We start from the raw sequence: 57,671 nt of genomic DNA on the forward strand, positions 1-57,671 counted from the left end.
GGCCATAGAGCCAAGTTCACCACTTTCGATCTCTCCGCCATAGAGCCAAGTTCACCACTTTCGATCTCTCCGATTATGGTAAGTTTCTCTGATGCGGAATATTTAACTTTAGACATGAAAATGCTCCCCTCATAGCAACAGGTTTTTTATTATTTCACCTGTCTACTATTTGGGGAGCATATCATAATATCGGCAGCCTCGTCTTGTTGATTCTTACGCTATAGTATTGTTCGATTGTAGAACCAATGATTACATAAGCTTTTACGACTTTTATTGGCGTTGAATATACAATAATGCACCTATTAAAGTAACGTTATTTCGTCAGAACCAGCGGCAAACGATTGACCCCGAACATCATCCAGCTGTCCAACCGCTCCAGCGTGTGCGAACGATCTCTTGCATAGTCAGGAAACCTGCTAAGAAGTGTTTGAATGGCGATCTTGCTCTCCAAGCGGGCAAGCTGAGAGCCCAAGCAGAAGTGAATGCCGTGCCCCAATGCCAGATGCGGATTCGGGTTGCGATGGATATCGAATTTTTCCGGAGTATCAAATTGCTCTCCGTCATGATTGGCCGAACCGATCCAGAGGTTGACCATTTGTCCGGGCGAAAGCGTTTGGCCGCGCAGAACAGTCGTCTTTTTAACGATTCGAATCATCGTTTGAACGGGAGAGCAATAGCGAAGCACCTCTTCGATGGCTTGCGGAATCATGGGAGGTTCTTCGATGAGCCTCTTCCTTGCCTCTCTGTCGCTATCTAGGCACAGTAAGGCTGACGTTATAAGATTGGTCGTCGTTTCATTCCCTGCCACCAGCAGCAGAATGCAGAATCCGATGATCTCCAAGTCACTTAATTGTTCGCCTTCGACCTTTGCATGAACGAGATTGCTGATGAGATCATCCTGCGGGTCGAGCCGTCTTCGATTCATGATGTCGGAGAAATAGTCGCTCATTTCCTTCTGGCATTGAAAATAACGTTCGCCGTCATTCCCAACTAGCGAATCCGACCATTCCTTGAACCTGTCGCGATCCACGGACGGAATGCCCAGCATTTCGACGATGACGATGATCGGCAGAGGGCTCGCATAATCGAGAAGGGCATCCATCTCCCCCGTCTCTTCTGCTTGATCGCACAATTGCTGCGCAATCGATTCAATTTTCGGTGCGAGCGCTTCGATAGCCCGAGGCGTGAAAGCTTGCGAAACGAGCATACGCAGCTGTCGGTGTTTAGGTGGATCTTGCCTAAGAATGCTTGAGTTGATCGGCTCCATGGCGCTTTCCGTCCCTTTTGAAGAATAATGCTCATGATCGGCAAATATCTTCTTTACATCTTCGTACTTGTACACGTCCCAAGTATTTTTCTCCGAATTGAACACGACAGGGGAAGAGTTTCGCATTTCATTAAACCATGACAAAGGTATCAGTTCGCTGTCAGTTTTCCAATTCATACGTCGCATCGCCGCTTTCCGCTTAGAATGAAATCAGTTCAACATACCATCTGGCTTGCCGCCGGGGGTCAAAAACAACCCGGTCGTAATAATCTGATAAAGAAAATGTTCAAGATCGTCGCGGTTCATACTACTGCCATAGGTTAGAAAGTAATCGCATGAACTGTTGAGCAATCCGACAATTCCCGCAGCAGCCAAGCTGCAATTGACATTGATCATTACCCCCTCTTCCCGGCTTCCTTCCAGCACCTCTGCTATAAAACGAATATAGCCGAGCTTCAGTTCATTCAATTCCTCTAGTACTTCCTGATCAATTCCGTTCGACAATTCGTTGAACACGATATGTGCGAATCCGCTGGAATCCAGAAACAAGTCGAGATTGTGCCGGATGATTCGCCTGATTTGTTCTTCCAACGAAAGATCAGTTTGCAGCTCATTCCGTATTCGATCGGTAATGACCTGCAGTCCATCCATTACGATCGTCTTAAACAGCTGTGCTTTTCCTGGAAAATGATAATACAACGTCCCTTTGGCAACCTTTGCTCTAAGTGCGATATCGTCCATACTAGCTCGGTGGTATCCATTCTCCGAGAAAACGTCTATCGCTGCTGACATGATTTTCGTTTTGCTCAATGCGAAATGTCTCTCCTTTTCGCGTCATACTGACTAGTCAGTACAATTAATATGCTTATGTTAACACTTGGTAAAATGATTGTCAATCATGATTGCATTTTTCGTTACTCGGTACAAATTCTTGACATAGCACATTGCTAAGTATATGTACCGAAAAAACAAAAAACCACGATATACGTGGTTCTTAATAACTTGTCTCCTATTTATGCATGCTCAAGAGCTTCGTTCAGATTTCTATTTTTTCAAGCTTTTCAAAAACACTATCAACCCATTCTTGGTCATCCCATAGTTTTGAATCATGAAGTTTTCTAACAGCGGGATGTCCAGTTGCAATCGTATCTACACCATCTTTGTTTCCAAAGTAGAAATCAACGATTTTTAATATTTTATTTTCTGTTTGAACTAACATCTTAAAGCTCATACCAGATCCTTGGTTCGAAAAAGGTAAATTTACGTAGTAGAGATTTTTATCAAGTTGCTTGAATTCTGCTTCCGTAAATTTATTTTCCAGACCGAAAACAACACTAAACTCTCCCTTTAATTCTTTTTTTTGTTCTAGCTCTAGCATTTTATTTGTGTATTTTAGAAGATTCTCGTTAGATATGTAATTTCTAAATGTGACTGCTTTTTGTTCTGCGATAGCACCGGTATACAAATTCACAAAAGCTTTTCCAAATGTAACAACGGTTTCTTGATCGTCATCACTAATTTGATCCCTTTTAATTGAAAATTGCAGATTGGCTAGGTCACTTAATATTTCCGCTGCTGACTTCTCTGGTAGTACCAAAGAAGCCTCTTCACTTAATGGTATATTATTTGAGTCAGCAATTTGTCCTAATGCATCTTTCCCCTTTATTACAGGATTTGCTAGCAATCCAATTCCAACTGCTATCATAAGGACAATTGAGAAAAAAAGTAACCAAAACCTCGGTTTTCTGTAATTCAACACGTTTTTAATCCTCCCTTTGACATTCCCCTCACCAAAAGCAAGCGGACTCCCATTCAAAATATGTCTTTCGGTAGCTAGCGATAATAATGATTAACATACAGATGAACCAAAGATATGATCCAATCTATATGTAAATCTGCAATGGATTCACACTTTCCCTATTCAGAGCAGTCAGTGCTGGAAATGTCCCGCCTACAAATAAATCGACCATTTCTTTCCCACTATTAATCTGCGGACTTTGCTGAAGCATGCTATCTTGAGGAATTGGATTCCTATCCCCATTCCTTGGCAACAGACTAAATACACTTTCAAATATTTGATTCTAAGTGGAGGACTCTCCGTTTGTCAAGGCGGGCCGTAATTCAAACTAGGAATAGCTTCTCCTATTATTTCTTGTGCTTCAGCTTTCTTTTAATGTGAACACCGATCAAACCGATAATTATAAAGCATCCTCCCGTCACTATCATGCCGAGAAAATTAGTCAAAATTAAATCAGGATCGGGACCATTTCCTACTGGACCAATTTTAGGTTTATAAGCATCAAAATAATAAAAAACAGCCATTAATGTCATTAGGGTACCTACTGATATATTAAATACTGATATCCATAGTTTATATTTATCTGGTTGTGTTATGAGAAAATAAATATTTTGGATGATTACGAAAGCCAAGAATATCCCTTTGTAGATCACCTTTATATCACCTTTCCTCAAAATGTAATCGTACCTAATAAAACCTTTTATCAGTCACTATTGTTCGACTGTCCTGCCTGTTAGCTTAACGGGCTACCGTAAAGTTGTATATAAACCTCAATGAATCCGCCCATCCGATATCCAGATGTGGGTGTTTTACATACTATACTACCTATCCTGATCCTTTATCACCTGCTCAATCCCCTTCAGAATCAGCTTCATGCCGAATTCAAACGCTCCGTCGGTCCCTATCAGATTGAATAGCCCATTTTTGTACATCCCTCGAAACACTCCCGCATCTGTCTCGCTCATGGCGTCCAGAAGACTTGTTATCTCTCCATCACGAAGCTCTCCCTGCTCCTCAAGCATAGTGGATAATATGCGCTGATGCTGATAATTGTCCAGAACGAAGTAGAAGACATAGTTCACCAGCGTAAGAACGGCTTGTAATTTTTGCTCTTGCTCAAGTGGCGTCGATTCCATGCAGAGCAGCATTCGGTTAGTGAACCGGATCATGTCTGGTTCGTGGGGCAGCGTCAACATCATGAGCTGCGTGGAGCAGGGATATCGGCTGAGCACACTCCGTACGGTTACCGCAAATTCCGCAAGCTGCTCCCTCCAATCCCCCTCAGAGTGAAACTCCTCCAAAATGATCTTCGATACATGGTTGGCCAGGCGCTGGTAGAGATTCTGCTTGCTCTTGAAATACCAGTACAGAGAGGGAGCCTGTATGCCCATACGATCGGCCAAGCGTCTCATGCTGAATTTCTCAATGCCTTCCTCTCCAAGAAGCTCCCACGAGGTTTCCAAAATTTTATCCTCCGAAATCTGAGGCTGCTTTTTTTTCATCGGTATCCATCCTTTTATCTAACAGTGTAAGTTTATACTTTACAGGTTCATAGGTTCATGATATCATCTAACACTGTAAGATACAAACTAACACTGTTAGATTGATGGTCAAAATAAATAAAGAAAGTAGTGTTCACATGGATACAGAAAACCTCCATTATTTTGAAAAAGCACCCGTCTCAAAAGCTGTAGCTCACTTCGCTGTACCGATGATGTTAGGCATGTCAATGAGTGTTATATACTCCATCTTGAATGCCTATTTCCTTGGTACACTCCACAATACTGCAATGTTGACTGCACTCGCACTCACCTTGCCTTTATTCGCGGCGATTATGGCACTAGGCAACTTGATTGGCATCGGTAGCGGAGCCTTCATCTCTCGGTTGCTGGGTGAGAAAAAATATGATGATGTTAAGCATGTATCTTCATTTGCCTTTTACAGTAGTTTAGTTCTCGGTCTTATCGTGATGGCCGTTAGTCTCCCGTTGATTGATCCAATCGTTCATGGCCTGGGGGCAACGCCTGACTCCTTCGGATTTACAAAGGACTATGTCACGATAATGCTTATTGGCTCACCAATCGTCGTATTGTTCTTCACGCTGGAGAATATTGTGCGCTCGGAGGGGTCAGCTACCACGTCGATGATCGGTATGATTATCAGTGTTGTCGTAAATATTATTCTAGATGCGCTAGTCATCTTCGTTTTCCATTGGGATGTAATCGGCGTTGCGTCTGCTACAGTCATTTCTAATTTGGTTGCGAGTATATACTACGCCTTTCATATAAGATATAAAAGCCAATTTTTGACCATTTCTATAAAATGGTTTAAGGCTAACAAGGACATTCTAAGCAATGTATTCAAAATCGGAGTTCCCGTTTTTGTTATGAGTATCTTCATGGGAGCAATGTCGCTCATCTTTAACCATTTTCTTGTTGAATATGGGGAGCAAGCTATAGCGGGGTTCGGAATTTCATCGCGATTGCTGCAATTTCCGGAGTTTATTCTGATGGGATTATGTGAGGGAGTTGTGCCGATGATTGCTTTCTCTTTTACAGCGAATAAATTACGCATGAAGCATACCATTACATTCACAATTAAAGTGGTTCTTGCGTTAGCAGTCGTGTTCGGAGTTATCGTCTATTTGATTTCCGACCATTTAATTGGTTTATTTACGAATGACCCGCAATTAATTGAAATGGGCAGCTACATTCTGCATGTGACGTTCTTATCCTTATTCATTACAGGAATGACCTCGTTGTTTACGGGAATCTTCCAAGCAACAGCGCAAGGAACCGCCGCGTTTATTATGTCAATAATTCAAGGAATTACTCTGATTCCTGTGTTGTTTATAGCTAATCGCTTGAATGGCTTTCATGGGGTGGTCTGGTCGCTTGTCATAGCGGATGCCGTCGCGTTCCTTGTTGGAGCGATCATGCTGTATGTCCTACGGAACAAATTGCAGCCGGATTTGGAAAGTTTAGTGCACTAGTAACGAATAAGACGTATGAGGCAGGATAAGGGCACTCCCTGATCTTGCCTTTCTTCGGGTCAAACCGTTTTCCACCGCGAACTAGATTAGCTCCTTGTTCTTATGCTCGAATTGCTTTACTAGTTCATCTGTTGAGAATAACTGATCCAAAGACGGATAAAACTTTTTTCGGTCCAGCATAAAGTTAAAAGAACATCTTCATAAAAAAGAATAAACCCAGTACTGATACAGTACTGGGTCGCATTTCTTCATTTAAAACCGCTTTTTATAAACCCTCATCGCAAAGAAGTAGGCTACAAACAAGATCCCAACACACCATGCAAGCGCAATCCATAATTCATTGCCCACCGGTTGGTTTGACAGCAATGCGCGAATGGCTTCAACGATCGAGGTAACCGGTTGGTTTTCAGCAAAGGCACGAACGACCGAAGGCATCGATTCGGTCGGCACAAATGCCGAGCTAATAAACGGAAGGAAGATGATCGGGTAGGAAAAAGCGCTTGCCCCATCCACCGATTTTGCCAATAATCCTGCAATGGCAGCGACCCAGGTTAATGCCAGCGTAAACAGCATGAGTATGCCAGCTACTGCTAGCCAGTCTAGTATCCCGGCCGAAGAACGAAAACCCATAATCAACGCTACGATAATGATAACGACAACAGAGATAGCATTGGATACTAGTGAGGTCAACACATGCCCCCATAGTAAGGTAGAACGCGAAATTGGCATGGAATGAAACCGCTCGAAAATACCTCGCTGCACATCGGTAAACAGACGAAATGCCGTGTAGGATATCCCGCTAGCAATCGCAATGAGCAGTATACCGGGCAACAGATAATTAACGTAGTTATCCGTACCGGTTTGAATTGCACCGCCAAACACATAGACAAACAGCAGCATCATCGCAATCGGAGTGATACAGACCGTGACGATGGTGTCCATACTACGGGAAATATGGCGCATGGAACGTCCGAGCATAACACCCAAATCGTTAAAAAAATGTTTTATTACCGTCTCCATTTATGCTCCCTCCTTCTTGCCAATAATGGAGAAGAATATCTCTTCCAATGTCGGCTGCTTCTCAATATACTCCACTTTCGTTGATGGAAACATCTTTTTTAGCTCCAAAAGCGTGCCACTGGCGATGATTTTACCCTTGTGCAGAATCGCAATTCGGTCAGCGAGCTGTTCCGCCTCTTCCAAATACTGCGTAGTTAGGAATACCGTAGTGCCGCTGTCTGCAAGCTCCTTGACGATCTTCCAAACCTCGATGCGTGCCTCGGGATCAAGGCCAGTGGTCGGTTCGTCGAGGAAAATAACCTGCGGTTTCCCTACAAAGCTCAATGCGATGTCGAGCCTGCGGCGCATCCCACCCGAATAAGTAGATACCCTGCGGTTGGCGGCGTCTGTCAGGCCAAAGCGTTTAAGCAAGTCATCCGCAACTTGCCGCGGATTACTCAGGTATCGCAGTTTGGCAATCATGATTAGATTTTCCCGTCCGGTCATTAGTTCGTCTACAGCGGCAAATTGTCCGGTTAAACTAATCGCCTGCCTCACATGATCAGGTTTGGACGCTACATCGAATCCCTCAACGACGGCGGTTCCACTGTCTTGTTTGAGCAGCGTAGTGAGGATTTTGACAACTGTCGTTTTACCTGCCCCGTTTGAACCGAGCAGTGCAAAAATACTGCCCTTTTCCACCTCGAAATCTACTCCCTTAAGGACGGCAAGCTCTTTGTAAGACTTTTGCAGACCTATAACTTGAATTGACTTATTATTCATACTGTTTCCCCTCCTTATCGAACTGTAACTTTAGACAATTCGGCTCCCATACCTTTAAGCGCAGCATAGGTCAGCTTATCCATGACTGCTTCGTCAAAGCAGATGGTTTTGATGGAGCGGTAATACTTATTAGTCAAGGAAAAAAATGCTTGAAAAGAAACATTCTTGAGTGTAGCACCCTTAAACGAAACTTCATTTATAGCAGACTTGTCAAACTTAACGCCGATAAAGGTTTGCCCGTCAAGACACAGCCCACTCAGGTCACAATATTTGAAGTCCACCCCGTCAAAGATACAACCTTCAAAAATTGTTTTTTTAAGGTCGATCTTGTTTAGCGTGACGTCGGTCAGTTTTACGCCTGTGAATTTTGCTCCTTCCATCCCTGAAATGCTGAAGTTGGTGCGTACAAGGATCGATTTATTGAAGCTCGCATTGGAAAGATCATTGACAGATAGGGTACAGTCGGTCAGATTTGCGCCGTTAAAATTGGCTTCACGGATGTCGCTACTCTTAAAGGTGCTTCCGGTCAAGTCTGCACCTGCAAAGTCAGAGCCGTGTAATGCACTCGATGTGAAATTTCCTTTATGCGCAATAACACCTGCAAAGTCACTCTTTGGCAAATTGCTCGCGCTAAAGTTTGTCAGTACTTGCCTCTCCAGCGAGCGGGAGAGATTGGCGACTTCCAGTATCGTTTCCTCGATGTCGCCGATGCTCTCAATGGTCTTATTAAACGCTGTTTCATCGTCTTTGCCCTCGGCTTTAAGTTCACGGTACCTCTCCTGTAAATCGGAGAGCAGGTCGGCTTTTAATTCGGTGACGCTTTTCACCCCATCGTATGGCGTAAAAACGTCGTTCAAATAATTCGTCAATTTCTGATTCATCACATCAAACCTCCTATAGTAAGTTTTCAAGCACGCGTTTTGCATACTCCCAGTTGCTATTGTTGCGGGCATATGTTTCCTTGCCCTTCTCGGTAATTCTAAAATATTTGCGCCGTCCGCCCTGTGATTCATCGCCCCAATACCACTCGATATCACCGTCTGTCTCAAGACGTCTGACACTGGAATACATGGTCGCTTCTTTTAGTTCATACTCACCGCCCGAGCGCTCCGCGATCAATTTGACAATTTCGTATCCGTAGCGATCATCTTCGGATAATAGTCGCAATATCATCGTATCGGTATGTCCGCGCAGCAGGTCGGATGTAATTTTGTTCTCACTCATTTAATCACCCCGCTACTGTATAATACGACATACTACCGTGACTGTCAAGGTACTATTTTAATCAAATTACTTTCTCTGTGGTTACGGAAGCCTAACCCTATCGATTTTAGTTGTAAAATGAAAAATGAACCCAAGGTTCCCCTTGGGTTCACGCGATTAGTTACCATGTGTGTCTTTGCTGCTTGGCATGTGACATGATATCCCCCACAACTTAACTGTGAGAAAGTACCTTATTTCAATTCATTCTCATTCAAGCCGGTGGAATACTTTGAGGATTGTTGAACACATTATTTGGATCATACTTAGCTTTTACTCTACGCAGCCTAGGAAAGTTTTTACCATAATAAACAGGACCAGAACATTTGATACCTTGGTCTGGTACATTGATATAGGAACCTACGATATATGGCTGCAGCTTATGCCTTGTGTTCCGTGCTAAGGCAATATTTTTAGCGGCATGAGATGGCTTAACCCATGAGCTGTTCCATTCGACATAAAATTTGGCTTTACGCCAGTAGAATGCTGTGGCTTTAGGTGCGATACGGCTTATGGCACCACCCCAGTTAAGGAAGAAGAAGCCGGCCGGAGTCCCTCCCTCAGCGTTTTCTAGAAACTCGCGCATAACTTTATAGGCTTTATCTGGAAAAGGACGTCTGCCGAAGCCGCTGGAAAACTGGTTGCTGAACTTTTGTGTCAGCACTGGATCAGGAGCTAACAAAAACTTTGTAGCTTCAAGATATGGTAACAATCGGATGGTTTTTTTTGTAGGCGTCCCCACGCTTAAAATAGGCTCTAATTGACGCAGGGCTTCCGTTTTAGATCCAAGAAACAGACCGATCATGCTAACATTTCCACCCTTTTTGGGTCCAACATTTAATTCGCTGCCCAATCTGGTGCTGGCATTAGGAGCCCAGACTTGCCATTTCTTTACGACTTTTTCGAACTGCTCCCATGGCCACGTTACGCTGAAGACGGTAGCTTTGGCTGGAGCACGCAGTACTTTGAATTTGTATTTTGTGTATACGCCAAAGTTACCGCCTCCTCCACCGCGGGAAGCCCATAGGAGATCGGAATTGCGTTTTTTATTTGCCCGGATTACTCTTCCCTTAGCGTCAACCATTTCTAGTCCGATGAGATTGTCGCTAATGAGGCCAGTCGTTCTTTGGAGAGGACCAATCCCTCCGCCAAGTGTAATTCCACCGATTCCAACCGAAGGACTATCACCAAACGGTGCGATAAAACCTTGTCTTGCCAATTTGTCTACGACTCTTCCTACCCGATTGCCTGACTCAACCACAACAGTTCTGCACTTTTTATTCAACTTGATTTTCTTCATCTCGCTAACATCGATGACAATGCCTCCGTTAACTTGAGAAAGGTTGGTCTCCAAGGCGTGCCGTCCACTTCTCGGGCGAATAGGAACATTATTTTTGCGAGCCCATCTTATAGCGTTTGCAACATCCTGTGTTCTTTGGGCAAAAACAAAAACTTTTGGAAATCTGTCGGTATGAGGATCCCAATTCTTACGAGCCGCTTCATAACCAGGGTTTCCCTTGAATATCACTCGCCCCGTAAGTTTCGATATTGATTTCATGTATCCAACTCCTTTGTTCATTTCTCCCGCAATTTAGACAGTTGCCATGTATCGTATGATGGGTTTAACCGGTTGGTATAGACTACAGCTGATAAAGTAAATATAAAGCAGATCTCGAATGATCATGGTTTTCATTATTAGTTACTTTACAAGTGCACGAATGTTGAACTGATATTTGTATTCCAAACTAAAAACAGTGACAGTCATGGACCAGTAAATAATGTCCTAGACTGTCACTGTTTCAATGCAGTAATGACTACTTTTTCGTACTCGGTGGAGTTCTATTTCCTTTAAGTTATGTTTTAGATAGTGTTGAAAAATATATGATAATATTTACGGTGTTTTCTTGCACTTTATAATTAGAAAATGGATTGGAGGTGCATTTTTCGTGTTCTTATTTGGCTCGTCAATTTCTGAAATCTCTACCAGTCCATATTTTTCAAAATCTTGTTTTATGGAATCAGCATCATAAAAATACATTTTTACGCCCTCCATTATCTCGAAATAGTCTTTAGCCAATTGTTTGCCCTTTCCGAACATTGGGGCTTTTTGTGAAACCGTTGTAAAAACCAAATATCCATTTGGCTTTAACTGATCATAACAATCTTGAATAAATTTTTCTCTCTCTCGATTATCCAATAAGTGAATAAGCGCATGACTGAATATACCATCATAGAGCTTGTTATCAAAGGGCATATCCGTTACTGAACCATGAAAAATACTTATATCAAGCCCGTTTTCCTTCGCCAAATCAATCGCTGTATTTGAAATTTCTATACCTGTTACCTTTATTCCATTGTCAATAAAAACCTTTGCATTTCTGCCATAACCAATACCTGGAATCAATATGTCCTTAACATTCTTTTCAAGGAAAAAGTCCTTTGTTACGATTGCGGAGTCTGTAGGTTCAAATCCCCACATCGTTTGTTTTTCTATAAAACTTGATTCCCAAAATTCCGTCATATCTCTATCTCCTTTATGTCTTAAATTAAATGTTATCTTGTTAGCCATTACAATATTTCGATATACCCTTCAGTTCCATGAACCCGTATTCGTTGTCCATCTTTTATTAATGTGGTAGCATTCTCTACCCCAACTACTGCTGGTAAGCCATACTCACGCGCTATAACTGCCCCATGAGTCATCAGCCCACCAACTTCGGTAACTAGACCTTTAATGGATACAAACAATGGTGTCCAGCCAGGGTCAGTAAAGGATGTGACTAAAATATCTCCATCTTCTAAGTCAGCATCCTCCATACTTAAGATAACACGTGCTCGTCCCTCGATTACTCCAGAAGAAACAGGCAGACCTGCAATTGCATTGATTGGGAGATTTTCTCGTACGTATTTCCCCGCTATGATTTCACCATCAGATGTTATAACACGTGGGGGAGTCAGTTTTTCATATCGTTTGTATTCGTCTTTTCGATTGTTGATAATCTGGTAATCCAATATATATGAGGCTACGATATCGCGAAGTTCTTCAAAAGAAAGATAGTATACATCTTCTTTTTCTTGAATAATGCCCGCTTGTACGAGCTGTTCGGCTTCTTTCAATAAAGCTTGCTTATATTCGAAGTAGCGACTTATCATGCCGTACTTTGGATATTCACGATACCCGCTGAAATTTTGGATTAAGCTGATCATTTGTTTGGTCTCTGCGGCTTTTTGATTACCATCCGGTAATTGTTTTAATCGGTCTAATAACTCTTGTTCTTTTTCCAAAGCTTCCTGTCGCCCTTGCTCGAATTTTCGCTTGCCAGCATTAGGCTCAAAGTTTTTGATGTTACCTAGAATCATCGGGACAAGTGTAATTGGTTTTTCACTCCAACGAGTTTTTGTCATATCGATTTCACCGGCACATCGCATCCCATATTTGTCGAGATAAGCATAGATAGCGTCTTGGGTTTCCTTCCCACCATTAAGCTTAACCAGATCATCCAAAAAGTTATCTTCTCTTACATGTTGTAAATAATCAATTACTTCTGGATAAGGACGAATCACATCAGCGACATTCAATAGCGCCAGACCCATTGTCGAAGTAATATTGTTTGGTACAGATTGCGAAAGCGTATCTGCTGCGTTTTTTTCACCTAACCACTTGTTCATTTTTTCATTAATCCATGATGAAGCATCCATGGCAGTCATAATTACAGCCGAACTTTGTGGGTTAAATAGAGTTTTCTTTAATTGCTGGATATCTTCTAAAATATAATCAAATAAATCTGATCCTGATTTCGTTTGGATGTTTTGTTTTAACTCTTCTATCGATGTTTGACTACTCTTAATTAAATCAGAAACGATTGTTGGGTTATTGTCGATTTGTGCTTGAATATCAAAAAACGTCTTACCTTTACTACTTTTAATGGGACTAGGTACTTGTTTAACATCAGGTGTTGATTTTATAAAATCTTCTCGCTCTACGATAATCATAAGCGCGTCTTTTATGAGGGGATCGGATTTTCCCAAGGCATCTATTACTATACTGCTACTAACAGGGGAAGCCAGGCTATGTGTGATATCAACAAACAACCTGCCACCAGCTGTTCGCATGGTTGCTGGGGTCGTTAACAGGTAGAAAGACAGTCCTAGTGGTTTCATGGGGTCGGTCATCATTTGTTGATGACCAACAGAAACATAGACATGATTTTCTTTATCATTCGCTTCAGGGATCGGGTATAAAGTTGTAATTGGACGACTCTGTACAATATAAAATGCATCATCAACCAAACACCATTCGATATCTTGTGGACAACCAAAGTAAGCTTCGATCTGTCTTCCGATGAGTGCCAATCGTAAAATTTGTTGTTCAGTAAGTGTTTGTGTCTTCTGTAGTTCAGGATCGATTTGCTTAGTCTCTGTTCCTCCTTCTTTTAACCCATAGATAGCCACTTTTTTGGTTGCTATCCTTTTGTTGAGGATTTCCCCTCCCTGTACGATATAACAATCGGCAGAAACTAGGCCAGAAACCAACGCTTCTCCAAGTCCAAAGCTGGCATCGATGGATAGCAGCTTTCGGTTAGAGCTGATCGGATCGGCAGTAAATAAAATTCCCGAAGCTTGTGGGAAAACCATCTTTTGAACGATAACGGATAAATAAACTTGACTGTGGTCAAATCCATTTTGCATACGGTAGATTACCGCGCGATCCGTAAATAGAGATGCCCAACATTTACTGATATGCTGAATGATTGCTTCTTTGCCGATGATATTTAAATAGGTGTCATGCTGACCAGCAAAAGAAGCATGTGGTAAATCTTCAGCAGTCGCACTAGAACGTACGGCATAAGCATGTTCATCACCATATTGTGAGAGAAATTGTATAATTGCTTTCACAACATCAGAAGGAATTTCAACCCCCATAATGATTTGTCGAATCTTTCTGCTGATTTCACCAATCTGGTCTCGATCTACTGCTTTTAACGTTGTCAGTTGATCCAACAATGCATGGTACGTTTCATTATGTTCAAAGGCTCTTTGATAAACTTCAGTTGTAACGCAAAATCCCTCTGGTACTTGAATTTCTTCGATTTTTGATAATTCCCCTAAATTCAACCCTTTTCCTCCGACGAGTGAAAATTGCGTTTTTTCCATTTCCTGAAAACCGAGAACTAAAGAACGCATTCAATATCTCCCCTATCCAATAAATTGAGAAAAAGATTTGACAAGAGCTTACCAGCATGATAAAATAAAATTGTAAGATGTAACATTTATGTTTAAAATTATTTCCGAAGACGTGAAACGATTATATCATCGTGTTTGTTTATATGCAAATGTTTAGAACCTGATAAAATTATCCAGGTTCTTTTTTGATTTCCCTCTAACATTATCGCATTAAAAAGCAGAGCTCGTGCCGGGCTCCGTCACTTCATATCACCTTCGGGTCCTATTAGGATATGAATTGTTCTCTTCCACTCTATCGCCCCAATAATAAAATAGTTATTGTAAAATTACCGATAATAGCCCTCTTAAAGTTAAACTACGTTAACAGGCAGTCTACAAACAACCAAGTGTATTGCTACCTACGATGGGATCAAAATCATTCTATGTTATGGAAAAAGCCTACCATCTCAGAAAAGGCCTTTTGTGCGGATTGTTCATTGTATTTATGAGAATACGGGTCACTGAAGCCGTGTTGTCCGCTAAATTTATGGATTTCATTCGCATCGTTTTTGCTTAAAATCGAAATTAATTCATCTACATGAAACGACAATTCTTCTTGTGGGAAAAATAATATCATTGGACATTTAGGTAATAATTCCGTGTAGTTTCTAATGCGTGAACCATAGTATGCTGCTATCCCATCAACCTCTGCTTCCTCTGAACATAACCAAGCAGTTGTTGCTCCTACGCTAAATCCGGCAAGAAAAACTTTTTTATAATTAGCCCTCTTGTCGGATACGAGATGCTTAATTTGGTTCGAAGCCTTAATAAAGCCTACATTTTCTACGAAATGACGATATGCAGTTTCCTCTTTTGCATAGTCAAAAGGTACTTCTTGTTCCAAAAGATTTGGACAAATAACATCAAAATCGTGATCCGCTAGTGATTGACAAATATGTTGCATATGACGGTTAATGCCATAGATTTCATGAATGACTATGATTAAAGTTTCAGAACCGTTAATTATGCTAATCATTATTTCAGCCGCCTTTGTTAAGTGTTTTTGTTTGGAGTGTCAACATGTTGTTGAAGCTTCGAATAGTCATAAATATCAACGATAGCACCATGTTCAAAATGCTCTGTAAACAAAAACGCTATTATTTGTTGTGCGGTTTCTTCTGGTGTCGTCAGCATGCCGGCATCTTTGGCCTTTCCGAATAGCTGAGCAGATGGGAAAGCTGCTTGGTCTTGAGTTCTTGCTTCTTTTTGCAAATTCGTATCAATCATTCCTGGCCATATAGAAATAATACCGACAGGTGTTTGGGTGTGGCTTTGTTCAAGACCGACACATTGAGTGAATACGTCCAAGCCTGCTTTGGATGCCGAATAAAGTCTCATGCCAGGGTGGTGATGTTTGGCTGAGGAGGATGATATATTTAAAATGCGCTTTTTGCCTAAAAAGGTTTTCGTATGCTTCATAAATGTAGAAGTCAGTAAAATAGGTGCGAGCAGATTAACATGAATGTTTCCTGTTATTTCGTTAACAGCAGCCGAATCAATAAATGCAACAGGAGCGATCATAGAAGCATTGTTTATGAGATAAACACCAGTGGCTTTAGACAGATCAATTTCTGAAAAAATTCGGTTCATTAACGCCTCGATTTGATCAATGTCGTGTAAATCAAATTCTAAATAGGTTATGTTCTTGCTTTTGTTTGTTAACGAATGATTTCTTTCGCGTGAAATACAAAATAAATAGTGCTCTGATGAGATAAGTTGCTCTGCAATAGCTTGTCCAATTCCTCTTGATGTGCCGGTTATTATAAAATAGTCCATAAATATGCGCCTCCAATTTTAAAGTTTTGAATTAGGAATTCAAAGATACTTTTTAATCAACTTCATCTAAATTAATATTTAATTCTATGGTCTTCCTTTCACCATTAATCGAAAATATGGTTTCAGTGTAAAGAATTTGTTCTTCAGGTGTAATATTAATCATTTTGTCCTTATCGAAACTGTATACTTCATTCTTAGCTAATGACTTTGAGATACCAACAAAACTATAAATAATATCTGGGCGATTAGATCGCTCTCCGACGACTGCTCCAGTCAAAGGGTCGCCATGGATGATCCCAATGAAATTATCGCCTGTATTCACCAATTCGGTATGAATTTTAATTTTTGATGCTTCTTCTCTTTCCACTTTGACTCGAACTGTAAGGGAATCGGACGAAACCTCCTTAATTATTGAATTGTCCTCTTTGCTTTGACATCCCATTACGAACAGAAGCAATATGTACAAAATGATAATAGGCTTCAAGTAGTTCAATCCTTTCTGCAAAAGCAAGAAATGATACTCTAATTCCAACGCTCCATTACTGGGAACAGAAAGCCGCTTAGGATTCCGGGTACGCAGTAGAAGTAATTCCATTCTAATTTGCCTACACAGAGGGAATAAATCATTGTGGAAATCATCAACCCGGTAAATGCGTGAGCAAGCATGGACGAAAATAATCTCCTTTTTTTAATTCTGAATAACAGATCAATTAAATAAAAAGCAGGGCATAAGCACAAAAGAATTAATATCCACAGTGACAATATCAACAATAGGAGCACGTACACAAAGAACATCATATGGACCTCAATTAAGAAGCTCAGCGGATAAAAACACATAAGGATCAACGAAACAACCACTGCAACCCAGAAACTATTTAATGCAGCATCATGAACTCTCTCCAACGGTACTCCCCCTTCATCCCAATTGAAATTTTCAATATGAAAAATTTACTTTGTGTTATTTGTTAGCCTCATGAATTATTCTAATTCTTAAGGACAAGAAGCGAAAATTGCTAAAAAAGTGTTATTGTTTCCTGAATTATATCCCCATTCCCGTCGTAATGAATAGTTCTATCATTAATAGTACCCCGTCTTACTTCTTGCTCCACTACTTGTTAAGATAAAAAAATAAGCAGACCGCCGAAGCGCCTGCTCATCCACAATTATCGTTCTTAGTTTTTCGTTAGTTCAATAAGAATTGATTTTCGAATCTCTGTCTTCATCTATGTTGTAACACAGAAAAAGCCAGGATAATCTCCTGACTTTATCATGGTCAATGTAAGTTCTAATCAAGTATCTATTCTTCCTCTTGGTCAAGGAAGGACTGGAGATCGTCAAGCTTGCTGGACCAGAAATGACGATAAGACTCCAGCCACTTATCGACTTCTTGAAGCGGCTCTGGGCGTAAGGAATAGATGTTTTTTTGGGATACAGATCGTACCTCTACCAATCCAGCTTCACGCAATACTCTTAGATGCTTAGAAACGCCCGGTTGACTCAATTGACAATTATCTACAAGTTCACCAACTGATCGCTCGCGAATGCGCAATAGATCCAGCATAGATCGTCTGTGCGGTTCCGACAAAACTTCAAATATATTATTACTCATCACTTGGTCCTCTCCACTCGAATGCGCAACCGACAATGGATTTTAATTTGATGTGCTAATCGCTCCAAGAGCATCAGCATTGTCTTCCTTTACAACTTAATTCATTATCGAATCATATTTCTTGCGCAAGTCTTTAAAACGATCCGAAGGGAAGTCGACATGCTTTTCATGAAGAATCATATCAATCATGTCTAGATGCACATGCCAGCCTGCCAGAAAATCAGCAACTTCAGCGGACTCGTAAAACGTATGAGTCAGGTGAAGATGGCATCCTTTATCATCATCATGCAGCTCCCATCGAACCACTGATTCTCCTGAAGACTTCTCTATCCAAGTGTACTCGAGCCCATTTGGGGGATTGACCATAGTGAACTTTCCATGTACCAGATCCCCATTCTCCCAACGAAATGTAATCTTTCCGTTAACGATCAAATCAAATTCAGCATGTGCAGTTAACCAATTGACAATCTGATTGGGACTAGTTATCGCCCTCCATACTTTTTCTATCGGATGATTCAGGTAACGCTCGAACCGAACCACACTTCTTCCTTCATATTGTAGAAGTTTACCGTCCATTCAATCCCCTCCAAAGTTATAATTTCCATATTATATTATATACATTACCATATGGTTATATAACTGTAAAGGAATTAATGTTTCTCCATAATGTAGTTTTTCAAGAAGTCGTTGCAAAACTTTCCTTGAGGGTCGTTTTGAAGTAGTAATTGCCGAAAGTCAGGCAACTTCTCATATAATGATTGAAGATGGGCAGGCGGCGTGGCAAACAGCTTTGCCCAATGTGGGCGAGCATGGAAAGGCGCAATTTGTTCCTCGATCATCGGAAGGATTTGTCGGACCGCCTCCCAATCCGCCTTCCATGTAAAGTGAAAAGCAACGGATTCCTGCTTATAACAAGGACTCATCCACAAATTGTCTTCAGCAATCGTACGAACTTCTGACACATAAAGATGTGGCGATATGAAATCACGTATCCGGTCAATCGCACATAGTGCTTGATAGGCATCTTTGCGCGGCACAAAATATTCACTCTGTAGTTCCTCTCCGGCACTTGGCGTGAAATCCATGCGGAAGTGCGGTAGCCTTTCATGCCATGGCCCCGGAATACCAAGCTGCTCACTGCAATTCTCTGCAGAATAACCTGGCACTGGATGTCGTGGTACACTTGCGAGCTTGGCGCCAAAAAATTCAGATTCCACTTCAGCGTGTCCAAGATCTGGTAACTTACGCTTTTGCCAGACTTGATTGAATGTAGACGTTTTCCAATCCGTAAAAAGACTAACACTATAAGCGCTAGAGAATATTTCGTCAAAATGGTCTTTAAGTTGAACTAAAGGCAAATGATCAAATACATATTGACTCATCTGGAATGTGGGGATTATATCTAGAGTGATTTTCGTAATAACGCCGAGCCCTCCAAGCCCCACTACCGCCCCAGCAAAGAGCCCATCTTGTTGATCACGGGAGAATACGACCTTATTCCCATCCGCTTTGACAACTTCCATGGAATGAATCGCCGAAGCAAGATTAGCATTCTGGTCACCGGAACCATGTGTGGCCGTTTGGCATGCGCCTGCTATTGTAATATGGGGCAACGACGCCAAGTTGTGCAAAGCATAACCGAATTCATACAGATATTGACACAGATCTCCGTATCTAATACCTCCCTCGACTGTAACCTTATTGTGTTTAGTGTCTAATGCAATGATTCGGTTAAACTTTTGAAGAGAGATGAGGTTTTCGTTACAATCAGCGATTCCATTGAACGAATGACGAGTGCCAAGTGTCTTAATTCGATTGCTACGTGCTACTATTTCTTGTATTTGCTCCAATGTTTCCGGAACATGGAGTTCCGATGCGCTATACCTATAGTTACCTGCCCAATTTCGATTATTTTCCATAAACATATACCCCCACTACATCTGATGAAAGATTTGTCAAAAATATCGATATGTTATAAAAACATTCTATATATTTTGGAAGTATCCTGCACGGAGAGTAATTCTGGTGAACATTACATCAAATACCACTGCAATGGCCCTTAGGTCTCTTATGCTGTCTCTTATGCTTAAAAGCAGTTATAGAAAAAACTAAAGGTACAACTCCTGATATTTTTAGAGGGGCTGTACCTTTTCTCATAATAATTTGAGCCTTAAGCATTGGTATACCGTTTGCAACATGAAGTATGCTAAATACTATAACTATAATTAATCAAGCCAATGTATCTTAACAATCGTAATTTCAAATTGTGGAGTTCCGTGTCTCTTTTCAGAAACCAATCATTTTAAGAATAAATGGCACCTGAATGTCATCGGCCTTATAACAATTTTCAAACTTTCCTATTAACAATAGACTTCGACAAGCAGCGCCAGATTCTTCATAAATATCGGACTTCACATTCAACTCTATATTCCTATGGTCATTATATTCAGGACTTTCATTTTTAATTTTAAGAACTTCTGCGGATTTCCAATTCATAGAAAAAATGTCTTTATGATTGCTTGAATAAATCGTTTTTTTCTTGCCCGTTTGGGTTTCTTCAACCTCGACAATATACAAAACGCCACCTGCTGCGCCACCATAAGGGATATAATATGCACTTGCATTATATTCGCCATTCGGAGATTTGGTCGGACCACTAAATATGACAGCATTATTATTAAGAGCTTGAAAACTATAAAAATATCTATTATATCCTATTAATAATAAAATACTGATTGCTATAAATAGCATGAAAGCATATCTTTTTTTCATAAAGCCTCCCATCCATTTCGATTCCCGTGTGTGTTGAAGCCTTTAAAGGTTGGCAGTGACATGATTTTTCACACTCGTACTTTGATACTTTGCAATCGCCCAGTCGATAAAAAAACCTGCGCTCATAAAGAAAAGAAACACATTCGGGTAACCATACCTATTGAATGCGACAAAAGGAATATAGATTAATGTGAAATAGGCCAGTGAAAGCAATAAAAACAAATAAGCAATCTCCTTTTGCCGGAAGGCTCGCTTAAGCGTAATCAGTAAACCTGCTGCTCCAAATAGCATAAATACGACATGATAGATGCCCGCGATCCAAATATTTACACCAAATACCGTTTTCCAATAATAAGGAGCCGCATATAATCCAAATACTTTATCAATCGTATACCATTTCAAGTATTTTAATGGTTGATTTTTAAAGCCGAAGCTTACAATTTTTTGTGCCGTTTCGGCTTGAGCAGCATCTGAGCCTGCAAATAAATTTTCACTGATGCCCTCGTATTCTAGATGGGTGTCGAAGAAGGCCTTTGAAGGTGCCTTGTTGTTAATAAGAGCGCCTAATAACATCGGATTGCCTGCTGACTGTGTGAATGGAATGAATTTATCAAATGTGACGTAATTCCGTATCCACCATGGTGATAGCAAAAGGATCAACGTTAGCGAAATAACTGCTGTATACTTCACTATAATTTTCCAAGATATCTTTTGCACAAGCCATAAAATGAACCAGACAACGGGAAAAAGTACCGCATGCGGTTTGAAATAACATGCTAGCCCAACAATAGCTGCCGAAATAATATAATACCTCGTTTCCTGTCTCCTTAAAGCAAGAAGGCTAAAGCAAATAAGCAATATGAACAGCGTGCGGAACATTGTCTCCGACAAAATGGCGCCTGAAGAAAAATAATCGGGCAAATAAAGCGCGGTTGCGATGCAGGCTATTATAGCAGCTCTACTATTAAACAGTTGATTAGCCGCTATAAAAATCAAATAGATCGAGAACGCCTGCAGGGCTGCCATTAGGACTCTGAATGCCACAACCCCTCCATCTCCTTGTCCGAAGATGAGCATGAGACCAGCCAGTACAACTGGCATTCCTGGCATGATGAAAGCAGACGGGTCATCGCCGCTGTTATAAGCAATCGTGTGCTTATTCAATAAAATTTTAGCGCTATTTATATATTTGACGTCGTCATTATTTTGTTTATTATATGACCCAATGAGAAAGTGATCGCCATACAACAGAACAGATGCGGTGCTAATCGAAAAAACGAGAATGATAATAATGAATAAAGTAGTGCGCATAGGACGAGAGACATGATTAAGCTTAAACAGGATTTACACACCTTTCTCTTACAAATACGAGGGGTACAGACCTTCTTCATCATATATCACTATGACCAAGTATTAGAGCCATACGGTCCTTTATTTTAAAAATAATAAGGAGCAGCTGCCATGGCAAACTGCYCCAGAACTAAAGTATAACTATCGTTTACCCGTAATTCAAATCGTAACTATTGATATTTCTATCTCACAAAAGAAATATAATCAATGTTGACGGGTTCAAAAGCATTTGCTCGAATTTGTAAATTAATTTGTCCTCGATGATACTGACCATGTAGTGCTACATGAGTTAAAATATCTCGTGTGGAAGTTATAAACTCTTTACCTTTACTGTTTGAATATGAAACTAAGTTATCTAAGTCAGTATTTGTGATTTTAGTGAGAATATTTTTGAAGCTTTCTTCATTTTGTTTAATAAGTGTTGCACAGGATTCTAGATCACCATCTGACCAGATAGGCATTTGTGAACTGTCCATTCCTTGTATTCTAGCAATCCAAACTTGTTCGGCATATAGAATATGAGAAAATAACCGCACCAGTTGATCCTCGACTTCTACATTTTGCAAAGTTTCTAGAATACGTTGATTTGCCCAGTTTAGATGTTCATACATCTTTTGAATTGTTTTCATTGATTCCATCCTTTCATTAACTTCACTTTATCAAAGAGTAAATGTTTGTATCATAAGCAATACCATTTTGATACATATAGTTTTTCAAAATCCCTTCTTTTTCAAAACCTAGTTTTGTTAATATTTGATTGGATTTTTTATTTTCAATAAAAACAATCGCGCCAATTCGTGTTAACCCAAGTTCGCTAAAACCATATGCTATAACTTTTGAAATGGCTTCTGTTGCATATCCATTTCCCCAATAATCAGGATGAAGCTCATAGCCTATCTCAGCTCTCTTATGTTTTAAAGACAAAACATTAAAACCGATGGTCCCGATCATTTCTTTTTTACCTTTTATTTCAATTCCCCATCGAATGCCTCGATTTTCTTGGTAGCTTTTCGCGAAAAACGCAATGAACGGTTCTGCTTGTTCGATATTTGTTAACGTATCTTGTCCATAATATCGTGTCACATCATGATTGGAAAAGCAATGAAAGATGCTATGAGCATCTTCTTTAACGATTTCTCTCAATTGCAATCTTTCTGTCTCTAGAATCGGAAACACTTAATCACTCCATTTTTATAATATTAATATGTATTCCTATTAGATGGTTAGCGCAACAGTGATTCCTCATGCTTCGGATAATATTCAAAAAACAAATACTTCCAATCATTCATGAAGTCACTTTGAAAAATTCTATTGTAGAAGCAAATCTGTTCATTCCAGAAATCTACAGCGTTGCATTTGTATTTACCTAAAATGAATGATGGATAATTATGGACTGAACTAGCCATAATGCTTGTTTTTTTTGTATCCTGTTGATCAATCACATGTATTAAACTTTCTATTATGTATTTGATCGGACCCATGCTTTGATATACCCTTTCTATGTTATGAACCCTATTGTACAACCTTATTCTTTTGAGTTTTGAGATAATAGTTGCTTTGTATCGAGGATCTTCAATTAAATATAACTCATTTAGTAACCTCTTAATTGAGCGAAAATTAAATTTGGTATCTTCATGTAACCAGCATCGATACTTAAGTAAAAGTTGAAAAAGTAAAGGGTTCGTTGGATCAGTCCTAATAAAGATGAAAAGATAAGTCAATGAATCCATTACGTTTGCAGCATACATCTTCTCAAAAATGATAATCACCTGCTTAGTAGGAATTCGATAATCTCGAGTCATTTGAGAAAGGCCGGAACTTCACAAAATGAGCCTATCCAGACCAATTGCACTAATCAAAAGCCGCTCTTTCCTGCTGCCTAACATATTTTTTGTCCAATCTACAAAACCGCCATCGCCAATAAAATACTCCGATTCGCCGATTACTGTCTTTAATGTGAATTGTAATCCTTTGTAATACTGGTTTTCCATATTCGGCTCACCTGTACTTACCGACACATTCATTGACAGTTCATTTCCGTGTTTTATAATCCTTGAGACTAAGCCAGCCGAATCATTGTAACCACTGCGTTCACTTAAAATGATCTCGATGTCAGACCCAAACAGCGTTTTAAATATACTTTGGTATACTTTTATATGCTCCCATAATGATTGTTTTTCGAAGCTATAGGAACCTTCATCTAATCCAGACGTCACCATACAAAATAAATGGAAATGAGGCAGCATCCCTGGAGCATCTCCAAAGTATTGCGCTCGGACATGCCTATGGGTGGTACAGAAGCGAATAAAATTATCTCTCTTATCATTTGAATCAATGGTTTTAAGTAAATTACTGATATGCAGGGCTAAGAGGTTGGTTGCATCTGATACAACCTCCGTTCCTCTTAACGCGGAAATTGCTTTGTTTTGATCAACTGTTCCTAGCACAGAAGCACAGCCCAATGGTGCTACGGGAGATAGTTGAATTGGCGAAAAAGAATGTTTTGAAGCAATATCTAAAACATCCAACTCCATCCTCTTAAGCAATAGCACATCGACGTCAGCTGGGTGTACAAAACGGTTATTCTTGTATCTTTTAAGTAGATCATTTGGAGAAGATGTCTTTGTTTTCTCGCTGAATACTTTTAAGAGAAGTGAATTCAAGTCACTGGAGGATATCCGATCAACTAAAAGATTAATTAAATCAGCTTGATCAAGTTTTCGCAGTATTCTTTCAAGATCGGCTGTAAGGTTAGTTTCCATTAACTTCACTCTCCTTGACCTCATTCTATTGGTTATTAATGGATAATTATATGGGGTAACATTACTTTAGGTCAAGAACTAAACCAATATTATAAATGATCAATCTTTTAGCTTGAAAAATGACGTAAAGTTTTCTTCTGTATTTCAACAGGGCTACTCACAAAAATCCCGACGGAGAAGATCCCGCCGGGATTTAGTGGCACATACGATTTGAATTTAAATCAATAACTAAATCGTATCCTTTACTGGTTCGAGTTATTTACTGAATTTCCAAATAATCAATGTAAACATCCCATGTCCCGTTATCGGAGGTGCAAACGAGCTCAATTTCTTGATTACCGGTTCCATGGCTGACATTGCTTATGGTATAGACTGCGGGACTACTGCCTCCGAAGTAGAAGGTCCCCTTCGTCACCCCACCTATTTTCAAGTCAACTCTGGCCATATTGGAGTTATTTGAAGCACCACGGAGTGAGAAACTATGAGTTCCGCTCGTGAAATTCTGTGTGTATTTGACCAAATCATTGTTGGCGTATAAAGCAACACCAGAGAACGGCGAGCTGATATTCCCGGTGTACTGACCAGCTTTGGTCATGCTTTCGGCTTCCTTTTTTGTACTTGTGCTTGGAGGAGTAGTTGTACCGCCACCGTCAGGCGCAACCGCCCGGCCGGTGCTTGTTGAAATCATACCAGGGCAAAGTCCCCGGCTCTTAAGGTTCTGAGCAATCTGGGGAATCGCTTGGAGCGTAGTCTGGTATTGATCATGCATCAGGATGACATCGCCGTTCTGCAGTCTGCCCGCAGCGGCTACGATCTGTGCAGTGGTAGCGCCATTCCAGTCCTGTGAGTCAACGTTCCAAAGCACCTCGGTTAGACCATTTTGACTCTCGATTGACTTCAAAGTTGCGTTAGTTTCGCCGTACGGCGGGCGGAACAATTTTGGTGCAGCTCCGGTAGCTGACTGGATCGCTTGTTGTGTCCGCGTAATCTCAGTTGACATCTGCGAGCTGCTCAATGTGGTCATGTGAGGATGTGTATAAGAGTGGTTTCCAACCCACATGCCCGCATTCACTTGGTCCCGCACGAGTGACGGGTTATTTTGTGCGTTTTGCCCAAGGTTGAACATCGTTGCACGCAAACCGGCCTGCTTCAGAGCATTGAGCAGTGATGTAGTGTTACTGGCATTTGGGCCATCGTCGTATGTCAGACCTACATATCCATTCGGGCAGTTGGCATCGGCTGCACTGGCAATAGGCATTATAGGGGTGGAGAACAACGAACTGAAGAGTGCTAGGGCCGCTGCCCCTTTTATTAGTTTTGCATTGAACATGGTAGTACCTCCTCGTATTAAAATACGAGTATGCTTGTTCGCGCCACTCCGTACCGCTTAACTCTCTCTACTAGATTCGGGGTTTGACAGAATATCTAAATAGTATAGGTAAGCGTCCCATGTCCCGTCATCAGAGGTTACAATTATTTCATCTGTATTCCTCCTCTTTTTTAATTGCATTTAGTCTCACATGATGCTGTACAGCCTGAAATAGGCTGCTCGAGCCTCACTTCCCTCCATATATTAACTTGAAAGCGATTACAATAATTATCTTAACAAAACGTTTCTTAATCGTTTACCTGTAAGAATTTAGTTCCTACTGTAAAAAACTTAGTTTTTTTGATCTGTCTTTTTTTGATTTATGATCGTCTATTTTATATAATGCTAGCAAAAAACCGCATCCATAGGAGGATGCGGTTAGTATGCTAACAGCTGCTAAATCAAAAATTATTGAAAATGACGTCGGCTGTTACCTTTCCGCTCGTGACGTCTTCCGAGGTGAAGCCAGATACCGTGTTGCCCACTTTAAATTCCTTGCTTACCAGCTGCTCTGAAATATCAGGAGCTGTTGGGCCTGTTATGCCGTAAGTCGTTTTTTCCGTAACTGTCACCCACAATTCGCCAATTCGAAAGCTTTGGCCGTCGGTACTTACCTCATCAATCACACCATCAATGTTTACCCTGTGTTTTGCTGAGGTCGCCGGTCCAGGACCATTATTCTCAATGGTGCCGCTTGGATTTTTCGTGACCGCACCAGGAGAAGTACTGCCTGCGTCTTGGTTTACTGCATAAATGCTCAGAGTCAATACCGCACAAGCCGCAATGCTGGTTGCCCAGATCATCACTTTGTTTTTCTTTACTTTAGAATGAACTGTTTTCATAGGAACCTCTCCATTTCGTATGTTGTTATTATTGTTGTCGATTTGTTTGTGCTTCTCCAGGCTTAAGCGTTCAAGTATACGTTCTTGAAAGTCTTCACTTATTTTCACTTTGGACATGGCCGATTTATAACTTGATTTTTTCATTCTCACAAATCACCGCCTATAACTTCTTTAAGCTGTTTACGCCCTCGAGCGAGCCAAGTACCTACCGTCGCAGGTTTGGCATGAAGTATATCCGCTATTTCTTCCAAGGAATAACCTTCGTAATAATGCAAATGGATCGGGACCCGATATTTTTTATCCAATGATAATACAGCCTGCATGACCATGTATTCATCCTTCGGCAGGTTAGACAGGTTTTCCGGTATGGGGTTTCGACTCTTAAACCACCCCGTCTTGAGCAAGTTTTTACATTTATTGATCGTTGTACGGATTAACCAGGCTTTCTCATGTTCATCACTATCAAAGACGGGGGATTTTTGGAGATAGGCTAGAAATACTTCTTGCGCTACTTCCTCCGCGTCAGCAATATTTTTGAGATAAGCGAAAGCTATCTTGACCAGGCTGTCGGAATAGTTGACCACGGCTTTGCGGACGGATTCATTGAGCTCATATGAATCGTTCACTTGATGTCCCCCTTTCACTAGTAATACAATCGAGCAGCCCGTTATTTTTCACGCTGTAAAAAAAAATTGGGACAATTGCTTTAAAAGGGAGCAAAAAGGTTTTTATTAGTATGTCCTCTCACCAAAAACGGTAACATGCAAGCAATATTAACTGCAGCACCTTTAAATTCAATAAAAAAAGAACCTTCAATCTATAATTAGATCAAAGGTTCAATATTTATTTTAATGAAATTAAATAATTCACGGCATGCTTTCAATTACGTCATATTTCACTACATTCATTTGTTTTTAAATCAGAAAAACTAACTAAAAGCCAGCTCTTTTTCACTCAGGCCTAGTGAGTCAGCTGTAGAAGTATGAATTTCGTGCAGAAGCTCTGGATTTTCCATTAATGAAACGCCATAAGAAGGAATCATTTCTTTAATTTTTGGTTCCCACTCTTTGATGTGTTGAGGGAAACATTTTTTAAATACTTCAAGCATAACGTGAACAGCAGTAGAAGCACCTGGCGAAGCGCCTAGCAATGCTGCAATCGAACCATCAGCAGCCGTTATAACTTCCGTACCAAATTGAAGTGTTCCTCTGCCGCCAGCTTCAGTATCTTTGATAACTTGCACACGCTGACCAGCTGCTACTAAATCCCAGTCTTCCGTTTTGGCGTTAGGGATAAACTCGCGCAACTCATCCATGCGCTTTTCTTTGGATAACATAACTTGCTCAATCAGGTATTTTGTCAATGACATATTTTTTGCACCTGCGGATAACATTGTGATGAGATTATCCGGTTTTACGGAAGTGACCAAATCAAACATTGAACCGGTTTTCAAAAACTTAGGTGAGAATCCGGCAAAAGGACCAAACAGCAAAGATTTTTTATTGTCGATAAATCTTGTATCCAAATGTGGAACCGACATTGGAGGAGCTCCAACTTTGGCTTTGCCGTAAACTTTTGCATGATGCTGTGCCACAACATTCGGATTATTACAAACCATAAATATTCCGCTTACTGGGAATCCGCCAATATGTCTACCTTCAGGAATACCGGATTTTTGCAATAAATGCAAGCTTCCGCCTCCGCCTCCGATAAAGACAAATTTTGCAGTATGCCGTTCGACGTTGCCGCTGCCATTACGTACTTTCAATTCCCACGAGCCGTCGCTAGCACGTTTAATGTTATCAACGCTATGTTTGTATTTGAGATCAACGTTTTTAAGTTTTAAGTGGTCAAACAGAATGCGCGTTAAAGCACCAAAGTTGACATCCGTACCAGAGTCAATTTTGGTTGCTGCTATAGCTTCATTTGATTTACGATCTTTTATAATAAGTGGGATCCATTCCATTAATTTTGCAGGGTTATCGGAAAATTCCATCCCTTTAAACAACGGATTAGTAGACATGGCTTCAAAACGTTTCTTTAGAAACGTTACATTTTGTTCTCCTTGGACCATACTCATATGAGGTAATGGCATAATAAAGTCTTGCGGATTACGGATTAGCTTACTATTTACAAGGTAAGACCAAAACTGCATGGAAAGCTGGAACTGTTCATTAATTTGAATCGCTTTGCTAATATCTACAGATCCGTCTGGCTTATTTACAGTGTAGTTAAGCTCGCACAGTGCTGCATGCCCTGTTCCTGCATTATTCCACTCGTTAGAGCTTTCTTCTCCAGCACTCTCGAGCTTCTCAAACACGGTAATTTTCCATTCCGGTACCAATTCTTTCAGAAGTGTCCCTAAAGTCGCACTCATGATTCCGGCACCAATCAAGATGACGTCTGTTTTATTTTCTCCGTTGCTCATTTTTACCATCCTTATATCCTAAAATTTGCATAAAGCATGTAGGCGCTTCTGTATAGGCGTTACACTAAGCCAATGCTCGACCCAGTCACACACCTTTTCTGTTTCAATTAAAACCATATCATATTGTTTTGTAATTGATTATAGATTAAATGATCTGCGATTATCAGATAATTATAAGCTATTTGAAAGCTGGTGAAAAGTGAAAAGTCCGTTTACAAGGCTCTAGGAACACACAAAGCAAAGGCAATAACAAAGCTTAATGCATCGATTGAAGCTTTTGTTTGCCGCCATGTGTTACTAGCATCATTACATTTTTTCCGATACTTGCGGTATGGTTCACTGTATTTGATGTTAAACTAAACTTCTATTAGTTTCAATCTAAACGTTGCTACTTCTCTGCTTCTGAGATTTTCAAGTATACAAATTGTGAATAATCTGCAACGTTTATATGAAGGAGTAGATATATTTCACAAAGTTGTTCAGCTTCCCCATTAAATTCCTTTAGAAATTTAACAATATATATTCATATCTTATTGAGGCTGGAGCCTTTTTGACAACAGTTAAGGTAATTTTCTGTTTGTTTTGCCTGTCTGCTGTTTTCTGTAAGTATCGTATATGTATTTAAGAAGAAATCATCTCTTGTATCAGTTAAAGTAATCTTGAAAACAAGCGAAAGACCCGTAAGGCGGCCGCTTCATTTGCGAAGCGTTGGCTCTTACGGGTCTTTTTTTATATTTAAGGACTATTTTTTGGAACGTTTTTTGGAAGATATTTTAGCACGTTTTCTGCGTTTTAAGCCTGAAACCATGACATTTTTCTCAGATTGCGTGTAATAATGCTGATAGACAGGACAACAATGATGCTTCTTCACCGTTTCAATATTTTGAATAACATTTACAAGCTGCGGATGGTAGATGTCCTCATATTGCGTAATTGGAGGATCATAAATCGTTTGCGTTGGACAATCCGGACAAAAGTTAGCCGAATTCGCACCTTCTACCATACCCATGTTACTACCCATATTACTACCCATGTTCATGTTATTACTCATGTTATTATAATCGTTACGGTTCACAGAATTATCTCCTTCCTGTTTTGGAATACACCATATTGTATTCTCAAGAAGACAAAACGACCTGTACGATTGACATGGAAGACGATGGCCTATGCTGTTCCTGCAGGATGTAGAGCATGATATTTACCTTGTACTGATAATGTTTGAAAAAAGTGTTTCATTATGAATGAGAAGTTAATGGAAACAAAATATGTTCTGCTCTATCTTCAAATGAAGGACGAACAAATAATGTGTCCTCACTCTCTGCTAATAACTCGACATGAATGTTTTCATTATCGTAATCGGGTGTAAAGTAAAAATGAATAATCTCCGTATCGGCAGTAACAAGGCTGTTCAAAATAACATCATAATCAACTTTTTGAACGCTGATGATATCATAAAGATGAAGTTGTTTATCCTCGTGCTTAAAAATAACAATGGCATCAACTTCCTCGACATAATAAATCGCATCATTGAATGCTAAGATAAAATAAAACAGCAATAGATGTTCATTGTTTTTCACACCCATTATAGGGGATACAGATATTCTTTCCTTAGCAAACTGCTCCATCAACCGATAATCATTGGCGTTATTCGTATGTAGCTTGCGGTAGGAACGGATTGCTTCTGGTTTTAATTCTAAACCTGAAATGTTTAGCGTAAAACTACTTTCTTGCGTTTTTCTAAACCCAAATCTAGGATAATAGTCTAGAACCGAATCATTAGCGAACAAGTAGATAAAGTCATATTCTTGTTCATATTTCTCGATAATATGGTTCATCAGTTTGCCTGATAATCCTTGATTTCGATAGTCGGGATGCGTCATAACGGTACCGATTTGAATGGCTTTGTACTCTTCACTGTTACATATAACCGTCATTTTGCTTGCTGAGGCATTGGCAATGACTTTACCTTTATCGAGAAAGGAATAACATATATAATTTTCGTTCCAGCCCCCTTTTTCATACCATTTTTCGAAATCAAGTCCAAATACCATTTTAGCCAATTCATTAAAGCTTTCTTTGTAGGTTGAAATGTCTTTATAGTCACTTATGAATTGGTAATTAGTCATATTAACCTCGCTCACTTTACTTCTCCCCTTCATTCTCATCAACTTTTGCTGACTGCTTCAAACACCATTAAAAAGTAAAAGCAGTCCAACAGTGACCATATGTCACCGATGGACTGCTGTTTGCTTATTCAAATTATTGCAATATCTAACATTATCTCTCGAATCTTCCTCAAGACGTACGAATGTAATTTAATAATCCCTGCTTATAATATAATTCAGCAGTTGCTTCAGAAAAGCTGGATTACGTGGCATCTCTTTCAATGCTTCCATTGCAAGGCAGAAGTGTTCCCACATCTCTTTTCTAGCTCCATCTAGACCAAGGATGGTTACAAAAGTCGAGTTGTTGTTCTCCACATCCTGGCCAATAGGTTTACCGAGTAAATGTAAATCTCCTTCCGAATCAAGCAAATCATCTTTAATTTGAAAGGCTATGCCCGCATGATAGGCGTATTTTTTCAAAACCGCAATTTCTGACGACTTTACCTGAGCGAGAATAGCAGGCATTACAAGTGAAGCTTCAAATGCAATTCCGGTTTTGTAAAAGCACATCATATTTAGCTGCTCCAATGTTAATGCTTTTCCTTTGGAATGCAAATCCATCGCCTGCCCCATGCACATATCTCCAGCTCTTTGGGACGAATATTGCATTAAAGCAAGCACGGTTTTAGGATCAAACTGTTCAAGGGATGATTGCTCTTCAATCGCCTTCTGAGTAAGAAATAGGCCGGTTAATTCCGCGGTGGCACTATTATGCACCTGGTGCAGCGTAGGTCGCCCTCTGCGAGAAGAGGCATTATCCTGCGTTGGGAGATCATCGAAGATTAAAGACGCGGTATGCATATACTCTAATGATTTTAGAAGCGGCACGATCGCCGAAGCATGCAGTCCATACTCATTAATACCCATGACCCAAGCCAATATTGGCCGTAATCGTTTGCCATCTCCTTCAAGACTGTAGTTTGCAGCATCAATAAGCAGTTCTTGCATTGGAGGTATTTCATTACTTTTGTGAATCGGCAATAGATTGTTGATTTGCTCGCGAGCAGCTTTGACAGTTGAAAGGAATTGTTCCTTTTCACTGCGATTGCTTTTTAAAACCGTTACCATCTGATCCCGGAGCAGTTTATCGAAGAAATCCACATCATCCGCTTTTTGAACCACATGTTGGATAAGGCGATTGAAATCTGGATCTCCTGAAGCAAACACCGCCATAATTTCGTTATATTTCTCAGTACCTATACGTTCTTTCAACCTTTTTAGACCATTGAAGGCACGATCAAGAATCACTTCTCTGGTTTTGGCATCGGAGTAGTATATGTTGTGAATTAAATAAGAGATGACGGACCAGTATAACTCAAAGGGATTGATTAGATCTGAGCGCTGCTCATGGTATTTCAAATAATAGGTATAGGGTGTTACCGCCCCGTCTTTCATATCATCAAACATATCTGCTAAATCATCTGCCAGCTGGTTATAAATCCCATAATAAAATGTTCGATTATCAAAGCCTTCATCCAAAGGAGCACTAATGACGGAACGAACGATGAGCCTTGAAGATGAGGATTTTAAAATGATAGGCAGGTAAAGCTCTTTGTTAGTGTAATTTACATTCCATAGGTCCTTGACACGGTCCAAATCCTGAGAATGAAAAAACACGTAGGATTGCTCGAAAAAGGTTTGTTGTGTTTCAGGTCGCTGATATTTTTTAATATACTCAAAAGCGTCACTAAGCTCCGCGTGTACGTATTGGACAAATTTAAAGTTATTGCCGGACCATTCACCTAATTGTGGAACAGATCCGCTTAGAAGCGAAGTACGGATCATATTGGAATATTGTTCTTTCTCCTCTGCCTTTAGGACACCCGAATCAAGCAGATCGTCAATAAAAGGATAGGTTAGCCCATAGGAGTAACCAAGTCTGATGGCTTCGTCTAGTCTCCTGGCACGTTCAGCAGGCAATACTTGGTCATCCATTTCTTCAATTACATGCAACATTACGCCAATTATGATTTTGATCAGCTTGCGCACCGCGTGCTCGGAACTCATTTCCTTTGGGATATTAGAGGATACGGATTTTAGTTTATTTATTACCCAAATTATGCCGTTTTCTATGCCTTCCTTCTGAGCCCACCGATACAGCCCCGCCAAGGTCATAAAATCAGGCTGCTCTCCCCCGTTTGTTGTTGAGGGTTGAATAAAGTGGCTTTTGACGTCAGCAATCACTCGTTGAATTCTCATTTGTGTCTCTGGAGCATCCAAAGCTTTTCCTAAATCCCTCATATAAATATAGGAAACGCTTCGATCCAAATAATCATCCAGTTTTCCTGAATAATTCAGCCACCATATATATCTATGATAATCCCGAGAATCCGGTTTTTTCTTTCCTCTCGAAAAAAAGGATAACAATGAATAATGTTGGATATGGTTCTTTTTCCACAATTGAATATCTTCGGTTAGTGTGGTTACATAAGTTTTATTCTTCACTTGTTCGTTCAATGTTTCAAAATATTGGGCTGCCTTTTGCTCTGCAAGCTGGTACCAAGTATCTGCTTGAGCTGTATACTTATTATTCATACGACGCATAACCTCGACTTATAGTTAAAATAAAATGACTGGGAACTGTAACAAAATAACTGATTTGAAGCCTTAGTCTAGTTTCCTGAAGTACATAAGACTAAAATATTATGTTTACTCACTTCCTCCGAGGAATTTGGAACGATATGCGTCGAGCAAATAAGTTATATTTTACACGATTGTTGGTGGTTCAACAATTTTTTGGTAAAAATATGTAGCGAGAATATCAAGTTGGACATGAAGTGCAAAGTACTGAGATACATTACGCAAAAAGGCTCGCCCCCGTTCCATTTGAGCCCTTCTAACAAAAAAACAACAAAGGTTAGGTTGATCATCAACAATGTGAGATCAAACTAACCTTTGTCGTTAAGAGTTTTTCTGTATCACTTTAACTAGTTGGTTTATACCATTAATAAGTAATCTGCCAGTTGATTAAACGTCACTTCATATCCTTCGTGAACCATATCTTGTGATGCCTCTAACGTTTTGGCTTCCTCTTCAGTTGGAGATACTGCTTCCCCTTCCATAGTAAGAATGGTTTTGTCTCCATCTTCACTGAAAATAAAAGTGACTGAAAATTCAAGAGGCCAATTAGCGTCAAAGGGTGCACGCACGGTGTTACCTTCCTCATCAGAAAAGGAATTGGTATATACAATTTTCTCAGGTGAATTAACTTCATGATAGATAAACTTGACCCACATCTCGGTTCCGTCTGGTGCGGTCTGTTTGTAATGAAATAAACCACCTGGGCGGAGATCGAATTTTTTAATATCAAAAGCCCATCCTTTTGGTCCCCACCAATTCAGTAAATGTTCTGATTCTGAAAAAGCCTTAAACACAAGGTCACGAGGAGCATTAAACGTATGAGTCATTTTAATTTTTGTAGTCATCTGAATCCTCCATTGCGATGATATTAACCTTTTGATACGTGTGTACTACACATCTTTTTCCTCTATCATGAACGATCAAGCCTATAATGCGGGTTATTATTTATTATGACCAGAAATAAATTTTTCCAAGCCTTCTACTGATAGGACTCCGCTCCTTTTGTCAACAGGTATTCCATCTTTAAAGAGGATGGTAGTAGGTATACTCATAATTCCGAATTGTGAAGCCATCGCTTCACTAACATCCACATTTACTTTCACAATTTTTACATTATGGCTTCCTGCCGAACGAAATGTTTCAAGAATGGGCGCAAACATAAGACATGGCCCACACCAAGGTGCCCAGAAATTAACTATGGTTAGCCCCTTCTTTTGAATTTCATTTTTTAGTGTTGTATCCGTTGCATGTATAATTGTCATGGTTATGTCTTCCTCTCCCGTTGGATGTTAGTTTTGTCTAATTCGAATTGCTTAAGCTGCTTATCATGTCAGTTGCTTTAATTTCCTTTAAGTATGAAATGGTACATTCATCAACTTCTAGCATCAATTTCGCTAAGTTTTCATTTATAGATGTTGTCCAATGACAGAATGTAATGGTTTGGCTTTTCTTTACCTCTCTTACTGCATCGTAAACATCAGCCAGTGTTATATCTGATTCAGGATGTTTTAGTTTATATCCGCCGTCTTGTCCTTCCTTAGCTTCAACCATCCCAGCTTTCAGCAATGTGGACATGATTTTTCGTAAATAAGCCGCATGGACATTCAGCTGTTGCGCCATTTCTGAGCTAGTCAACGTTCCGCCTTGCTCTGTAAGAAGCAAGATGACACATAAAGCTGCCCGAAATTTTGAAGACCCAATCAAATGATTTTTTATTTGCAAATAGCGCTCCCTCTTTCCGTATTGTGACTTCATTTAAGTTTCGTTAAATGAAGTCTTCCTCTGCCAACTCCAAATTTACGCTCATCGCTATTCGACTGCCGTCTGCCGCAGCAAAAACCAATTGGGATGGCATAAAATAGGAAGCATCACCAGCGATATAAAGACCGGGTATTGAGGTTTTCCCCTTTCCATCCGTTTGAATTCCTCCCAACTCCGTTTTATCACAGCCCAATTGTTCTCCGAACCTCGTGCTTGAAATAAACTTAGGAGTAACGAAACCACCAGCTCTTTCGATGGTAGTTCCATCTGAGAAACGAATATGCTCAAGCTTCCCATTTTGTCCGACGAATGCTGCAATTGGCTGCTCCATGATTACGATCCCCTTTCGTTGGAGCTGTTTTTTTTGTTCGTTCGACAGGTTTTCATTCCCGTTTGTACAGACAACTAAATCCTTGCTCCAATTGAGAAGCAGCTTCGCTGTATGAAAAACAGTCGGATATTCCGAAACAACGACAAGGGGCTGATCGCGCAGCTCCCAGCCGTCGCAATATGGGCAATTAAACAAGCTTTTTCCATAAAGCGGGTAAAAGCCTTCGATCTCAGGAAAAATTTCTTTTACTCCTGTTGCCAAAATCAATTTACGTGTATGAATGCGAAGTCCAGATGAATCAATAAGCTCAAATCCGGCTGCAATTTTACTGACAGAAATCACCTCAGCTAGCCTATGAGCGACTGTTGGATAACTCAGCACCTCTTCATAAGCAATGCGGCGAAACTCAGCTGGTGTAACGCCATCCCTTGTTATAAAGCCATGCGATGAATGAGTAACAGCATTTCTTGGACGATTGTTGTCGATCAAAGCAACACTTCTCCTTGCCCTGCCAAGCATAAGTGCGGCATTTAACCCTGCTGGTCCTCCGCCAATAATGGCACAATCATAATTCATGCAGCTCATCTCCTACTAATGGAATATTAAAGACACTTTATATCTATAATAAAGTGAAAAAAATGCTTATTATCAAGTTTAAGTCCGACATTGAAGATTCGTTATATCTATAATTAATTCAAAAAAAGGATTTTATACGATGTTAATTGTACTTCTCCTTTTTCAGAAAAAATGTTCTTAACTTTCAATCTTAGTTTGTTTTTTTGCAATGTCAGCTAATTTCGTTTGTTTCAGATGTTGTTCCATCTTCTCTTCCGCTTCTTTCATTGCAGCTTGAATCAAGCATTCTTCACCATGAACAAAATCACATTCAAATAATGATGTTGTTCCTTCAATAGCGTGGATAATATCCAAAAACGTAATGTCGTCCTTTTTGCGTGATAGCCGGTAACCTCCGTTTGCCCCAGAAACGGATTCAATCATCCCTGCTTTGACGAGTCTCGTTAAAATTTTGGAAAGATAAGTAGGTGAAACGTTTTGGGATTCCGCCAGCTGCTTGACGCCTATGGGCTTCAAATTAGAAGCTTCTACAAGCATGAGCATGGTGTGAAGTGCATAATTGGTTGCTTTGGAAAATTTCATGTTCTCACCTCAATTGCAGACTTATTGTGTCTATAATACCTATGAAGTCGCTAATATGTCAAGTTGTGAAATATTATTATGTACTTCAGTAGATCATTGGTCATGTTATACTTGTTATGGATAAAAATTGTAAATCGACATTTTTCCTAGAGATTTAAATATAAAGGAGACAAATATGATAAAACGTAATATGATTGTTCCCGCATTATTTTTGATTGTAATCGCTGGTATTGTAGTATTTACGACTTTTTCAAAACAAACGACGTTTAAAAAAGCCATATCGGATCAATTGAACGTAACTCAAATAAGCTCAATTGAGATTTTGAAATCAACAGATGATCCATTAGAGGAAAAAATAATCGTTACAGATTCCGCTCTAATTGAACGCATCATGAATGTATTTTCTAACACAAAGCTTATAAAAGAGCATTTTTCAACGAACAATTATAAAGAATCGTATTGGATAACGATAAAAACGAATGAGAATAGACAATTCGGCCTTACACTTTACGATCATCATTTTCTAAATGTATTTGATTATAATGCTTCAAAAAATGCTGCTAATTCTTATAAAATAACGAATGAGCTTGACGCAAGCGTCATTAGAGATTTATTTGCCAAAGTTTAATGTACATAAGAAAAACCTCGCTACGAATAGCGAGGTTTATTTTTTAATGAGATGCTGAATATTCTTCTAGCTCGGAAGCTGGATCAAACTTCTCCTTGCTCATAGCAAAGGCAGCTGAAAGAGCAATGACGGATGGAATGATGGCCCAAGCAAAAGTATGAACGAGTGACGAGGACAGTGCTTCAGTTATTTTATCAAGAATCTGAGAAGGAATGCTCTCCCTTGTCTCAGGTGTCAAAATTTTACTTGGATCACTTAGATCAATGAACTCCGACGTTTGACCGCCGCTGCCGATCGATGAAGAAAGCTTATTTGCAAATAAGTGACTTTGAATAATACCAAATACCGTAATTCCAAGCGTCATTCCCAGTTCCCGAGTGAAGCTAAGTGTAGAGCTTGCAGAGCCTCGCTGCCTAGCAGTAAATCCATGTATGGCAGAATTGCTTAGAACAGAAAACGATGAGCCGATGCCAAGACCAACTAAAATCATAAAGATTGTAACCGTAAATCGGGATGAATCGGGTGTTAAAGTAGTCAGTAGAGCCATGCCGCCCACTAGCAGAAACAACGTCGAAATCATGATGGAGCGATAACTAAACTTGGAGAGCAGAATACCGCCGCCAGCAGCGGTGACAACAGATCCGACCATCATAGGAAGCAACACGAGCCCCGAGTTTGTAGCTGAGCCTCCAAGTACCCCTTGAACGTAGATTGGGATGTAAACGGAAGCTGTTATAAATGCTGCACCGCTAAAAATAGCCATTAAATTGCTCGTGGAATAAAGCCGATTTTTGAACATGCTGAAGGTGATGATCGGTTCTTCTGCGTGGCGTTCAATAAATATAAAAGTGACCAATAATACGGCAAAAGCTAAAAACAAACCTATGATCGTGAAGGAGTCCCAATCGTATTTTTTACCTCCTAGCTCCAGCGCGAACATGAGACAAAGAATTGAAGTTACGAGCGTTATTGCGCCCATGTAGTCGATTTTTTGTTTAGAATGCTCAACAGACTCTTTGTAAAAATAAGCAATCATTACAAATGCAATGATTCCTATTGGTAAATTGATGTAGAAAATCCAGGACCAATGAACATAATCTGCAATATAAGCGCCAATTAGAGGTCCGAATATGCTGGAAATACCATACGCAGCACCAAACAATCCGCCTATCTTCCCACGTTTTTCAGGTGCGACCACATCAAACATAATTGTGAATGCAATGGGTACAAGTGCTCCGCCGCCAATACCCTGTATCGCGCGATAAATACTTAGCTGTACAATAGATTCCGCTGTACCGCATAAAGCTGAGCCGATCATGAATACGATAATTCCGAAAACAAAGAAACGCTTGCGACCATACATATCAGATAACTTACCAAATATCGGCATACCAGCCATCTCTGCGATCATATAAGCAGAAGTCACCCACATTAATTTGTCAAACCCGCCAAGGTCCCCTACGATTGTCCCCATCGCAGTTGCTAATATGGTGTTATCCATCGATGCCATCAGTGTAGCCAGCAGAAGTGCTGCAATGATTACACCTACTTTATTTCCTTTTGCCATTTCCATTGTTTCTCGTTCCCTCCACTTTGTTCAATTGACAATGTAATTGCCACTCCCTTTTTTATCTCGACGACTGATTGTCTTGAATAAATATAATTATAGTTATAAGTATCTTGATAATCGAGATAATATTATAGTAAGAGGAGCTTCATTTTTTGTCAAGCTATCAATAACTACCGTCAGTTGAATTTTATTGGATGGGAGATATCAGATTGGATTGGAGGGTCACAAGGTTTGAGGGTCACTGTACGATTGATGTAATCACGATTAGAAAGGATGACAACATATGATTTCCTTCTTAACTTTATGTGCGTGCTTCGTTGGCGGCATTATTTATATTTTATACGCAGGAGTAGGTATCATTAGAGATGACGAAATTCAGCAAGACCAAATAATTAGCAATTTTAAATGATAAAGAAGCAAGCCCTGAGGGCTTGCTTCTTTTGTAATATAGTTATAAATGGTACAAAAACAGTTCCTAAATCCTCGAATATATTCGAAAGAACATAATTATTACTGTTTGTTACATCCCTTCCTTCACAAACAACTCAATACGATTTTTTATCGAATCTCGGATCTCTGCGAATGCAGTATTGATTTCTTCTTCTGTACCTGTCGCTTTTGCGGGGTCGTCGAAGCCCCAATGCCATCTTTGCGCTTTGTCGTTACTTACAACCGGACAGTTATCGTTAGCATGACCGCAAAGCGTGATGATGTAATCTGCTTGTTTTAAAATTTCAGGATCTATGACATCCGAAGTATGATTGGAGATATCGATGCCTGCTTCTTTCATGGTTTGAACCGCACGGGGATTTAAGCCATGAGCTTCTAGACCAGCACTCTTCACTTCATATTTGCCGCTGCCCATTGCCTTCAAAAATCCGTCGGCGATTTGGCTTCTGCAAGAGTTCCCAGTACACAAAAAATAAACGAGTGGTTTGTTGTTCATTATTATCGGCCTCCTATATTCTCGAGTTAACTTTTACGATCTCTTCTTGAAATCTCGTTTTGCCCATTTTCGAGCTTATCCAAGCATTTATCCATATGCCGATTAGAACCAAAATGGCGGTAATTACGGCAATCAACACCCATACATTAATGCTTGTTGAATGGATGAAATGCAGCCACATATACAACCCTGTTAATGTGATAAAGAGCGTTGGGATCGTGAGAATGATACCCGTTTTAAAATAATTTCCCCATGTGATTTTTACACCCTTACGTGATAATACGTGCAGCCACAATAGTGTCGCGAGCGATCCGATGGGTGTCATTTTAGGTCCCAAATTACTGCCGATAACGTTGGCATACACCAAAGATTCACGAATGACGCCTTGCGTTGCTGTTCCTTTTATGGCTAATGCATCGATCATCACGGTTGGCATATTGTTCATGACCGAAGACAATATCGCAGCAAGGAATCCCATACCGATAGTGGAGATGAATAGTCCCTTGTCGGCGATGGCTTGAATGACTTTTCCTAGTTCATCTGTAAGTCCCACATTACGAAGTCCATAAACAACCACGTACATGCCAATGGAGAAGATGACAACTGCCCAAGGAGCGCCCTTGACCAGCTTCCAAGTTTGAATAGCCGGGCTGCGTCGAGCAGCTAAAATAAACAAGATTGCAGCGACGCCTGCTATGACGGAAATTGGAACATGAATGTATTGAATTAAAAGGTATGCGAGAAGTAACATGGCTAAGATTACCCACGAAATTCGGAACATCTTCTTATCTTTTATAGCTTCAGACGGCTTCTTGAGCTGTTTTAAATCGTAGTGACCTGGGATGCTTTTACGGAAGAACAAAAACAAGACCAGAAGGCTCGCCAACAGCGAAAAAAAGTTCGGAATAATCATCCGGCTAGCATACTCGATAAAGCCGATTCCAAAAAAATCAACGGAAACGATATTAACGAGGTTACTGATTACAAAAGGGAGCGAAGTTGTGTCTGCGATAAAACCGCTGGCCATAATGAATGGCAAAATCATTTTCTGATCAAATTTGAGTGCACGCACCATCGCAAGCACAATAGGTGTTAAAATAAGCGCGGCGCCGTCATTGGCAAAGAATGCCGATACTGCTGCACCAAGAAGAACAACATAAACAAACATAAGTTTTCCATTGCCTTGTGCGAGCCGCGCCATGTGAAGCGCCGCCCATTCGAAAAAGCCGATTTCATCTAAAAGAAGCGATATTACGATAATAGCTACAAAGGCAAGCGTAGCATTCCAAACAATACCCGTAACCGTACTAACATCAGCAAAGCTTACGACGCCAAACAGAAGAGCCAGAATAGCTCCGGCAGCTGCCGACCAACCAATACTTAGTCCTTTTGGTTGCCAGATTACAAACGTGAGCGTAAGCAAAAAGATTAAAATGGCAATGAGTGTCATACTTCCCCCTGTGTATCACAGCTGTTATTTTTTAAGCCTGCTATTTTTTCTTTCATGGAAGGCAGGTACGGATACACGCACTGTACATAGGCTTCCGCATCCGGATTAAGGGAGTAATATACCCACTGCCCTTTTTTCTTTTCATTTAGAAGTCCGGCTGATTTTAGTTTTCGTAGATGCTGGCTGGCATTTGGCTGAGACATCCCGATAATGTCAGTGATATCACATACACATAGTTCCTTTTCTTTGAGCAGTGCTACGATGGTTAACCGCGTTTTATCGGCTAATAATTTATAAGCCTCGGCCATTTCCTGTATCGTTTGCTCCATATGTAGTACCTCCCTCTGTTTTCTCCCGTTGGCTTCTTTTCATTTCATAATTATATAACTAACTACTTATATAATCAATGGCGAATATGATGAGATGTGAAAATTTCGAGTGTTTATAACCATTCAAAGTCGCCCCTTCTTCCTAAATAAACAAAACAAAGGGCATTAGATTGAATAAATGCCCTTTGTTTTAGGTTGTTTGAAGTAGAACGTTGCTCATACTGGCTACGAAAGTAGACGGAACATTTCGGTATTCCTAGAATACTAGGCAAATTACTTGCTGGAACATCGTATATTATTTCTACTTTTGATCTGGTCCACAGCAACTGTCTCCGCCGCCGACACCAATGCTACAAACACCTGTCTCCGGCAATTCCAGCTCTACTTTACGAGCAGACTCCATATCCCCCACTAAAGCGGCTACAATCGATCTAACTTGCTCATAGCCGGTTGTCATTAAGAAGGTCGGTGCTCTTCCATAGCTTTTGGCACCGACAATGTAAAAATCTTTCTCAGGTTGACGTAATTCGAGTTCACCATGAGGTCTAACTGTACCGCAGCTATGAACGTTTGGATCGATTAGTGGCGCTAACTCATATGCACTTTCAAGACTCGGGTCCGTCATCACTCTTACCTCACGGACAAATGATAAATCAGGACGTGAGCCCGTGTTGCATACGATCTCGTCAACACCGTCAATATAAGCTTTCTCTGATCCAATCGTACCGATAACATGAATTTTCCCGTTACTCTGTTTTAATTCTTCAATATAAAACGAGGTCATCACTTTCAAAATTCCCGATTCAACTAATTTTTGAATTCGATTTCCGAGTTCTCCCCTAGCTGGTAATCCATCTAACTCACGTCCGCCATAAACATCCTCAAGATTATGTTTTCGTATTGCCCATACAATCTCAGTCTCGTTTGTTTGCTTTTGAAGCTCCCCAAGTTCCAAAAGTGTATTAATGGCGGAATGACCGCTTCCAACGACAAGGACTTTTTTTCCGCGGTAACGATTTTTATCCTTTCCGAGCAAATCTGGGATGCCATAATATATTTGATTGCTAAGCGCTTTTTCTTGTATTAAGAACACACCATCCGAACGAAGCGGGTTTGGATTTGACCATGTTCCCGTGGCATCAATAACCGCTCTTGCTTCAAAAAGATGTTGGCTGCCATTTTGGGTGGCGTGAATGGCAAAAGGCAGATCATCACGACCTTTGGTTTTAACTTTACTTAAACCCTTACGGCTAATGGCAGTCACCTTCGTATTCAAATGAATAGACGGACTTATTTCAGAGAGATCTGACAGAGGCTTTAAATATTGTTCTACGAGTTCTTTCCCTGTTGGAATATCCGTATTTTGTGGTGTGATCCAGTCGGTCAAAAGCAACAATTGTTTAGCTGCTTTATCGATGTTATATTCCCATGGGGAAAAGAGTCTTACATGCTCCCATTTTTTAATATTTGCTCCGATATCGCAACCAGCTTCTAAAAGTAAAAATGACTCTCCTTTTAAACTTAAATGTGCAGCTGCCGCAAGACCTACCGGTCCAGCTCCTATAATTGCAATTGGCAAATTGCTTTTTTCGTTGTCATGTACCTCACAGCAGCTAATTTGGTTAATAGGAATACTTTTCATCATATTATTTCCTCCTCAATATTATTTGCAAATTGCAAGTATTAGTGATTTTTAAAGGGATAAATAATTATCCCAGTGTTGTACAACATACTTTCGATTTTGCCATGCTTTCGTTAAGCAATTTTATCGAGTTTATGACCATGTCTTGTTCAAATTCAGACATATGCGAAAAGACCTCTTTTAAATAGTCATTCATTTGGCCATCAATGACTGTTGAAATGTACTTGCCTTCCGTCGTTAACGTTAAAATATTGATTCTCCGGTCTTCAGGAAGTTGTGTTTTCTTCACCAATCCTAACTTCACAAGACTTTGAACTTGGCGGCTAAACGTCGTGATGTCTATGGATAGTGAATCCGCCACCTGCTGAATCGATGGATTATGTTTTCGATCGATCTCATAAATAATATGGCTTTGAATTAATGAGATATCCACTCCGCCCGCTGTGCAACAATTTTTATCCAGAAGCCCAAACCGGCGAGTCATTATTTGAAACATCTCTCTTATGTTCTCCACTTGTTTCACCTCTTGATCTATTTATAACGCAATTATTTGCAAAATGCAAATAATAATTGAATATTGACCTTTTATTTTTTATCTTAAGAAATTACGCAGAATTATTCAGATGAACACAAAAAAACCAGTAACAACAAAGCTTTTGTCGTTACTGATTTCCACTTCCTGTGCTATTTGTTGTTGTAGCTCACAATCATTTTTTTAATTATTTAGGTTGCTGTCATCATGATCTTCCCAACGTCTTGAATACGCTTTGTTCGTGATCCAGAATGTAATCCATGAAAGAATAGCTACGATTATAAAAGATACGATCCATACGCCGATAGGTACTTGCATATGATTTCCCCCTATATGTTAGCAGTATTTTTTTGATTCCTAATACGTGCAGTTCATTGATATGTGAATTAACGTTTATCATAAAATAAAAAGCGAAAAAACGAACCATCCAAATCGGATGAATTACTACCATCCAATTCGATTGGTTTTCATTTAACTGTCATAGTTAGGTTGAAAACAGCCTCTTTCAGTTTGAAAATCAGTGGTATGATAATCATGACTATAATGTTTTATTTACAAGCAAGGGATGTGAACCTGATGTGGGAACTTGAGAGGAAAAGTAAAATTCCTATATATAAACAAATTACCGATCATCTAGAAAGACGGATTTCCTACGGTGAATTCCCTCCTGGCAGCTTGCTTCCATCTGAGAGAAAATTGGCTGAACAACTAGGCGTAAACCGCAGTACAGTCATTTTGGCATTTGCCGAGCTTCGATCGATGGGGATTATTGAAAGTCAGACAGGCAGTGGAACGCGTGTATCCAAAACAAAATGGGGAGCCACTCCCAAGCACACGCCTAATTGGAGTCGGTACGCTGAGGGCGGCAGCTTTCTACCTAACTTGCCCTTTATGCGAAGAATTCGTGAAGCGCTCAATCAAAACCCCTCTCTCATCGATTTTGCTAGCGGCGAGCTGTCGGCTGATTTGGCTCCTAATGATGAAATTACAACGTTGATGAGCGAGAATAAATATACTTCATATTTGGGTTATGATAATCCTCAAGGGTATATTCCGCTTAGACAAGCATTGGTATCCTATCTAGATCAACATCGGGGTATTAAGACAACGGAATCATCGATTTTGATCACATCGGGATCTCAGCAATCGTTATATTTAATAACCCAGTGTTTGTTGTCGCCTGGCGACGCGGTTGCGATTGAAGATCCTTCCTACTGCTATTCTCTGCCTATGTTTCAATCAGCGGGGCTTAGGTTGTTCCGACTTCCTGTTGACAGTCAAGGGGTATGTCCTGAGGACATTCGTGCTTTATACAAAAAACATCGGATCAAAATGGTGTTCATGAACCCCAACTATCAGAACCCAACAGGTACAGTGTTCGGTGCTGAACGCCGCAAACAGCTGCTTGGCGTCGCAAGCGAGTTGGCGCTGCCTATTGTCGAGGATGACCCATTTAGCTTAACGGACTATGAAGGTTTACCGCCTTCACCGCTGAAATCAATGGATTCAATTGGGTCTGTCCTCTATATCGGTTCTTTTTCCAAAATAGCTGCATCTGGCATGCGAATAGGTTGGATGGTTGCCCCTAACTCCATTGTGGAGAGACTTGCTGACGCAAGACAGCAAATGGATTTTGGACTTAGCGTTATACCGCAGCAGGTAGCGGCACAATTTTTGAAGTCCAATTACTTTGAACCTCATCTTGACCGCTTGCGAATGCAGCTCCAATATAAACGAGATTTACTTATTGAAGCATTGCAGAAGGAACTTCCAGGATTGGTTACGTTCACTGCCCCACAAGGTGGTCTTCATCTATGGTGTAAGCTAGTTCCGGATGTTCACGATGGAAAGCTGCTGGAGGAGTCCATTAAAAGAGGGATTGTTTTTGTTCCTGGTAGTGTGTACGGATCGGATTCTGGTTTCGTAAGATTTACTTTTGCTCGAGCAAAAGAAGCTGAAATTGGTTTAGGAATCTCCAAATTTGCAGATGCGCTGCGTGAGCTTATGAATAGCAAATAGCTTAATAGGAATTAGAAATAACCGCGGAGGTATACCTCCGCGGTTATTATCAACTCGTTAACATGATTTGGCAAGGCGAAACCCAAGGTCGTCAATACAAAATGACGGATGACTGCGACGACGACAAGTAGCTCCGCAGCCTCTCGCATCTTCAGCCCAGCTGCCGCCGCGAAAAATGCGATATGAGCCATATACCTGCTCATCATATAAATCCCAGCACCATTCCCAGACATTTCCTAACATATCATATAAACCCCATGCGTTGGGTTCTTTTTTACCTACTTCATGAATGCTGTCTCCCGAATTTCCATTGTACCAAGCGATTTTATCAATCTCTCCGTATTGATAGCCAGCTGATCCTGCTTTACACGCATATTGCCATTCCGCCTCTGTCGGAAGGCGATAGCCATCAGATTCCCAATCACATTCAATATGATCTCCATCCTGACTGAATGAGTAACACTCTGTTAATCCTGCATTCAGGGACAGTAAATTACAAAAATAGATGGCTTCATTCCAAGAGATATTGACCACTGGCCTTTGATCACTACTTAAAGAAAGAGGAGATTTTTTGGTTACAGCTAAATACAACTCCATCGTTACGGGATAAGGTGAAAGATAAAAGGGTTTAATTTCAGACTTCCATTTTCGTTTCGTCCGGTCATCTCTTAATTCAATTACTCCAGCTGGAATGCTTACCATTGGATATTCATCATGTTTATTTAGAGCATTAGAAACGGCGATCTCCTCCTTTGATTTTTATGTTTTCCTTCTGTAATCTACCATAAATTAGTGATTTATTAAAACAGTATTTGATATTTCGTTTCCTTATAGAATAGTTAACAAAAAAAGGTACTGTCAGCATGACAGTACCTGCACTACGTATTGATTTAGTAATAGATTGGCAAGCTATAATTACTGTCTTTTAGCCAACATTTCCTTTAAGAACATACCCGTATACGACTCTGCCACTTCCGCTACACGCTCAGGAGTGTCTTCTGCTACTAATTTGCCGCCGGCTGCGCCCCCTTCTGGGCCGATATCGATAACCCAATCGGATTCTCGTATCAGTTCCAGACTATGCTCAACAACGATTACCGTATTTCCAGTATCAACCAGCTTGCTGAGTAAAGTATGGAGCTGCTTAATGTCAGATGGATGGAGGCCTGCCGTCGGTTCATCCAGCAGGTAGAGCGTATGGTTTTTGGAAGGCTTGCTCAGCTCTTTCGCCAGTCTGATCCGCTGTCCTTCACCGCCAGATAACGTTTTGACCGATTGCCCCCATTTCAAGTAGCCTAGTCCGACTTCACAAAGCATCTCGATTATACCTGTTATTTTAGTTTCTTTTTTGAGAATAGCTAGGCTTTCCTGCACAGACATATTCAGCAAATCCGATATAGAGCAGCCTTCATACTGAACCTGTAAAACCTCATCCGTAAATCGTTTTCCTTTGCAGTCAGGACACTTTACCTCCAGATCAGGCAGGAAGTTCATATCAACGGAAAGCACACCTAGCCCCTGACAGGTCTCACAACGACCACCAGAGGTGTTAAATGAGAAATGTTTGGTTGTCAGTTTTCTTTTTTTAGCTTCAGGCAAACCAGCGAACAACTGGCGCAGCTGCGTAAACACATCCGTATACGTTGCTACGTTGGAGCGCTGCACTCGTCCCATGGGTGTCTGGTCAAATATAACGACATTTCCGACATGCTCTAAGCCCGTAATTTTCTTGCACCCTATTCGCTCCAACTCCTTCTGACTTCCTTCTGCTAGGATATCAAAGACTAGCGTGGATTTGCCGGAGCCAGATACACCTGTAACGGAAACGAGACAGCCAAGCGGGAATGCTACAGTTGGAATGTCAACATTACGGAGTTTAGCCTGCTCGATTGTAATAAACTGACCGTTGCCTGCTCTGCGGATGCGTACAGTAGTTGAGCCATTCTCTTCTCTCAAATAAGCGCCTGTAACCGAAAGCTTACTGGACATTAAATCCTCCAGACTTCCTTCGCCTACGACGGTTCCACCGTGCAACCCAGCGCCAGGACCTATATCGATGATATGGTCTGCAGCACGCATCATCTCAACATCGTGCTCGATTACGAGTACTGTATTGCCTAAATCACGAAGCTGCTGAAGTACTCGTATGAGACCGGATGTATCACGGGGATGAAGACCCGTGGTCGGTTCATCCAAAATATAAAGTACTCCGGTGAGGCCAGAACCGAGCAGCGATGTGAGCCGCAGCCGCTGTGCTTCGCCGCCTGATAACGAAACGGTTTGCCGATTCAGAGAAAGATAGCCTAGGCCAACACCAATGATTCGTTTTAGCCTAGTAGGCATATCATGCAGAATGGGTTCGAGCAGATAATGACCTTCAGGCGGGAGCGTCTCTTGTAATTCCTCGGTCCACTTAAATACATCACTGAGTGACCATTCCGATACATCGGAGATGGTTGAGCCGGCTACTTGAACAAGACGAACCTCTTTCTTAAGGCGTGCGCCTAGGCATTCCGGGCAAAGCTGTTCATGAAAAAAACTTCCCTCTTTTTCCGCAGTGCCTGTTTCCCCTTCTTTTTCTTTGTAACGCCTCCATAAACCAGGGATGACTCCTTCGAATTTTGTACCTTGGACAGGCTTCACATTTGGATAATGCCGCTTGAAGGCTTCACTCTCGACACCATAATATAACAAATCGCGCTGTACCTCTCCGAAATCCTTTAATGGCTGATCCGGATCAAATGCAAAGCCGTAATGCTTTCCGGCCGCCATCAAAATACGAATTTGAATATCGCGATGAACCCCGTTCAGAGAAGCCACTCCCCCATCGCGCAGACTGAGCTCCGAATTGAAAACGGCTGCTTCATTAATGCTTGCCACATGCCCAAGCCCACTGCAAGCTCCACAGGCTCCTTCTGGCTTATTGAAGGAAAAGTGTGACATTCCTAGCTGCTCAAGCGCTGCTCCGCAGTGAGGACAGCCTATCATTTGATGATCCATTTCCTCATCTTCATCGGCCATTGCACCTATGGGCTCAAAAGAAGGAGCTATGTGACCGCTGCAAGAAGGGCAAATCCGCTCCCCTAGTCGCGAGAAGATAAACCTTACAAACGTATAGATATCGGTTACTGTTCCGACTGTTGATCGTGGATTTCGATTGGTAACATGCTGTCCAACGCTGATGGAAGGTGACAATCCTTCGATAGACTCAACCTTCGGCTTCCCTATCGAATCCGAGGTCATGCCCATGGAATCCAAATACTGCCTTTGGCATTCTCTTTGAAGTGTATCCATAGCCAAAGTTGATTTGCCAGATCCTGATGGACCTGTAAGAACGACCAGCTTGTACTTTGGAATTGAAAGGGAAACATTTTTCAGGTTGTTTTCACGTGCACCTTTAATAAAAATGGTATCTTTCATAAAAATCCTCCTCATAATAAATAATTATTCTATGTCTTATAGCATTCCGATCTCAAATATGGATTAAAGTGTTTAGCCATCATGACTAAAGTTTTTGCAAATTATGAATGATTTCGATAGAATGAACTTGATTAAATTCATTTCATCTAATATCTTTATAACAAAGTATCTCGAAATCCGAGATACCCATATCTTAAAAGGAGGTTTGTCCTTTGTCAAGCGAGCAACAAGTGCAAGCGACCGATCAGCAGGAACAATTCGTCGCACGTATGCGCGGACTAGGAAGCCGAACAGTTTTGTACCAACAAAATGTAGCTGCTGCTCTCGGCTTATATAATAATGATTTTTTATCTGTGGATATTTTACGTGAAAAAGGACCAATCACAGCCGGTGAGTTGTCCAAACTAACTGGGCTTGCTACTGGAAGTGTGACAGCATTAATTGACCGCCTTGAAAAATTCGGTTACGTACGCAGGCAAAACGATCCCAATGACCGTCGCAAAGTGATTATTGTTCCGCTCTATGAACAGAAAGAAGATGTCAGCAATACGTATATTCCACTTCACAACGAGATGGTAAAGCTGGCTTCCTCCTATACAGATGCAGAGCTGGAACTGATTACACAGTTTCTAGAGAGAGCTAGCAAAGTACTAGATGATCAAATTGATCACCTCAGCTCTGCAAAAAGCACTAAATCTTCATCTTAAATATAGGGTACACCAATTGAAAAGGACGATATCCAGAAGTCTAATGACCTCAGGATACCGTCCTTTATTGTAACTCACATTATTATCCGTCTCTTACTCTTGTACATGAGCGGCCTTTAATCGAAGTAGATCGTTTTGCCGGTTTCGGCTGATAAGTAAACCGCTTCCAGAATAGCCGATACCACCATCGCCTCTTCAGGCTTAACGAGCGGATCGGTGTCGTTCACAATACTGCTGATCCACTGCTTGGCTTCATACTCGAAATCAGTCAGGTTTTCTCCACGGAATTGCTCTCTCTCTGTTGCTTTCACGTCGATGACGTTGAGAAATAAGCTGCCGTCCCTCTCACCGTTAATGCGCAGACCATCATGAAAATCAGCACCGCCCTTCGTACCGCACAAATATGATCCTTCCGATTTGGCGATATTAAGTGCCCAGCTGGTTTCAATTGAAACGACAGCACCGTTTTTGAATTTTACATAACCAAAAGCGGAATCTTCTACTTCAAACTGCTCTGGGTCCCATGATCCCCATTCATTAGCTGCATTTTCTGTATCCTTGAGCTTCTGGAACACACTGCCTACTACACTGTGAGGTTCATAATTGTTCATCAGCCATAGGATGAGATCCAGTGAATGGGTGCCAATATCGATCAAAGGTCCGCCGCCTTGTTTCTCTTTATCCAGAAATACTCCCCATGTAGGAACCCCTCTACGCCTTGTTGCAACCGCTTTGGCATAATAGATCTCGCCAAGCTCATCATTCTCGATCATTTTTTTTAAGAGCAACGACTGAGCTTTGCTTCGGTTCTGGTAGCCGACTGTCAGCTTCTTACCGGTTCTAACATGAGCTTCGTACATCGCTTTCGCTTCGGCACTGGTCTTGGCCATCGGCTTCTCACACATAACGTGTTTGCCTGCTTCCATGGCATCGATTGAAATGACGGCATGTGAAATATTTGGCGTCAATACATGAATGACTTCAATATCCTCCATCGCTAATAGCTGCTTATAATCGGTAAAAACCTTCGCACCGGGAACTCCATACTTCTCAGCAGCTTCGCGCGCTCTTTCCTCGATCAGATCGCAGAATGCGACCATTTCCACATTATCCACCTTGGCTAAGCTTGGCATATGTTTGCCGCCAGCAATCATGCCGCATCCGATAATACCTACCTTTACTGTTCGCATCTAATTAATTTCCTCCTTGCCGTTTAAAATCTACCGTTCTTCTCTCGCGATGTGCGATATATGCCGTTTCAAGAAGCTCCGTCAGCTTTGTTCCGTCCTCGAGTCCAAATGGCATCGGCTTGTCGTTCAGAATGCCATCCACCCATTGTGTTAGTGGAAGCGGCTGCTCCTTTGGAAGCTGTCGAGGTGAAATCCAGCCTTGGAGCGGTGAATCGGTATGTTTGGAAGCAAATTTAACATCTTCCCCGGATATGATCAGTGTCCCTTCCGTACCGTAAAGTTCAAACGCAGAAGGCGTCGAGTAAGTAACAAGGCTAGTTTCCAGCAGCGCAACCGCGTTGTTAGCAAACTCAATCGAGCATTGTGCATTATCTTCAACAGCCCGGCCCGTAAAATAATTAAACATAGATGTAATTCGTCTCGGCTCACCAAGCAGCCAGCTTGCCAAATACATCGGATGGCAACCAAGATCCATCATAGCTCCGCCGCCTGCCTGTTTCTCATCGTACCAGTATTCAGGCAGCCAATTGTTTAATGCTCCGTCGTGACCATTTCGGATTCGCAGCAGCGTAACGGCACCAAGCAGGCCGTCATCCAGAAGCTGTTTAGCGAATAAATGGTGAGGCCTTGTTCGAGCGGGAAAAGATATACAAAACTTCACGCCGGATTTTTGTACAGCAGCTGTAATTTTGTCGCATTCGGCTACCGTAAGCGCCATCGATTTCTCGGTGAAAATATGTTTTCCAGCTTGCGCAGCAGCAACCATGACTTCCGCGTGCATGCTGGTAGGGGCATCGATGACGACAGCATCTACGTCTTCCCTTTGAAGCAGCGTATCCAGATCAGATTTAAAAGCAGCTCCGAGCTCTGCTGCCCACGTTCGCCCTCTCTCTGTTATTTCATCCCAAACTGCTGTTATGTTTACGTTTCCAAGTGATTGCAGGTGTTTTGCATATCCATCAGCATGAACATGCCATTTGCTAATCATCGCAACATTTAACATTAGGTAATCCCTCCATTATTCAAATATTTGTTTAAGCGGCGAATTGCTAATCTTTAAAAGCCGTTTCGGGGTACCCGGCGCCAAATGGCGCGTCTGGCCGCTCATATTCTCCTGCTAAATAACGGCGCATAGGCGTTGTACGCTCCAAATAGTCCTTGTTGTTTGCAAAGCGATCGGAGAATCGAACCCAAGGCGGACTATAAATATAATGTGCGGTATAACGGTCGTAATCTCCATCATGAAAATATGTACGATGCCAAACCGCGTTATGGAAGAGCAATACAGATCCGGCAGGCGCACAAATGACATGTCCTACAGGCAAATCACCTTTATCGCGGCGGATGTCTGCCGGGAGTGGAACTTGGGCTCTATGGCTGCCTGGAATCATCTCCATGTTGCCCATCCTAGGCAGCGATTGGTCAGTAAGCAAATAGGAAGCGCGCAGCTGCAGCAGAGGAATCGGATAAGCTAGTTGATTAAAATCGTAGGCTCCTGAGCCATCCTGATGCCAGCCGCCTGCTCCTCCAAATGCCGGCTGCTTCGTGCACCAAGCGGATTGAAGAATAAAACGATCGCCATATAATGCTCTCACTTTTGGGAGCACCGCAGGGTGATCAATCAACTGGTCCAGCGTGGGTTCACTTTCAAATCCTCGGCCAACCTGAGCCCATCCGGTTGTCCCTTCTCTCTCATGCAGGCGAATAGATGCCTCCAAACATTGCTGTGCTTGGTCAGCGGTTAATACATTTGGAATGATCAAATAACCCCAAGATTCGAACATGAAACGGTCAAGCTCTGTGAATTCACCGGGTTGCGAAATGGCATTAAGTCCTTGACTGTGCTCGGCATTCATGCGATAACCTCCTGCTTTCTGGAGTGAATTGCTTCTTTTATATATAAAATATGAACGGTAATTCATTTAATGCATAGAATGCTTGGATTATTCCGATTATTTTTATTTAAATCATGAACATTTTGGTTAACTAATCGCTTTATGTTATCTAATAAACGATGTTTTCAACTAATTGCTCATACAATTGTTCCTTTTTCTCATTCATTTTCTAAAATCGTATATATTTAATATGTATTATGTGATTCTCCATTTTCGTATTATATCTTTGATAAACATAAAAAAAAGTGGAGGAGTTCCAAAGAACTCCCCACACAGCCATTTCTTATTGTTACTGAATGATCAATCTGTTACTGAATGATCAAACCAAATCCATTCTGGATGTAATTCGTGTTGGGATGAGCGATATTGCTAGTCGTCAGGTTGTTGAACGTTGCTGATCCATTCCCCGTATAGGTGTAAATTGCCGCACCTGGATGCGGTGATGTGAACCGCGATGTAAGGATACCATCACGTCCCGTACCATTAATATTGATATTGTTGAACACGATATTTTCAAAGCCGCCGCCATATCCAAACTGGATCGCACTGCGCTGCGTATTGATAATATCAATGTTGGTAAACGTCACGTTTTTGATGGAATCGTTTGATGCCTCCAAATCGATAGCTCCGCGTTCACCATTGTAGAGGTCTTTACTAGTACCGCTGTTTATAATCGTTGTATCCGAGAACAAAATGCCGGTATTGTTCTGGAAATGGTAGCCTGGGAATACAGTGTTCATTCGAATGCCAGATCCGCCGACAGTGTCGATGATCAAGTTGTTAGTAGCCTTATGTCCTCCCCCGCCGAAAAATGCAATAGCAGCCGCACGCCAGTTATTCTCAATCGTATTAAACGAGAAAGTATTATTGACACCCGCGCGGGCACCATTTACATTACTCGTCCATACGGCAAGACCATCATCACCATTATTTCGGACGCTGCTGTTGCGAACAGTCGAATTACTTGTGCCTTGAGCGAAGTTGACACCATCAGCAAGATTATTTCGGATACGGCTATTTTCGATCACTAGCCCATCCGCATAAATTGCTGGTGTATGTGCATAATCCCCTACCCAAAAACCGCATTCAAAGTGCTCAACCCATACATTGTGCACCTTTGAATTTTTTCCGAAATTGTCCATAAAGCCCTTGTAAATAGCACCCTCGTGATAGCGTGACCGCAGCTTGGAATTCATATAAATATTGCTAAAATCAAGCTTGCCTTCGACACGGAATGAGATGCCGCCCGATGCTACATTAGGGTTGGTAAACTGGATGTTTGTATGCCAGATGCCTGCACCCATGATCGTAATATCATTAATCATGCTACTGACAGAACCGACCTTCCACATGTTTCCGAGATGGAATGTTCCTTCTGGTATATACATGATTTTTCCAGTAGAAACCGCTGATGTTACAGCAGCTTCGAAGGCAGCTAGATCATCGAGGCCATCGTTCGCAACAGCGCCAAAATCCGTTACAGAAACCGAATTTGCTGGGCGGGCAATCGCAGCAGGAACCTGCTCGATTTCAAGGAAGTCTACACCATATTCGAGATTGTCTGCATTGCTTTTTTGGATACGTATGGTATCGCCAGGTTGAAGGGCTGTGTCTAGTTTCCAATGCACCTCATCAAATCGGAAGAGCGGACGTCCTCCGGATGGAGTGTCTGCTGGTTGGTCACTCGCGAAATACTGCCAGTTGTAGTAGGAAGTGAGCGGGATGGTCTTAGCTTTGACACCATTGACGTAAACATCAAGTGATCCGCTGAGCCCCATGCCATCTGACGAGTCAGGCATCGTAAATCTCATCGTAACGCCTGCTCCGCCCTCCCCTTGCCTTACGTTCCACTGAAGATATGAGCCATTCGATGGAAGTGACACGTAGCTCTGACCAGATGCCTCGGATGCAATCAGCGCCTGATCGAATGTCGGTGCAGATTGTAAAGTTGCCCCTCCACCACGAGTCGCATCCTGCGTATCGTACCTGTTGTAAGGCATGCTAGCACCTCGAGCAGAATAAACGACTAGACTTGTTGAACTCGTGTTATTTGCTTGCTTAATTGCTAATTCATTGGCATCAACAGCAACGATTGTGGATACGGTATAGTTGCCAGTTACTGCTGTCCATGTCCCAGGAATACTGACATTTGCAGATGCGCCAGCTGCTAAAGTACCGCTATATGACCCGTTGTAGGTCTGAATGGTAGAGCCGGCTGAATTTTTAAGAATAACGGTTACGCCATGGGTGCCGCTTGCTGAAGAAATGTTTCCTTGATTTTTAAGGATAACGTTGAAAGCGACTGTGTTGCTGGCAACTGGATTACTAGGTGTCCAGGATACAGCTCCAATTAAATCGGAACTGGCTACAGGAGCGACAATGAGTGAAGATGGATTCGTGTAGCTGTTGTTGGCATCATTTTGCTCAATAATTGCATTGTTCTCATCTACCTTCGAGCTTACTGAGTACGTAGCTGCTGTTTTGGCACCAACATTAAGTGACACTGTTGCTGAAGCACCGGCTGCTAGTGCGGCTGCTGGAGCAGATCCGGCAAGCGTGTTGTTAAGGTAGAAGTTGACTGTAGTCGCCGGGGCACTGGCGTTGCCGATATTCTTAACTGTTGCGTTCAGTGTAATTTCATTTGTCTCTATTGGTGAGACCGGTGCCCATGACATGCCTGTAATCGTCAAATCAGGGTTTGGAGCAGGCGTTCCGTATACTTGAAACTCAGCGATTTGACCGCCAGGTGCGCCGGAGTTCGTCGTAATATTCAACTGCAGACGTTTAACCGTCGAGGTAATCGGAATCGCTACCGTATTGCCCGAAGCTGGATTAAACGTATAAGCTTGCGCCGACACTAAGCTGCTGAAGGTTGTTGAGTTTTGGTTATGGCCTAGTACTTGAATCGTTTGTGTGCGAGTGCCCCATTCTGTTGAAGGATTCAGCTTCAGCACGATGGAAGTAATGTCATGATTCGCCCCAAGATCGAGAGTTAAGGTGCTCGAAGCGCTGCCGCCTTCCCAATAAGTGGCGGTATTATTGTCGTTTGCATTCGCTGCAATAAACGTTTGTGTGCTGGATGATGCGCTAATAGCTTTTCCAATAGCGATGTTTCCACCTGGAGGAGTTGTAGGCGTTGCTGTTGGAGTTGGTGTCACTGTTGGCGTAGGAGTTGGCGTTGGCGTTGCTGTTGGTGTCACTGTTGGAGTAGAAGTTGCCGTTGCTGTAGGAGAAGGTGTAGGCGTAATGATCGTTGAATCAACCGTGATTTGATCAAGATTGACATTGCCGGAATCGCCTGCATCGTATTTATAAGCAATCGTATTGGAGCCTGCATTTAAAGTGAGAGCCTCTGCTTTCATTCCCCACGTATCCCAGTTCGCAAGGTTTGGAAGTGAGGTTTGGCGGATTTTTGTTCCGTTAACGTAGATGCTTATTGTTTTTGTGCTTCCGCTAGCATTGGCGTACTTGAGTGTCACGTTGCGGCTGCCTGCCGCGGCTGCATTGACCGTAAACGTTGTTGTCGCACCTTGTGCTAAGTAGCCGTCAACAAATCCAGTGCCGGCATAGCCGGTATGATCGGTATTTACGCTCGCTCCGCCGGACAATGCAGCAGACTCAGCCTGATAGGTGCCCGTAGGCGTTGACGTAGGAGTAGGTGACGGTGTCAGCGCAGTGCCATAAATTTCGAATTCGGATAACTGTGCCGCTGGCCAGCCCGTATTGCCAGTAAAATTCAAGCGAACATAACGTGTGTTCGTTGAAGCGAAGTTAATTGTGACCGAATTGCTTGCAACCGCCGGATTAAATACATAACCGGTAGAAGCTGCAATATTCGTAAACGTTGTTCCATTAACACTGCCTAGAACCGCTAGCGTTTGCGTCCGGGTTTCCCAGCCTGCAGGCAGCTTTAATACGATCTGGTCGATGCTAGTATTGGAGCCGAGATCGACTTGAATCCATTGTGGAAATGCGTTATTTGCACTTTCCCAATACGTTTCTTGGTTGCTGTCTTTCACATTGCTTGGACTGTAGGTTTGAGATTGGCCGCTTGCTGTAATGTCTTTGCCGATCGACAGATTTGATCCACCTGCAGCAGAAACGGGAGTAAACGGTCC

The 57,671-nt window shown here is 41.3% G+C and carries 53 protein-coding genes (1 of these 53 running past the window's edge); 4 read left to right on the plus strand and 49 right to left on the minus strand.

Features of this window, described 5'->3' with window-relative positions:
* Window positions 1-313: 313 nt before the first annotated feature.
* The 6 genes from AC1DM9_RS32465 to AC1DM9_RS32490 all read right to left on the minus strand — a co-directional run bounded on the left by AC1DM9_RS32465 (window position 314) and on the right by AC1DM9_RS32490 (window position 4,567).
* The gene (locus AC1DM9_RS32465; RefSeq protein ID WP_477584104.1) at window positions 314-1,444 is read right to left on the minus strand and encodes a cytochrome P450; all 1,131 of its coding nucleotides are present in this window, start codon (window positions 1,442-1,444) and stop codon (window positions 314-316) included.
* Between the two features lie 33 nt (window positions 1,445-1,477).
* Window positions 1,478-2,077, minus strand: coding sequence for a TetR/AcrR family transcriptional regulator (locus AC1DM9_RS32470; RefSeq protein WP_477584106.1), 600 nt, complete (start codon window positions 2,075-2,077; stop codon window positions 1,478-1,480).
* 226 nt (window positions 2,078-2,303) lie between these two features.
* Window positions 2,304-3,026, minus strand: coding sequence for a hypothetical protein (locus AC1DM9_RS32475; RefSeq protein WP_477584108.1), 723 nt, complete (start codon window positions 3,024-3,026; stop codon window positions 2,304-2,306).
* A gap of 124 nt (window positions 3,027-3,150) precedes the next feature.
* Complete coding sequence (locus AC1DM9_RS32480; RefSeq protein WP_441883150.1) at window positions 3,151-3,276, minus strand: hypothetical protein; 126 nt, start codon at window positions 3,274-3,276, stop codon at window positions 3,151-3,153.
* Between the two features lie 136 nt (window positions 3,277-3,412).
* Entirely contained in the window at window positions 3,413-3,598 is a 186-nt protein-coding gene (locus AC1DM9_RS32485; protein ID WP_441883152.1) for a hypothetical protein, read from the minus strand.
* Between the two features lie 288 nt (window positions 3,599-3,886).
* Window positions 3,887-4,567: a TetR/AcrR family transcriptional regulator gene (locus tag AC1DM9_RS32490; RefSeq protein WP_477549227.1), complete on the minus strand. Its 681-nt coding sequence runs from the start codon at window positions 4,565-4,567 to the stop codon at window positions 3,887-3,889.
* 137 nt (window positions 4,568-4,704) lie between these two features.
* Between AC1DM9_RS32490 and AC1DM9_RS32495 the strand changes: the two genes are divergently transcribed.
* Entirely contained in the window at window positions 4,705-6,057 is a 1,353-nt protein-coding gene (locus tag AC1DM9_RS32495) for an MATE family efflux transporter (protein ID WP_477584110.1), read from the plus strand.
* 252 nt (window positions 6,058-6,309) lie between these two features.
* On the opposite strand, the gene AC1DM9_RS32500 is transcribed toward AC1DM9_RS32495, so the two are convergent.
* The 30 genes from AC1DM9_RS32500 to AC1DM9_RS32645 all read right to left on the minus strand — a co-directional run bounded on the left by AC1DM9_RS32500 (window position 6,310) and on the right by AC1DM9_RS32645 (window position 37,225).
* On the minus strand, window positions 6,310-7,077 hold the full coding sequence (locus AC1DM9_RS32500) for an ABC transporter permease (RefSeq protein WP_477584112.1): 768 nt from the start codon (window positions 7,075-7,077) through the stop codon (window positions 6,310-6,312).
* The gene (locus AC1DM9_RS32505; RefSeq protein ID WP_477584114.1) at window positions 7,078-7,839 is read right to left on the minus strand and encodes an ABC transporter ATP-binding protein; all 762 of its coding nucleotides are present in this window, start codon (window positions 7,837-7,839) and stop codon (window positions 7,078-7,080) included.
* A 14-nt stretch (window positions 7,840-7,853) separates the two neighbouring features.
* A complete protein-coding gene (locus AC1DM9_RS32510) occupies window positions 7,854-8,720 on the minus strand; it encodes a pentapeptide repeat-containing protein (RefSeq protein WP_441883162.1) in 867 nt (288 codons plus the stop codon).
* 13 nt (window positions 8,721-8,733) lie between these two features.
* Complete coding sequence (locus AC1DM9_RS32515; protein ID WP_339209247.1) at window positions 8,734-9,063, minus strand: PadR family transcriptional regulator; 330 nt, start codon at window positions 9,061-9,063, stop codon at window positions 8,734-8,736.
* A gap of 250 nt (window positions 9,064-9,313) precedes the next feature.
* Complete coding sequence (locus tag AC1DM9_RS32520) at window positions 9,314-10,657, minus strand: FAD-binding oxidoreductase (RefSeq protein ID WP_477584116.1); 1,344 nt, start codon at window positions 10,655-10,657, stop codon at window positions 9,314-9,316.
* Between the two features lie 333 nt (window positions 10,658-10,990).
* A complete protein-coding gene (locus AC1DM9_RS32525; protein ID WP_477584118.1) occupies window positions 10,991-11,620 on the minus strand; it encodes a class I SAM-dependent methyltransferase in 630 nt (209 codons plus the stop codon).
* A 47-nt stretch (window positions 11,621-11,667) separates the two neighbouring features.
* Window positions 11,668-14,283 (minus strand): phosphoenolpyruvate synthase, encoded by a 2,616-nt coding sequence (gene ppsA / locus AC1DM9_RS32530; protein ID WP_477584120.1) that lies wholly within the window; start codon window positions 14,281-14,283, stop codon window positions 11,668-11,670.
* 415 nt (window positions 14,284-14,698) lie between these two features.
* Window positions 14,699-15,298, minus strand: a complete 600-nt coding sequence (locus AC1DM9_RS32535) for a dienelactone hydrolase family protein (RefSeq protein WP_477584122.1) — start codon at window positions 15,296-15,298, stop codon at window positions 14,699-14,701.
* A gap of 17 nt (window positions 15,299-15,315) precedes the next feature.
* Window positions 15,316-16,098 (minus strand): (S)-benzoin forming benzil reductase, encoded by a 783-nt coding sequence (locus AC1DM9_RS32540; protein ID WP_477584124.1) that lies wholly within the window; start codon window positions 16,096-16,098, stop codon window positions 15,316-15,318.
* A gap of 52 nt (window positions 16,099-16,150) precedes the next feature.
* A complete protein-coding gene (locus AC1DM9_RS32545; protein WP_477549235.1) occupies window positions 16,151-16,465 on the minus strand; it encodes a hypothetical protein in 315 nt (104 codons plus the stop codon).
* A gap of 930 nt (window positions 16,466-17,395) precedes the next feature.
* Window positions 17,396-17,707 carry an ArsR/SmtB family transcription factor gene (locus AC1DM9_RS32550; protein ID WP_477584126.1) on the minus strand — a complete coding sequence of 104 codons (312 nt, stop codon included), beginning with the start codon at window positions 17,705-17,707 and terminating at the stop codon, window positions 17,396-17,398.
* A 96-nt stretch (window positions 17,708-17,803) separates the two neighbouring features.
* The gene (locus tag AC1DM9_RS32555; protein ID WP_477584128.1) at window positions 17,804-18,283 is read right to left on the minus strand and encodes an SRPBCC family protein; all 480 of its coding nucleotides are present in this window, start codon (window positions 18,281-18,283) and stop codon (window positions 17,804-17,806) included.
* Between the two features lie 74 nt (window positions 18,284-18,357).
* Window positions 18,358-19,626: an FAD-binding protein gene (locus AC1DM9_RS32560; RefSeq protein ID WP_477584130.1), complete on the minus strand. Its 1,269-nt coding sequence runs from the start codon at window positions 19,624-19,626 to the stop codon at window positions 18,358-18,360.
* A gap of 367 nt (window positions 19,627-19,993) precedes the next feature.
* Window positions 19,994-20,479, minus strand: a complete 486-nt coding sequence (locus AC1DM9_RS32565; RefSeq protein ID WP_477584132.1) for a DUF5412 family protein — start codon at window positions 20,477-20,479, stop codon at window positions 19,994-19,996.
* 42 nt (window positions 20,480-20,521) lie between these two features.
* Window positions 20,522-21,790, minus strand: a complete 1,269-nt coding sequence (locus AC1DM9_RS32570; RefSeq protein WP_477584134.1) for a glycosyltransferase family 39 protein — start codon at window positions 21,788-21,790, stop codon at window positions 20,522-20,524.
* A gap of 221 nt (window positions 21,791-22,011) precedes the next feature.
* Window positions 22,012-22,458, minus strand: a complete 447-nt coding sequence (locus AC1DM9_RS32575; protein WP_477584136.1) for a DinB family protein — start codon at window positions 22,456-22,458, stop codon at window positions 22,012-22,014.
* Window positions 22,459-22,480: 22 nt separating this feature from the next.
* Window positions 22,481-23,005, minus strand: coding sequence for a GNAT family N-acetyltransferase (locus AC1DM9_RS32580; protein ID WP_477584138.1), 525 nt, complete (start codon window positions 23,003-23,005; stop codon window positions 22,481-22,483).
* Window positions 23,006-23,649: 644 nt separating this feature from the next.
* Window positions 23,650-24,591 carry a hypothetical protein gene (locus tag AC1DM9_RS32585; protein WP_477584140.1) on the minus strand — a complete coding sequence of 314 codons (942 nt, stop codon included), beginning with the start codon at window positions 24,589-24,591 and terminating at the stop codon, window positions 23,650-23,652.
* Window positions 24,592-24,850: 259 nt separating this feature from the next.
* Entirely contained in the window at window positions 24,851-25,921 is a 1,071-nt protein-coding gene (locus AC1DM9_RS32590) for a polysaccharide deacetylase family protein (RefSeq protein ID WP_477584142.1), read from the minus strand.
* Between the two features lie 440 nt (window positions 25,922-26,361).
* Complete coding sequence (locus tag AC1DM9_RS32595; RefSeq protein WP_477584144.1) at window positions 26,362-26,946, minus strand: hypothetical protein; 585 nt, start codon at window positions 26,944-26,946, stop codon at window positions 26,362-26,364.
* 2 nt (window positions 26,947-26,948) lie between these two features.
* Window positions 26,949-27,428: an RNA polymerase sigma factor gene (locus tag AC1DM9_RS32600; protein ID WP_477584146.1), complete on the minus strand. Its 480-nt coding sequence runs from the start codon at window positions 27,426-27,428 to the stop codon at window positions 26,949-26,951.
* Window positions 27,429-27,730: 302 nt separating this feature from the next.
* Window positions 27,731-29,230 (minus strand): malate:quinone oxidoreductase, encoded by a 1,500-nt coding sequence (locus AC1DM9_RS32605; protein ID WP_477584148.1) that lies wholly within the window; start codon window positions 29,228-29,230, stop codon window positions 27,731-27,733.
* A 742-nt stretch (window positions 29,231-29,972) separates the two neighbouring features.
* On the minus strand, window positions 29,973-30,305 hold the full coding sequence (locus AC1DM9_RS32610) for a hypothetical protein (RefSeq protein WP_083681545.1): 333 nt from the start codon (window positions 30,303-30,305) through the stop codon (window positions 29,973-29,975).
* Window positions 30,306-30,465: 160 nt separating this feature from the next.
* Complete coding sequence (locus AC1DM9_RS32615) at window positions 30,466-31,371, minus strand: GNAT family N-acetyltransferase (RefSeq protein ID WP_441883195.1); 906 nt, start codon at window positions 31,369-31,371, stop codon at window positions 30,466-30,468.
* Between the two features lie 174 nt (window positions 31,372-31,545).
* The gene (locus tag AC1DM9_RS32620; protein WP_477584150.1) at window positions 31,546-33,939 is read right to left on the minus strand and encodes a polyprenyl synthetase family protein; all 2,394 of its coding nucleotides are present in this window, start codon (window positions 33,937-33,939) and stop codon (window positions 31,546-31,548) included.
* 392 nt (window positions 33,940-34,331) lie between these two features.
* On the minus strand, window positions 34,332-34,820 hold the full coding sequence (locus tag AC1DM9_RS32625) for an SRPBCC family protein (protein WP_477584152.1): 489 nt from the start codon (window positions 34,818-34,820) through the stop codon (window positions 34,332-34,334).
* Window positions 34,821-34,916: 96 nt separating this feature from the next.
* Window positions 34,917-35,237 (minus strand): thioredoxin, encoded by a 321-nt coding sequence (gene trxA / locus AC1DM9_RS32630; protein ID WP_477584154.1) that lies wholly within the window; start codon window positions 35,235-35,237, stop codon window positions 34,917-34,919.
* Window positions 35,238-35,274: 37 nt separating this feature from the next.
* Window positions 35,275-35,697 carry an RrF2 family transcriptional regulator gene (locus AC1DM9_RS32635; protein ID WP_477584156.1) on the minus strand — a complete coding sequence of 141 codons (423 nt, stop codon included), beginning with the start codon at window positions 35,695-35,697 and terminating at the stop codon, window positions 35,275-35,277.
* A 43-nt stretch (window positions 35,698-35,740) separates the two neighbouring features.
* The gene (locus AC1DM9_RS32640; protein ID WP_477584158.1) at window positions 35,741-36,643 is read right to left on the minus strand and encodes an NAD(P)/FAD-dependent oxidoreductase; all 903 of its coding nucleotides are present in this window, start codon (window positions 36,641-36,643) and stop codon (window positions 35,741-35,743) included.
* 177 nt (window positions 36,644-36,820) lie between these two features.
* Entirely contained in the window at window positions 36,821-37,225 is a 405-nt protein-coding gene (locus AC1DM9_RS32645) for an Rrf2 family transcriptional regulator (RefSeq protein ID WP_441883207.1), read from the minus strand.
* A 175-nt stretch (window positions 37,226-37,400) separates the two neighbouring features.
* Between AC1DM9_RS32645 and AC1DM9_RS32650 the strand changes: the two genes are divergently transcribed.
* Window positions 37,401-37,853 (plus strand): hypothetical protein, encoded by a 453-nt coding sequence (locus AC1DM9_RS32650; protein WP_477584160.1) that lies wholly within the window; start codon window positions 37,401-37,403, stop codon window positions 37,851-37,853.
* A gap of 43 nt (window positions 37,854-37,896) precedes the next feature.
* On the opposite strand, the gene AC1DM9_RS32655 is transcribed toward AC1DM9_RS32650, so the two are convergent.
* The 7 genes from AC1DM9_RS32655 to AC1DM9_RS32685 form a co-directional block, all read right to left on the minus strand.
* Complete coding sequence (locus AC1DM9_RS32655; protein WP_477584182.1) at window positions 37,897-39,420, minus strand: MDR family MFS transporter; 1,524 nt, start codon at window positions 39,418-39,420, stop codon at window positions 37,897-37,899.
* A 523-nt stretch (window positions 39,421-39,943) separates the two neighbouring features.
* On the minus strand, window positions 39,944-40,369 hold the full coding sequence (gene arsC / locus AC1DM9_RS32660) for an arsenate reductase (thioredoxin) (protein WP_477584162.1): 426 nt from the start codon (window positions 40,367-40,369) through the stop codon (window positions 39,944-39,946).
* A 13-nt stretch (window positions 40,370-40,382) separates the two neighbouring features.
* Complete coding sequence (locus tag AC1DM9_RS32665; RefSeq protein WP_477584164.1) at window positions 40,383-41,819, minus strand: arsenic transporter; 1,437 nt, start codon at window positions 41,817-41,819, stop codon at window positions 40,383-40,385.
* Entirely contained in the window at window positions 41,816-42,148 is a 333-nt protein-coding gene (locus AC1DM9_RS32670) for an ArsR/SmtB family transcription factor (RefSeq protein WP_477511169.1), read from the minus strand. The genes AC1DM9_RS32665 and AC1DM9_RS32670 overlap by 4 nt, the downstream gene beginning before the upstream one ends.
* Before the next feature lie 301 nt (window positions 42,149-42,449).
* Window positions 42,450-43,790 (minus strand): NAD(P)-binding domain-containing protein, encoded by a 1,341-nt coding sequence (locus AC1DM9_RS32675; RefSeq protein ID WP_477584184.1) that lies wholly within the window; start codon window positions 43,788-43,790, stop codon window positions 42,450-42,452.
* 67 nt (window positions 43,791-43,857) lie between these two features.
* Window positions 43,858-44,304, minus strand: coding sequence for a MarR family winged helix-turn-helix transcriptional regulator (locus AC1DM9_RS32680; protein WP_477584166.1), 447 nt, complete (start codon window positions 44,302-44,304; stop codon window positions 43,858-43,860).
* Between the two features lie 201 nt (window positions 44,305-44,505).
* A complete protein-coding gene (locus AC1DM9_RS32685) occupies window positions 44,506-44,640 on the minus strand; it encodes a hypothetical protein (protein WP_256710766.1) in 135 nt (44 codons plus the stop codon).
* Window positions 44,641-44,898: 258 nt separating this feature from the next.
* Between AC1DM9_RS32685 and pdxR the strand changes: the two genes are divergently transcribed.
* Window positions 44,899-46,341 carry a MocR-like pyridoxine biosynthesis transcription factor PdxR gene (pdxR, locus tag AC1DM9_RS32690; protein ID WP_477549248.1) on the plus strand — a complete coding sequence of 481 codons (1,443 nt, stop codon included), beginning with the start codon at window positions 44,899-44,901 and terminating at the stop codon, window positions 46,339-46,341.
* 57 nt (window positions 46,342-46,398) lie between these two features.
* Here the strand turns inward: pdxR and AC1DM9_RS32695 are convergent, their stop codons facing one another.
* Together AC1DM9_RS32695 and uvrA are read right to left on the minus strand one after the other, a co-directional pair.
* On the minus strand, window positions 46,399-47,043 hold the full coding sequence (locus AC1DM9_RS32695) for a formylglycine-generating enzyme family protein (protein ID WP_477549249.1): 645 nt from the start codon (window positions 47,041-47,043) through the stop codon (window positions 46,399-46,401).
* A 213-nt stretch (window positions 47,044-47,256) separates the two neighbouring features.
* Entirely contained in the window at window positions 47,257-49,761 is a 2,505-nt protein-coding gene (uvrA, locus tag AC1DM9_RS32700) for an excinuclease ABC subunit UvrA (RefSeq protein ID WP_477584168.1), read from the minus strand.
* A 212-nt stretch (window positions 49,762-49,973) separates the two neighbouring features.
* Here uvrA and AC1DM9_RS32705 point away from each other — a divergent pair, with 212 nt between their 5' ends.
* Window positions 49,974-50,468, plus strand: a complete 495-nt coding sequence (locus tag AC1DM9_RS32705; RefSeq protein ID WP_477584170.1) for a MarR family winged helix-turn-helix transcriptional regulator — start codon at window positions 49,974-49,976, stop codon at window positions 50,466-50,468.
* Window positions 50,469-50,584: 116 nt separating this feature from the next.
* On the opposite strand, the gene AC1DM9_RS32710 is transcribed toward AC1DM9_RS32705, so the two are convergent.
* The 4 genes from AC1DM9_RS32710 to AC1DM9_RS32725 form a co-directional block, all read right to left on the minus strand.
* Window positions 50,585-51,658 (minus strand): Gfo/Idh/MocA family protein, encoded by a 1,074-nt coding sequence (locus tag AC1DM9_RS32710; protein WP_477584172.1) that lies wholly within the window; start codon window positions 51,656-51,658, stop codon window positions 50,585-50,587.
* 4 nt (window positions 51,659-51,662) lie between these two features.
* The gene (locus AC1DM9_RS32715) at window positions 51,663-52,661 is read right to left on the minus strand and encodes a Gfo/Idh/MocA family protein (protein WP_477584174.1); all 999 of its coding nucleotides are present in this window, start codon (window positions 52,659-52,661) and stop codon (window positions 51,663-51,665) included.
* A 46-nt stretch (window positions 52,662-52,707) separates the two neighbouring features.
* Window positions 52,708-53,514, minus strand: coding sequence for a phytanoyl-CoA dioxygenase family protein (locus AC1DM9_RS32720; RefSeq protein ID WP_477584176.1), 807 nt, complete (start codon window positions 53,512-53,514; stop codon window positions 52,708-52,710).
* 347 nt (window positions 53,515-53,861) lie between these two features.
* Window positions 53,862-57,671, minus strand: partial view of a discoidin domain-containing protein gene (locus AC1DM9_RS32725; protein WP_477584178.1) — the 3' portion only. 69 nt of this gene lie beyond the right edge of the window; only the last 3,810 of its 3,879 coding nucleotides appear in the window; its start codon lies beyond the right edge, outside the window; the stop codon is at window positions 53,862-53,864.

The organism is Paenibacillus sp. 01T431 (genome assembly GCF_056398625.1).

Bases quoted from the DNA above. Each gene is read 5' to 3' on its own strand.
- AC1DM9_RS32465 (WP_477584104.1), bottom strand. From the start codon at position 1,444: ATGAATTGGAAAACTGACAGCGAACTGATACCTTTGTCATGGTTTAAT.
- AC1DM9_RS32480 (WP_441883150.1), bottom strand. From the start codon at position 3,276: ATGCTTCAGCAAAGTCCGCAGATTAATAGTGGGAAAGAAATGGTCGAT.
- AC1DM9_RS32485 (WP_441883152.1), bottom strand. From the start codon at position 3,598: ATGACATTAATGGCTGTTTTTTATTATTTTGATGCTTATAAACCTAAA.
- AC1DM9_RS32490 (WP_477549227.1), bottom strand. From the start codon at position 4,567: ATGAAAAAAAAGCAGCCTCAGATTTCGGAGGATAAAATTTTGGAAACC.
- AC1DM9_RS32495 (WP_477584110.1), top strand. From the start codon at position 4,705: ATGGATACAGAAAACCTCCATTATTTTGAAAAAGCACCCGTCTCAAAA.
- AC1DM9_RS32500 (WP_477584112.1), bottom strand. From the start codon at position 7,077: ATGGAGACGGTAATAAAACATTTTTTTAACGATTTGGGTGTTATGCTC.
- AC1DM9_RS32505 (WP_477584114.1), bottom strand. From the start codon at position 7,839: ATGAATAATAAGTCAATTCAAGTTATAGGTCTGCAAAAGTCTTACAAA.
- AC1DM9_RS32510 (WP_441883162.1), bottom strand. From the start codon at position 8,720: ATGAATCAGAAATTGACGAATTATTTGAACGACGTTTTTACGCCATAC.
- AC1DM9_RS32515 (WP_339209247.1), bottom strand. From the start codon at position 9,063: ATGAGTGAGAACAAAATTACATCCGACCTGCTGCGCGGACATACCGAT.
- AC1DM9_RS32520 (WP_477584116.1), bottom strand. From the start codon at position 10,657: ATGAAATCAATATCGAAACTTACGGGGCGAGTGATATTCAAGGGAAAC.
- AC1DM9_RS32525 (WP_477584118.1), bottom strand. From the start codon at position 11,620: ATGACGGAATTTTGGGAATCAAGTTTTATAGAAAAACAAACGATGTGG.
- ppsA (WP_477584120.1), bottom strand. From the start codon at position 14,283: ATGCGTTCTTTAGTTCTCGGTTTTCAGGAAATGGAAAAAACGCAATTT.
- AC1DM9_RS32535 (WP_477584122.1), bottom strand. From the start codon at position 15,298: ATGATTAGCATAATTAACGGTTCTGAAACTTTAATCATAGTCATTCAT.
- AC1DM9_RS32540 (WP_477584124.1), bottom strand. From the start codon at position 16,098: ATGGACTATTTTATAATAACCGGCACATCAAGAGGAATTGGACAAGCT.
- AC1DM9_RS32550 (WP_477584126.1), bottom strand. From the start codon at position 17,707: ATGAGTAATAATATATTTGAAGTTTTGTCGGAACCGCACAGACGATCT.
- AC1DM9_RS32555 (WP_477584128.1), bottom strand. From the start codon at position 18,283: ATGGACGGTAAACTTCTACAATATGAAGGAAGAAGTGTGGTTCGGTTC.
- AC1DM9_RS32560 (WP_477584130.1), bottom strand. From the start codon at position 19,626: ATGGAAAATAATCGAAATTGGGCAGGTAACTATAGGTATAGCGCATCG.
- AC1DM9_RS32565 (WP_477584132.1), bottom strand. From the start codon at position 20,479: ATGAAAAAAAGATATGCTTTCATGCTATTTATAGCAATCAGTATTTTA.
- AC1DM9_RS32570 (WP_477584134.1), bottom strand. From the start codon at position 21,790: ATGCGCACTACTTTATTCATTATTATCATTCTCGTTTTTTCGATTAGC.
- AC1DM9_RS32575 (WP_477584136.1), bottom strand. From the start codon at position 22,458: ATGAAAACAATTCAAAAGATGTATGAACATCTAAACTGGGCAAATCAA.
- AC1DM9_RS32585 (WP_477584140.1), bottom strand. From the start codon at position 24,591: ATGGAAACTAACCTTACAGCCGATCTTGAAAGAATACTGCGAAAACTT.
- AC1DM9_RS32590 (WP_477584142.1), bottom strand. From the start codon at position 25,921: ATGTTCAATGCAAAACTAATAAAAGGGGCAGCGGCCCTAGCACTCTTC.
- AC1DM9_RS32595 (WP_477584144.1), bottom strand. From the start codon at position 26,946: ATGAAAAAATCAAGTTATAAATCGGCCATGTCCAAAGTGAAAATAAGT.
- AC1DM9_RS32605 (WP_477584148.1), bottom strand. From the start codon at position 29,230: ATGAGCAACGGAGAAAATAAAACAGACGTCATCTTGATTGGTGCCGGA.
- AC1DM9_RS32620 (WP_477584150.1), bottom strand. From the start codon at position 33,939: ATGCGTCGTATGAATAATAAGTATACAGCTCAAGCAGATACTTGGTAC.
- AC1DM9_RS32625 (WP_477584152.1), bottom strand. From the start codon at position 34,820: ATGACTACAAAAATTAAAATGACTCATACGTTTAATGCTCCTCGTGAC.
- trxA (WP_477584154.1), bottom strand. From the start codon at position 35,237: ATGACAATTATACATGCAACGGATACAACACTAAAAAATGAAATTCAA.
- AC1DM9_RS32640 (WP_477584158.1), bottom strand. From the start codon at position 36,643: ATGAATTATGATTGTGCCATTATTGGCGGAGGACCAGCAGGGTTAAAT.
- AC1DM9_RS32645 (WP_441883207.1), bottom strand. From the start codon at position 37,225: ATGAAATTTTCCAAAGCAACCAATTATGCACTTCACACCATGCTCATG.
- AC1DM9_RS32650 (WP_477584160.1), top strand. From the start codon at position 37,401: ATGATAAAACGTAATATGATTGTTCCCGCATTATTTTTGATTGTAATC.
- AC1DM9_RS32655 (WP_477584182.1), bottom strand. From the start codon at position 39,420: ATGGCAAAAGGAAATAAAGTAGGTGTAATCATTGCAGCACTTCTGCTG.
- arsC (WP_477584162.1), bottom strand. From the start codon at position 40,369: ATGAACAACAAACCACTCGTTTATTTTTTGTGTACTGGGAACTCTTGC.
- AC1DM9_RS32665 (WP_477584164.1), bottom strand. From the start codon at position 41,819: ATGACACTCATTGCCATTTTAATCTTTTTGCTTACGCTCACGTTTGTA.
- AC1DM9_RS32670 (WP_477511169.1), bottom strand. From the start codon at position 42,148: ATGGAGCAAACGATACAGGAAATGGCCGAGGCTTATAAATTATTAGCC.
- AC1DM9_RS32675 (WP_477584184.1), bottom strand. From the start codon at position 43,790: ATGAAAAGTATTCCTATTAACCAAATTAGCTGCTGTGAGGTACATGAC.
- AC1DM9_RS32685 (WP_256710766.1), bottom strand. From the start codon at position 44,640: ATGCAAGTACCTATCGGCGTATGGATCGTATCTTTTATAATCGTAGCT.
- pdxR (WP_477549248.1), top strand. From the start codon at position 44,899: ATGTGGGAACTTGAGAGGAAAAGTAAAATTCCTATATATAAACAAATT.
- AC1DM9_RS32695 (WP_477549249.1), bottom strand. From the start codon at position 47,043: ATGGTAAGCATTCCAGCTGGAGTAATTGAATTAAGAGATGACCGGACG.
- uvrA (WP_477584168.1), bottom strand. From the start codon at position 49,761: ATGAAAGATACCATTTTTATTAAAGGTGCACGTGAAAACAACCTGAAA.
- AC1DM9_RS32710 (WP_477584172.1), bottom strand. From the start codon at position 51,658: ATGCGAACAGTAAAGGTAGGTATTATCGGATGCGGCATGATTGCTGGC.
- AC1DM9_RS32715 (WP_477584174.1), bottom strand. From the start codon at position 52,661: ATGTTAAATGTTGCGATGATTAGCAAATGGCATGTTCATGCTGATGGA.
- AC1DM9_RS32720 (WP_477584176.1), bottom strand. From the start codon at position 53,514: ATGAATGCCGAGCACAGTCAAGGACTTAATGCCATTTCGCAACCCGGT.